This is a genomic window from Haemophilus parainfluenzae (assembly GCF_036288925.1).
GTDB lineage: Bacteria > Pseudomonadota > Gammaproteobacteria > Enterobacterales > Pasteurellaceae > Haemophilus_D.
Map to the genome: position 1 here is coordinate 1 of NZ_CP127167.1, position 57,671 is coordinate 57,671.

The 57,671-nt window shown below is 40.0% G+C and carries 58 protein-coding genes (1 of these 58 running past the window's edge); 26 read left to right on the plus strand and 32 right to left on the minus strand.

All coding sequences use genetic code 11. The annotated features are described in order from the left end of the window. Genes dnaA through recF form a run of 3 tightly spaced genes read left to right on the plus strand, consistent with a single transcriptional unit; the run spans position 1 to position 3,567 of the window. Complete coding sequence (gene dnaA, locus QQS40_RS00005; protein WP_128787010.1) at positions 1 to 1,368, plus strand: chromosomal replication initiator protein DnaA; 1,368 nt, start codon at positions 1 to 3, stop codon at positions 1,366 to 1,368. A 10-nt stretch (positions 1,369 to 1,378) separates the two neighbouring features. Beyond that, on the plus strand, positions 1,379 to 2,479 hold the full coding sequence (gene dnaN / locus QQS40_RS00010) for a DNA polymerase III subunit beta (RefSeq protein ID WP_014064018.1): 1,101 nt from the start codon (positions 1,379 to 1,381) through the stop codon (positions 2,477 to 2,479). A gap of 5 nt (positions 2,480 to 2,484) precedes the next feature. Beyond that, positions 2,485 to 3,567 (plus strand): DNA replication/repair protein RecF, encoded by a 1,083-nt coding sequence (gene recF / locus QQS40_RS00015; protein ID WP_070590556.1) that lies wholly within the window; start codon positions 2,485 to 2,487, stop codon positions 3,565 to 3,567. Positions 3,568 to 3,630: 63 nt separating this feature from the next. On the opposite strand, the gene nagA is transcribed toward recF, so the two are convergent. From nagA to QQS40_RS00045, 6 genes are all read right to left on the minus strand, one after another. Further along, on the minus strand, positions 3,631 to 4,776 hold the full coding sequence (gene nagA / locus QQS40_RS00020) for an N-acetylglucosamine-6-phosphate deacetylase (protein WP_289901509.1): 1,146 nt from the start codon (positions 4,774 to 4,776) through the stop codon (positions 3,631 to 3,633). Positions 4,777 to 4,812: 36 nt separating this feature from the next. Continuing rightward, entirely contained in the window at positions 4,813 to 5,616 is an 804-nt protein-coding gene (gene nagB, locus QQS40_RS00025) for a glucosamine-6-phosphate deaminase (RefSeq protein ID WP_197546925.1), read from the minus strand. A gap of 90 nt (positions 5,617 to 5,706) precedes the next feature. Then, positions 5,707 to 6,585: an N-acetylneuraminate lyase gene (gene nanA / locus QQS40_RS00030; protein ID WP_049367080.1), complete on the minus strand. Its 879-nt coding sequence runs from the start codon at positions 6,583 to 6,585 to the stop codon at positions 5,707 to 5,709. Between the two features lie 9 nt (positions 6,586 to 6,594). Beyond that, positions 6,595 to 7,461: a MurR/RpiR family transcriptional regulator gene (locus tag QQS40_RS00035; RefSeq protein ID WP_289901416.1), complete on the minus strand. Its 867-nt coding sequence runs from the start codon at positions 7,459 to 7,461 to the stop codon at positions 6,595 to 6,597. Then, complete coding sequence (locus tag QQS40_RS00040; RefSeq protein ID WP_289901417.1) at positions 7,454 to 8,392, minus strand: N-acetylmannosamine kinase; 939 nt, start codon at positions 8,390 to 8,392, stop codon at positions 7,454 to 7,456. Before QQS40_RS00040 ends, QQS40_RS00035 begins: the two co-directional genes overlap by 8 nt. Positions 8,393 to 8,403: 11 nt before the next feature. Beyond that, on the minus strand, positions 8,404 to 9,093 hold the full coding sequence (locus QQS40_RS00045) for an N-acetylmannosamine-6-phosphate 2-epimerase (protein ID WP_070590546.1): 690 nt from the start codon (positions 9,091 to 9,093) through the stop codon (positions 8,404 to 8,406). 215 nt (positions 9,094 to 9,308) lie between these two features. On the opposite strand from QQS40_RS00045, the gene nagE reads away from it, so the two are divergent. Beyond that, a complete protein-coding gene (gene nagE, locus QQS40_RS00050; RefSeq protein WP_289901418.1) occupies positions 9,309 to 10,775 on the plus strand; it encodes an N-acetylglucosamine-specific PTS transporter subunit IIBC in 1,467 nt (488 codons plus the stop codon). 509 nt (positions 10,776 to 11,284) lie between these two features. On the opposite strand, the gene crp is transcribed toward nagE, so the two are convergent. The 5 genes from crp to coaBC form a co-directional block, all read right to left on the minus strand. Then, positions 11,285 to 11,953 (minus strand): cAMP-activated global transcriptional regulator CRP, encoded by a 669-nt coding sequence (crp, locus tag QQS40_RS00055; protein WP_049357048.1) that lies wholly within the window; start codon positions 11,951 to 11,953, stop codon positions 11,285 to 11,287. Positions 11,954 to 11,969: 16 nt separating this feature from the next. After that, positions 11,970 to 12,188 (minus strand): YheU family protein, encoded by a 219-nt coding sequence (locus QQS40_RS00060; protein WP_005695554.1) that lies wholly within the window; start codon positions 12,186 to 12,188, stop codon positions 11,970 to 11,972. Between the two features lie 21 nt (positions 12,189 to 12,209). Continuing rightward, complete coding sequence (gene slmA / locus QQS40_RS00065) at positions 12,210 to 12,863, minus strand: nucleoid occlusion factor SlmA (RefSeq protein ID WP_049357050.1); 654 nt, start codon at positions 12,861 to 12,863, stop codon at positions 12,210 to 12,212. 3 nt (positions 12,864 to 12,866) lie between these two features. Next, positions 12,867 to 13,322 carry a dUTP diphosphatase gene (gene dut / locus QQS40_RS00070; protein WP_049357052.1) on the minus strand — a complete coding sequence of 152 codons (456 nt, stop codon included), beginning with the start codon at positions 13,320 to 13,322 and terminating at the stop codon, positions 12,867 to 12,869. A gap of 73 nt (positions 13,323 to 13,395) precedes the next feature. After that, positions 13,396 to 14,598, minus strand: coding sequence for a bifunctional phosphopantothenoylcysteine decarboxylase/phosphopantothenate--cysteine ligase CoaBC (gene coaBC / locus QQS40_RS00075; protein ID WP_049357053.1), 1,203 nt, complete (start codon positions 14,596 to 14,598; stop codon positions 13,396 to 13,398). Positions 14,599 to 14,799: 201 nt separating this feature from the next. Here coaBC and radC point away from each other — a divergent pair, with 201 nt between their 5' ends. The 4 genes from radC to mutM all read left to right on the plus strand — a co-directional run bounded on the left by radC (position 14,800) and on the right by mutM (position 16,989). Beyond that, positions 14,800 to 15,465, plus strand: coding sequence for a RadC family protein (gene radC / locus QQS40_RS00080; RefSeq protein ID WP_049357054.1), 666 nt, complete (start codon positions 14,800 to 14,802; stop codon positions 15,463 to 15,465). Between the two features lie 217 nt (positions 15,466 to 15,682). Continuing rightward, the gene (rpmB, locus tag QQS40_RS00085; protein ID WP_005599762.1) at positions 15,683 to 15,919 is read left to right on the plus strand and encodes a 50S ribosomal protein L28; all 237 of its coding nucleotides are present in this window, start codon (positions 15,683 to 15,685) and stop codon (positions 15,917 to 15,919) included. A gap of 11 nt (positions 15,920 to 15,930) precedes the next feature. Beyond that, on the plus strand, positions 15,931 to 16,101 hold the full coding sequence (rpmG, locus tag QQS40_RS00090) for a 50S ribosomal protein L33 (RefSeq protein ID WP_005613503.1): 171 nt from the start codon (positions 15,931 to 15,933) through the stop codon (positions 16,099 to 16,101). 72 nt (positions 16,102 to 16,173) lie between these two features. Then, complete coding sequence (mutM, locus tag QQS40_RS00095) at positions 16,174 to 16,989, plus strand: DNA-formamidopyrimidine glycosylase (protein WP_049357079.1); 816 nt, start codon at positions 16,174 to 16,176, stop codon at positions 16,987 to 16,989. An 82-nt stretch (positions 16,990 to 17,071) separates the two neighbouring features. Here mutM and QQS40_RS00100 read toward each other — a convergent pair whose 3' ends face one another. After that, complete coding sequence (locus QQS40_RS00100; RefSeq protein WP_329505364.1) at positions 17,072 to 21,799, minus strand: YadA-like family protein; 4,728 nt, start codon at positions 21,797 to 21,799, stop codon at positions 17,072 to 17,074. A 15-nt stretch (positions 21,800 to 21,814) separates the two neighbouring features. Continuing rightward, positions 21,815 to 22,552 carry an ESPR domain-containing protein gene (locus tag QQS40_RS00105; protein WP_329505366.1) on the minus strand — a complete coding sequence of 246 codons (738 nt, stop codon included), beginning with the start codon at positions 22,550 to 22,552 and terminating at the stop codon, positions 21,815 to 21,817. 520 nt (positions 22,553 to 23,072) lie between these two features. Between QQS40_RS00105 and nrfA the strand changes: the two genes are divergently transcribed. The 8 genes from nrfA (at position 23,073) to QQS40_RS00145 (ending at position 31,811) form a co-directional block, all read left to right on the plus strand. Next, positions 23,073 to 24,596 (plus strand): ammonia-forming nitrite reductase cytochrome c552 subunit, encoded by a 1,524-nt coding sequence (gene nrfA, locus QQS40_RS00110; RefSeq protein ID WP_329505368.1) that lies wholly within the window; start codon positions 23,073 to 23,075, stop codon positions 24,594 to 24,596. Between the two features lie 72 nt (positions 24,597 to 24,668). After that, a complete protein-coding gene (gene nrfB / locus QQS40_RS00115; RefSeq protein ID WP_128787001.1) occupies positions 24,669 to 25,334 on the plus strand; it encodes a cytochrome c nitrite reductase pentaheme subunit in 666 nt (221 codons plus the stop codon). Beyond that, positions 25,334 to 26,011, plus strand: coding sequence for a cytochrome c nitrite reductase Fe-S protein (gene nrfC / locus QQS40_RS00120; protein WP_126469402.1), 678 nt, complete (start codon positions 25,334 to 25,336; stop codon positions 26,009 to 26,011). The genes nrfB and nrfC overlap by 1 nt, the downstream gene beginning before the upstream one ends. Beyond that, positions 26,008 to 26,973: a cytochrome c nitrite reductase subunit NrfD gene (gene nrfD / locus QQS40_RS00125; RefSeq protein ID WP_049357764.1), complete on the plus strand. Its 966-nt coding sequence runs from the start codon at positions 26,008 to 26,010 to the stop codon at positions 26,971 to 26,973. Before nrfC ends, nrfD begins: the two co-directional genes overlap by 4 nt. A 147-nt stretch (positions 26,974 to 27,120) precedes the next feature. Then, positions 27,121 to 29,025, plus strand: a complete 1,905-nt coding sequence (gene nrfE, locus QQS40_RS00130; protein ID WP_329505372.1) for a heme lyase NrfEFG subunit NrfE — start codon at positions 27,121 to 27,123, stop codon at positions 29,023 to 29,025. Continuing rightward, positions 29,018 to 29,548, plus strand: a complete 531-nt coding sequence (locus tag QQS40_RS00135) for a DsbE family thiol:disulfide interchange protein (protein ID WP_329505374.1) — start codon at positions 29,018 to 29,020, stop codon at positions 29,546 to 29,548. Before nrfE ends, QQS40_RS00135 begins: the two co-directional genes overlap by 8 nt. Before the next feature lies 1 nt (position 29,549). Beyond that, complete coding sequence (gene nrfF / locus QQS40_RS00140) at positions 29,550 to 30,605, plus strand: heme lyase NrfEFG subunit NrfF (protein WP_329505376.1); 1,056 nt, start codon at positions 29,550 to 29,552, stop codon at positions 30,603 to 30,605. 3 nt (positions 30,606 to 30,608) lie between these two features. Continuing rightward, positions 30,609 to 31,811, plus strand: a complete 1,203-nt coding sequence (locus QQS40_RS00145) for a BaiN/RdsA family NAD(P)/FAD-dependent oxidoreductase (RefSeq protein ID WP_049357757.1) — start codon at positions 30,609 to 30,611, stop codon at positions 31,809 to 31,811. Between the two features lie 65 nt (positions 31,812 to 31,876). Here the strand turns inward: QQS40_RS00145 and menH are convergent, their stop codons facing one another. Genes menH through QQS40_RS00160 form a run of 3 tightly spaced genes read right to left on the minus strand, consistent with a single transcriptional unit; the run spans position 31,877 to position 35,662 of the window. Further along, a complete protein-coding gene (gene menH / locus QQS40_RS00150; RefSeq protein ID WP_149785853.1) occupies positions 31,877 to 32,620 on the minus strand; it encodes a 2-succinyl-6-hydroxy-2,4-cyclohexadiene-1-carboxylate synthase in 744 nt (247 codons plus the stop codon). A 49-nt stretch (positions 32,621 to 32,669) separates the two neighbouring features. Continuing rightward, entirely contained in the window at positions 32,670 to 34,376 is a 1,707-nt protein-coding gene (menD, locus tag QQS40_RS00155) for a 2-succinyl-5-enolpyruvyl-6-hydroxy-3-cyclohexene-1-carboxylic-acid synthase (RefSeq protein WP_128786994.1), read from the minus strand. A 5-nt stretch (positions 34,377 to 34,381) separates the two neighbouring features. Next, a complete protein-coding gene (locus tag QQS40_RS00160; protein ID WP_329505379.1) occupies positions 34,382 to 35,662 on the minus strand; it encodes an isochorismate synthase in 1,281 nt (426 codons plus the stop codon). Between the two features lie 154 nt (positions 35,663 to 35,816). Between QQS40_RS00160 and QQS40_RS00165 the strand changes: the two genes are divergently transcribed. Further along, entirely contained in the window at positions 35,817 to 37,031 is a 1,215-nt protein-coding gene (locus QQS40_RS00165; RefSeq protein WP_329505382.1) for a pyridoxal phosphate-dependent aminotransferase, read from the plus strand. Positions 37,032 to 37,314: 283 nt separating this feature from the next. Here QQS40_RS00165 and era read toward each other — a convergent pair whose 3' ends face one another. The 5 genes from era to grcA all read right to left on the minus strand — a co-directional run bounded on the left by era (position 37,315) and on the right by grcA (position 42,318). Next, on the minus strand, positions 37,315 to 38,229 hold the full coding sequence (gene era, locus QQS40_RS00170; RefSeq protein WP_128786991.1) for a GTPase Era: 915 nt from the start codon (positions 38,227 to 38,229) through the stop codon (positions 37,315 to 37,317). Then, entirely contained in the window at positions 38,226 to 38,909 is a 684-nt protein-coding gene (rnc, locus tag QQS40_RS00175) for a ribonuclease III (protein WP_128786990.1), read from the minus strand. The genes era and rnc overlap by 4 nt, the downstream gene beginning before the upstream one ends. 1 nt (position 38,910) lies before the next feature. After that, positions 38,911 to 39,960, minus strand: coding sequence for a signal peptidase I (gene lepB / locus QQS40_RS00180; protein ID WP_329505385.1), 1,050 nt, complete (start codon positions 39,958 to 39,960; stop codon positions 38,911 to 38,913). 9 nt (positions 39,961 to 39,969) lie between these two features. After that, positions 39,970 to 41,766, minus strand: coding sequence for a translation elongation factor 4 (lepA, locus tag QQS40_RS00185; RefSeq protein WP_329506808.1), 1,797 nt, complete (start codon positions 41,764 to 41,766; stop codon positions 39,970 to 39,972). Positions 41,767 to 41,934: 168 nt separating this feature from the next. Next, positions 41,935 to 42,318 (minus strand): autonomous glycyl radical cofactor GrcA, encoded by a 384-nt coding sequence (grcA, locus tag QQS40_RS00190; protein ID WP_005628746.1) that lies wholly within the window; start codon positions 42,316 to 42,318, stop codon positions 41,935 to 41,937. 263 nt (positions 42,319 to 42,581) lie between these two features. On the opposite strand from grcA, the gene ung reads away from it, so the two are divergent. Next, positions 42,582 to 43,241, plus strand: a complete 660-nt coding sequence (gene ung, locus QQS40_RS00195) for a uracil-DNA glycosylase (protein ID WP_329505434.1) — start codon at positions 42,582 to 42,584, stop codon at positions 43,239 to 43,241. Here the strand turns inward: ung and tadA are convergent. The 7 genes from tadA to QQS40_RS00230 form a co-directional block, all read right to left on the minus strand. Then, entirely contained in the window at positions 43,238 to 43,729 is a 492-nt protein-coding gene (gene tadA / locus QQS40_RS00200) for a tRNA adenosine(34) deaminase TadA (RefSeq protein WP_420485554.1), read from the minus strand. The genes ung and tadA overlap by 4 nt on opposite strands. Positions 43,730 to 43,765: 36 nt before the next feature. Then, entirely contained in the window at positions 43,766 to 44,617 is an 852-nt protein-coding gene (locus QQS40_RS00205; RefSeq protein ID WP_329505438.1) for a thymidylate synthase, read from the minus strand. A gap of 10 nt (positions 44,618 to 44,627) precedes the next feature. Continuing rightward, positions 44,628 to 45,437: a prolipoprotein diacylglyceryl transferase gene (gene lgt / locus QQS40_RS00210; RefSeq protein WP_329505440.1), complete on the minus strand. Its 810-nt coding sequence runs from the start codon at positions 45,435 to 45,437 to the stop codon at positions 44,628 to 44,630. Between the two features lie 8 nt (positions 45,438 to 45,445). Further along, on the minus strand, positions 45,446 to 46,240 hold the full coding sequence (locus QQS40_RS00215) for a sulfite exporter TauE/SafE family protein (protein ID WP_329505442.1): 795 nt from the start codon (positions 46,238 to 46,240) through the stop codon (positions 45,446 to 45,448). Continuing rightward, positions 46,240 to 46,833: an RNA pyrophosphohydrolase gene (gene rppH, locus QQS40_RS00220; protein ID WP_329505444.1), complete on the minus strand. Its 594-nt coding sequence runs from the start codon at positions 46,831 to 46,833 to the stop codon at positions 46,240 to 46,242. Before rppH ends, QQS40_RS00215 begins: the two co-directional genes overlap by 1 nt. A 484-nt stretch (positions 46,834 to 47,317) precedes the next feature. After that, positions 47,318 to 47,881, minus strand: coding sequence for a 1,6-anhydro-N-acetylmuramyl-L-alanine amidase AmpD (ampD, locus tag QQS40_RS00225; RefSeq protein WP_329505446.1), 564 nt, complete (start codon positions 47,879 to 47,881; stop codon positions 47,318 to 47,320). Further along, complete coding sequence (locus QQS40_RS00230; protein ID WP_329505448.1) at positions 47,874 to 48,032, minus strand: hypothetical protein; 159 nt, start codon at positions 48,030 to 48,032, stop codon at positions 47,874 to 47,876. The genes ampD and QQS40_RS00230 overlap by 8 nt, the downstream gene beginning before the upstream one ends. Here QQS40_RS00230 and ppdD point away from each other — a divergent pair. From ppdD to rhlB, 8 genes are all read left to right on the plus strand, one after another. Continuing rightward, positions 48,022 to 48,465: a prepilin peptidase-dependent pilin gene (gene ppdD, locus QQS40_RS00235; RefSeq protein WP_075875764.1), complete on the plus strand. Its 444-nt coding sequence runs from the start codon at positions 48,022 to 48,024 to the stop codon at positions 48,463 to 48,465. The genes QQS40_RS00230 and ppdD overlap by 11 nt on opposite strands. Before the next feature lie 6 nt (positions 48,466 to 48,471). Beyond that, the gene (locus QQS40_RS00240; RefSeq protein ID WP_329505451.1) at positions 48,472 to 49,851 is read left to right on the plus strand and encodes a GspE/PulE family protein; all 1,380 of its coding nucleotides are present in this window, start codon (positions 48,472 to 48,474) and stop codon (positions 49,849 to 49,851) included. An 8-nt stretch (positions 49,852 to 49,859) separates the two neighbouring features. Further along, positions 49,860 to 51,083, plus strand: a complete 1,224-nt coding sequence (locus tag QQS40_RS00245; RefSeq protein WP_128786982.1) for a type II secretion system F family protein — start codon at positions 49,860 to 49,862, stop codon at positions 51,081 to 51,083. Beyond that, on the plus strand, positions 51,080 to 51,757 hold the full coding sequence (locus tag QQS40_RS00250) for a prepilin peptidase (RefSeq protein ID WP_329505454.1): 678 nt from the start codon (positions 51,080 to 51,082) through the stop codon (positions 51,755 to 51,757). Before QQS40_RS00245 ends, QQS40_RS00250 begins: the two co-directional genes overlap by 4 nt. 85 nt (positions 51,758 to 51,842) lie before the next feature. After that, positions 51,843 to 52,463: a dephospho-CoA kinase gene (gene coaE / locus QQS40_RS00255; protein ID WP_329505456.1), complete on the plus strand. Its 621-nt coding sequence runs from the start codon at positions 51,843 to 51,845 to the stop codon at positions 52,461 to 52,463. After that, positions 52,456 to 52,662, plus strand: a complete 207-nt coding sequence (yacG, locus tag QQS40_RS00260) for a DNA gyrase inhibitor YacG (RefSeq protein ID WP_005695505.1) — start codon at positions 52,456 to 52,458, stop codon at positions 52,660 to 52,662. Before coaE ends, yacG begins: the two co-directional genes overlap by 8 nt. After that, positions 52,659 to 52,940, plus strand: a complete 282-nt coding sequence (locus tag QQS40_RS00265; RefSeq protein ID WP_329505459.1) for a GNAT family N-acetyltransferase — start codon at positions 52,659 to 52,661, stop codon at positions 52,938 to 52,940. Before yacG ends, QQS40_RS00265 begins: the two co-directional genes overlap by 4 nt. Positions 52,941 to 53,030: 90 nt before the next feature. After that, the gene (rhlB, locus tag QQS40_RS00270) at positions 53,031 to 54,290 is read left to right on the plus strand and encodes an ATP-dependent RNA helicase RhlB (RefSeq protein WP_289901439.1); all 1,260 of its coding nucleotides are present in this window, start codon (positions 53,031 to 53,033) and stop codon (positions 54,288 to 54,290) included. Positions 54,291 to 54,330: 40 nt separating this feature from the next. Here rhlB and mreD read toward each other — a convergent pair whose 3' ends face one another. The 4 genes from mreD to QQS40_RS00290 all read right to left on the minus strand — a co-directional run. After that, positions 54,331 to 54,819, minus strand: coding sequence for a rod shape-determining protein MreD (mreD, locus tag QQS40_RS00275; protein WP_149785850.1), 489 nt, complete (start codon positions 54,817 to 54,819; stop codon positions 54,331 to 54,333). Next, positions 54,819 to 55,883 (minus strand): rod shape-determining protein MreC, encoded by a 1,065-nt coding sequence (mreC, locus tag QQS40_RS00280; protein ID WP_049357720.1) that lies wholly within the window; start codon positions 55,881 to 55,883, stop codon positions 54,819 to 54,821. The genes mreD and mreC overlap by 1 nt, the downstream gene beginning before the upstream one ends. Before the next feature lie 86 nt (positions 55,884 to 55,969). Then, complete coding sequence (locus QQS40_RS00285; protein ID WP_049357719.1) at positions 55,970 to 57,025, minus strand: rod shape-determining protein; 1,056 nt, start codon at positions 57,023 to 57,025, stop codon at positions 55,970 to 55,972. A 168-nt stretch (positions 57,026 to 57,193) separates the two neighbouring features. Further along, positions 57,194 to 57,671: the end of an ABC transporter ATP-binding protein/permease gene (locus tag QQS40_RS00290; RefSeq protein WP_128786976.1), read on the minus strand. 1,313 nt of this gene lie beyond the right edge of the window; only the last 478 of its 1,791 coding nucleotides appear in the window; the start codon falls outside the window, past its right edge; its stop codon occupies positions 57,194 to 57,196.

A 57,671-nucleotide genomic window follows, 5' to 3' on the forward strand; every position in this document is an offset into this window, starting at 1 on the left:
GTGAGCCTTTCCACCCTATGGCAAGATTGCTTATCACAGCTACAAGATCAAGTTTCTCCGATGGATCTCAGCACTTGGTTACGCCCATTACAAGCGGATGTCATCTCACAAGATCAAGTGGTGTTATATGCGTCCAATATGTTTGTAAAAAGCTGGGTGGAAAATCATTACTTGGCTCAAATTCATCAAATTTGCCAAGCCCTTGCTAAAAATCCAAACCTACAAATTATCGTAAAAGAAGGGGTAAAACCAGCGCCAAAAGCAGTTGAATCAGCCCCGAGTCAAACAGCTAATCATCAAGAAAGTGCGGTGAGTTCTCAGCAAGAATCTGATTCACTAACTAAATTTGAATCACATCTAAATCGTAAACATGTATTTGATAACTTTGTTGAAGGTAAATCAAACCAACTCGCCCGTGCAGTAGGTCAAAAACTTGCCCTTGCACCTGGTGAACCAACAGCAAATCCATTCTTTTTATATGGGGGGACAGGTTTAGGTAAAACTCACTTATTACACGCCATCGGTAATGGTATTTTAGCGAATAAACCGAATGCCCGCGTGCTTTATATCCATGCGAATAATTTTATGCAGCACATGGTAAAAGCAATGCGTGATAATAAAATGGATCAATTCAAAAAATTCTATCGTTCTCTTGATGCCTTATTAGTGGATGATATTCAATTCTTTGCAGAGAAAGAAAAAACACAAGAAGAATTTTTCCATATTTTCAATAGCTTATTTGAAACCAGCCGTCAAATTATTTTGACCTCTGACCGCTATCCAAAAGAAATTGAGAAAATTGAAGAACGCCTAAAATCTCGTTTCGGCTGGGGTTTAACCACTGCGATTGAACCACCTGATTTAGAAACCCGTGTTGCGATTTTGCTGAAAAAAGCAGAAGAACATAATATGGCGCTGCCAGAAGAAGTGGCATTCTTTATTGCTCAACGTTTACGCACTAACGTTCGTGAATTAGAAGGTGCGTTAAACCGTGTGAAAGCGATGCAAGACTTCAAAGGTGGTCACATTGATATTGATTTTGTCCGTGACACATTAAAAGATATTCTCGCCTTACAAGAACGTTTAGTAACCATTGAAAACATTCAAAAAATCGTGGCAGAATACTATCGAATTAAAGTGGCGGATTTAAAATCAAAAAGCAGAGCGAGATCAGTCACTCGTCCACGCCAAGTTGCGATGGCATTAGCCAAAGAATTAACCAATAAAAGTTTACCCGAAATTGGACGAGCTTTTGAACGCGACCATACGACCGTCTTAAATGCCTGCCGTGAAGTGCCAAAATTCCGTGAAAAAGACAGCAGTATTCAAGAAGATTGGGCGAATTTAATTCGCACATTATCGGCATAAGGAGCCAATGATGCAATTTAGCATTTCAAGAGAAAACCTATTAAAACCCTTACAGCAAGTTTGTGGCGTATTGAGCAATCGTCCGAATATTCCTGTATTAAATAACGTGTTATTACAAATTGAAGATAACCGTTTAACGATTACAGGGACAGACCTTGAAGTTGAGCTTTCTAGCTATACTCAACTTTCGTCTTCAACCGCTGATGGCGCGTTCACTATTCCGGCTAAAAAATTCTTAGATATTTGCCGTACATTATCAGATGAATTTGAAATTACAGTTACCTTTGAAGAAGATCGCGCCATTGTAGAATCGGGTCGCAGTAAATTTAATCTCACTACGCTGCCCGCTGAAGAATATCCAAATCTAACGGATTGGCAATCTGAAGTGGATTTTGCCTTACCGCAAAGCACCTTACGTCGCTTAATTGAAGCCACCCAATTTTCAATGGCAAACCAGGATGCTCGCTATTTCTTAAACGGCATGAAATTTGAAACGGAAGGTAATTTATTACGTACTGTTGCAACTGACGGTCACCGTCTTGCCGTTTGTACGATCGAATTAGATCAAGATCTGCAAACTCATTCCGTTATTCTCCCTCGTAAAGGTGTATTAGAACTGAATCGCCTATTAGAAAGCAGTGATGAACTTGCTCGTTTGCAAATCGGCACGAATAATCTTCGTATTCACTTAAACCACATTGTGTTTACCTCAAAACTTATTGATGGCCGCTTCCCGGATTACCGTCGAGTATTACCACGTAATGCAACGCGTATCGTAGAAGGTAACTGGGAAACCTTAAAACAAGCCTTTGTACGGGCTTCTATCCTTTCAAATGAACGTGTACGTAGCGTGCGTTTAAACTTAAGTGAAAACCAACTTAAAATTACCGCATCTAACCCAGAACACGAAGTGGCAGAAGAAATCGTGGATGTGAATTATCAAGGTGAAGAAATGGAAGTGGGCTTTAATGTGACTTACATTTTGGATGTATTGAACGCCTTAAAATGCCAACAAGTACGTATTCGCCTCACGGATGCGTCATCAAGCTGCTTAATTGAAAACAGCGAAGATGCAAGCGCTGAATACGTCATTATGCCAATGCGCCTCTAAGAATAATGGCCATTTCTCGCTTAATTGTTGAAAAATTTAGAAATTTAAATGCCGTGGATCTTGAATTTGATCACGGCTTTAACTTTTTAGTCGGCAACAACGGCAGCGGAAAAACGAGCTTATTAGAAGCCATTTTTTATCTCGGGCATGGACGCTCTTTCAAAAGTGCGGTCGCAAATCGCATCATTTCTTACGACGAACCTCATTTCACGCTTTTTGGCCAAATTCAAGAAAGCCAACATCAATGGTCTGTTGGCTTACAAAAACTTCGTCAAGGTAATACCATCGCAAAAATAAACGGTGAAGACGGCAATAAAATTGCCGATCTCGCTCACCTTTTACCCATGCAATTAATTACGCCTGAAGGACTTACCTTATTAAATGGCGGCCCTAGTTTTCGACGTGCATTTTTAGATTGGGGCTTATTCCACCACCATAACAGTTTTCATTCCTCTTGGGTTGCATTAAACCGCTTATTAAAACAGCGAAATGCCGCATTAAGTCAAAATCAGCCTTATTCTGCGATTAAAATTTGGGATATTGAATTAGCCAAATTAGCCCACCAAGTGAGTGATTGGCGTGCTGAATATGCAGAAGCCTTACGTCCAGAAATTGAAAAAACCTGCCAGTTATTTTTACCTGAATTAGAAATTACTGTTAGCTTTCATCAAGGCTGGGAGAAAGCGACAGAATATGGTGAATTATTGGCGCAAAACTTTGAGCGAGACAAAGCCATTGGTTATACAGTTTCAGGCCCACAAAAAGCGGATTTCCGCTTTAAAGCCAATGGACTACCTGTAGAAGATGTGCTCTCTCGTGGTCAATTAAAATTATTGATGTGTGCGCTACGTTTAGCGCAAGGTGAACATTTAATGATTCAAAAACAGCGTCATTGCATCTTTTTAATTGATGACTTTGCCTCTGAGTTGGATCAACATAAACGCGCCCTGCTTGCGGAACGCTTGCAACAAAGTGGTTCTCAAGTTTTCGTAACCGCTATTACTCAAGGGCAACTCAAAGAGATGCAAGTGGGAAAAGGAAAATTGTTCCAAGTAGATACTGGTAAGATCGCCGAACTACAGTCATAAAAAATAATCCGATCTGTTTGAAGATCGGATTACGTTTAAAACAATACTATTTTTGACCGCACTTTAGTTTGGTTTCCACTCACCATTCAATACGGTACCAATCACGTCATAATCTTTTGTGAATACCGCCAAGTTTGCGACTTTTCCTGCTTCAACAGAGCCTAAACGATCATCTACGCCGATTGCTCTTGCTGGGTAAAGGTTACTCATGCGAATCGCTTCTGCTAATGGCATTTCTACATACTCTACAGCATTCTTAATAGATTCCATCATGGTAATTGATGCACCTGCAATCGTACCATTTGCATCATAGCAACGACCGTCTTTCACATAAATCGGTTTTCCTACAAAGGTGAAGGTTTCCAATTCAGGTGGTGCACCTGCAGCAGCAAGAGAATCAGTCACAATACAAAGCTTGTCACCTTTCGCTTTTTTATCTAAGCGAACGTTACCAAAATTCACATGCACACCATCTACAATAATGCCTGTGTAAACATCGGAATCTAGCACTGCACCAACTACGCCCATTGCACGTCCTGAACTGATCGGCGACATGGCATTGTGTAAGTGAGTCGCAAAAGTTGCCCCTTTATGAAAAGCGTCTTTCGCCACTTCATAAGTCGCATTAGAATGCCCAATAGACACAATAATGCCTGCTTTTACAAAATCCGGAATATATTGCACCGTTGGGTTTTCAGCGGCAATGGTAAGCTTGGTAATAACATCAGCATTATCACATAAGAAATCCTTCATCTCTGGCGTCGCTTCACGGATATATTCCGGGCGATGCACGCCTTTTTTCTCAAGACTTAAATAAGGGCCTTCGATGTGTAAACCAAGCGCTTGATTTTTATGCTTATTCAAATACTCACGCATAATGTTTACTGCCAGTTTGATATCTTCATCTGGTGCAGTAATAAACGTTGGTAAGAAACTGGTGCAGCCTGATTTCAAGTTAGTGGCTTGCATGATTTCTAATGTTTCCACGCTTGTTTGATCGTTAAACATCACGCCGCCACAGCCATTTAATTGCAAATCAATAAAGCCTGCTGTGAGATTATGCCCTTTTAAATCAATGGTTTTAATCCCACTTTCTAATTCGCTTTGTGGAATAACGGATTGAATATATTCCCCTTCAATAACCACCGCATAATCTCTTAACACCTCATTTTTGGTGTAGATTACGCTGTTAATTAACGCATACTTCATCATACCTTCCTAAAATCAAATTAAAATTAACCGCACTTATAATACACTATGAATCGCGCGACCTTCCAATTCGGTAAAATATTTCACTGTTTTCACTTTTAATTCTTGCAGAGCAGGCTCATCACATACCAAAACGAAATGACGATGAAGCTGTAAAGCACTCACTGTCCAAAGGTGATTAATACTACCCTCAACTGCAGCTTGTACAGCTAAGGCTTTATTATGACCCGTTGCTAAAATCATCACTTCTTCTGCATCAAGTAATGTACCCACGCCGATTGTTAAAGCATATTTGGGCACTTGATTTACATCGTTATTAAAGAAACGAGAATTAGCAATAATGGTATCAGGTGTTAAAGTTTTAATACGGGTACGCGAACTTAAAGAAGACGCAGGTTCGTTAAAGGCAATATGTCCATCAACACCTACGCCGCCCATAAATAAATGAATCTTGCCGTAAGATTTAATTTTTTCTTCATAACGACGACATTCTTCATCATGGTCATCGGTGTTACCATTCAAAATATTGATATTTTGCGGTTGAATATCAATATGGTTGAAGAAATTATTATGCATAAAACTGTGATAGCTTTCGGGATGTTCTTTTGGTAAACCCACATATTCATCCATATTAAAGGTCACCACATGTTTAAAACTCACTTCTCCTGCTTGATTTAATTTAATCAATTCTTGATAGGTCTTAAGTGGTGTACTGCCTGTTGGTAAACCTAATACAAAAGGACGTTCTGCGGTAGGTTTAAAATGATTAATTCGATCAGCAATATGACGCGCCGCCCAACGGCTGACTTGTTGTTCATTGTTCAGAGGAATGAGACGCATAATAACCTTCCTTATCAGTACCACACTGACATTCTTTCCGCCCCGCTATAGAAGGAAGAAAGAAGTAAGTGCGGTCACTTTTCCATTAATTTATAAATATTTTGCTTTTAACTCTTTCGCTTTCGCTAATTGCTCTGGTGTTGCTTTCGCTGTCATTGGCTCACGGCAATAACCTGCATCCACACCCTCTAGTTTCAATAACTCTTTGATAGTGAGATATAAGCCATTCGCTAAAATGCCCTCAATAAGATCATTGGTCACGTGTTGAACTTGAAGCGCATCAGCCAATTTACCTTGTTTGGTTAATTCAAAGATTTGTCTTGCACGGACACCGTTTACGTTGAATGTACTACCGATCGCACCATCTACACCTAGAGAGACTGCAGGTACCATCATTTCATCAAAACCAGCCCAAATTAAGTGATTTGGATAAGCTTTTTTCAAGCGTTCTAATAGATAGAAATCCCCAGCGGTAAATTTCACACCTAGCACTTTCGGGTTTTTATAAAGTTCGCCGAATTGCTCAATCCCCATATTCACGCCAGTTAAGAACGGAATTGAGTACACGATCATGTTATTGCCTGTTTCAGCAATGATCGTGTCATAGTAATGTTTGATTTCAGGGAAGCTAAATTTATAGTAGAACGGGGTTACTGCAGAAAGACTGTCATAGCCTAATTCCGTTGCATATTTACCTAATTCCACTGCTTCATGTAAGTTCACACTACCCACTTGTGCGATTAGCGCGACTTGGTCTTTTGCTTCATCTTTCGCGATACGGAAAATTTGTTTTTTCTCTTCCGTAGAAAGCATGAAGTTTTCACCTGTTGAACCGCCTACATATAAACCATCAATTTTCATCTTATCAATGTTATAGCGAATGATTTCACGCAAACCTTTTTCATTGATAGAGCCATCTTCATTGAATGATACTAATAACGCACTAAAAATACCTTTTAAGTTACGCATTTTTCTCTCCTATTTGATACGTTGTTCTAAAATGACATTTAATGTTTTTTGCTTTATTTTGACCGCACTTTCCTGCGATGCCTGTACTAATAAAGCGTAAATCAAATCTAATACGAATAATTGGGCAATCTTCGTGCCGATAGAATCGCCTTGCAACTTACCTTGCTTATTCCCATTCACTAAAACAAGATCAGCATATTCAGTGATGGGGGAACGCAAACTGTGCGTAATCGCAATGGTTTTGGCGCCATTTTCTTTCGCAATTTTCATGGTATGAGTGGTTTCTTGCGAATAACCGGAATGGCTCAAACCAATTGCGACATCCTTTTTCGTCAATAACGATGCCTGCATATACATAAAATGATTATTACCCGTCGCATCCACTTGCACACCGATACGCATCAGTTTATTTTTGGCATCTTCCGCAGTAATACCGGATGTACCCACACCAAATAAGAAAACACGATTCGCTTGTTGAATGGATTTTACTGCCTCTTCCAACTGCTCAAAATCCAACAAATTAATGGTTTCATCCATCACGTTATTGATGGCAGATTTCAGCTTATGCGCAATATTCAATGAGTTGTCAGAATCGGTAATATCGGAATCTAATACGGTGTTATCTTTGCCATCTTTTGTGGCTAGCTCGATGGATAATTCCAATTTAAAATCACTGAAACCTTTAAAGCCGAGAGTACGGCAAAAACGTACAAAGGTCGCCTCCCCCACTTCTAAATGGGCGGCAATTTCAGCTAAAGGCGCTTGCACCGCAAGATCGGGATTCAATAAAATCGCATCCGCAATTTTCTTTTCTGTTTTCGTTAAACTACGATATAACGAGCTGATGATATTTAAAATATTGCCGTTTTTAGCCATAAACCACTCCCGTATTTTTGGCTTGTAATAAGCAATCTTTTACCCAGTAAGCCGCGCCAATCAAGCCCGCATCTTGTCCAAATTGAGCACGTTCTAATTCACAATGATAAACAGCAGGAAGTTCACTTAATAAAGCTTGAACTAACGGTAAATAACCTTCTGCCAACCCTACGCTACCGCCAACCACGACTTTTTGCATGTCTAATCCAATCTTCAAATCCGCAATTAAATTCGCAATAGCTTGAGCTGAACGAGTCACAAGTGCGGTTGCTTTTTCATCATTTTGACGGAAACGCGCAAAAACTTCTTTAGGATCGCAAGGCTCATCCCATTGAGAAGAAACTGCTTCAATCGCGCGACCGGATGCAATAGCTTCAACACAACCGCGGCGGCCACAACCACAAACAGGGCCATTAGGATCGGCCAAAGTATGCCCTATATGCCCCGCAATGCCGTTTGGCTCAGTAAGTAAACGATGATTTAAAATTAAACCGCCCCCTACGCCTGTTGAAACCGTAATAAAGGCAAAGTTTTGAACATCATTAGGGTTTTGTAATTGATATTCTGCATAGGCTGCAGCTTGCACATCATTAAGCAAACCAATCGGTTTATCGGTATGTTGTGCAATACTGTCTTTTAATGGGAATTGAGCCAATCCACCCAAATTTTTAGGGTTAAGTGCGGTCAGAACGCCTTGATTAATAATGCCCGTTGAAGCAACGGCGACATAATCAAACTGCCCTTCATATTCTTTTAGTAACTGAGCAAGGATTTGATGCATGGCTTGAGCGGCATCATCCTGTGGCGTAGAAATCTGTTTTCGCTGCTGAATTTCACCATTTTTCACTATAGCAGAAGCGATTTTCGTGCCACCAATATCTAATGCCAAACAACGCTGTAATGTCTGACCACTATCCACTGTTAATGACATATCTTCTTCCTTTATTTTTTGGCTGAATGAATGGCTTCGGTGAACCAACTTACGATATGCTCTAAGCGAGTTAATGCAGAACCAACTGTCACACAATAAGCACCAATTTCAATGGCCGTTTTCGCCAACTCAGGGGTGTTATAACGTCCTTCCGCCATGACTCGACAGCCTGCCGCTTTCAAATCTTTAACTAATTGATAATCAGGCTCCTCTGGCACTGTACCACCTGTGTAGCCAGACATCGTACTGCCCACAATATCAAAACCCAGTTTTTGACAGTACAAGCCTTCTTCTAAATTCGAACAATCTGCCATGGCTAAACAGCCTAATTCGTGGATTTTTTTGACCGCACTTTCAATATCTACTGGTCTAGGACGATTTGTCCCATCCACGGCGATAATGTCTGCACCGGCTTTCGCTAAATCTTCAATATCATGCAAAAATGGGGTAATTCGCACTGGACTGTCAGGTAAATCTCGTTTCACAATACCAATAATCGGCACATTCACAGTAGGGCGTGTTGCTTTAAGATTTTCTATACCCTCTATACGTAATCCGGCAGCGCCACCAGCAACAGAAGCCTGTGCCATGGCCGCCACGATTTCTGGTTTATCCATCGGGCCATCATCAACTGGTTGACAAGACGCAATAAGACCAAATTTAATTTTATCTAAGACTTCATTATGTGATAATTTCGACATATAAACTCCTATTCTAAGCACGGATACCTGGTTTCCTTTTAGTTGAGTCTCATTATAGTAGATGTTACACCATAAAAAAATATTTTTTGAAGTATAATTTCAAAATTTGTGATCGGCTTCTCAAATTTGAGATAAAGTAACAACATCTATACAAAATATTTTTTTTTACTTTAGAATATGAAGTAATACTTCATTACTATAAATAGGAGAAAAAAATGAATGTGTTAGGTTATGCGCAAAAAATTGGGCAGGCCTTAATGGTACCTGTTGCGGTCTTACCAGCAGCGGCTGTACTGATGGGTATTGGTTATTGGCTTGACCCTGATGGCTGGGGCGCTAACAGTCAACTTGCTGCATTTTTAATTAAATCAGGTGGTGCTATCATCGATAACATGGGTCTGCTTTTTGCCGTTGGCGTTGCTTTCGGTTTATCTAAGGACAAACATGGTTCTGCTGCACTTTCAGGTTTAGTGGGTTACTATGTGGTAACCACTCTACTTTCACCTGGTAGTGTTGCTCAGCTACAACATATCGATGTAAGTGAAGTGCCCGCCGCTTTCGGGAAAATCAATAACCAATTTATTGGGATTTTGATCGGGGTGATTTCAGCTGAACTTTATAACCGCTTCTATCAAGTAGAATTGCCAAAAGCGCTTTCCTTCTTCAGCGGAAAACGCCTTGTGCCAATCGTCGTTTCTTTTGTCATGATGTTAATTAGCTTCGTACTGCTTTACATCTGGCCATATATTTTCGGCGGTTTAGTATCATTCGGTGAAAATATTAAAGATTTAGGCGCTGTTGGTGCAGGTCTTTACGGTTTCTTCAACCGTTTACTCATTCCTGTTGGCTTACACCATGCATTAAACTCGGTATTCTGGTTTGACGTGGCTGGCATCAATGACATTCCAAACTTCTTAGGTGGTGCGAAATCACTTGCTGAAGGCACTGCAACAGTTGGTGTAACCGGTATGTATCAAGCCGGTTTCTTCCCTGTTATGATGTTCGGTTTACCGGGTGCCGCATTAGCGATTTATCTCAGCGCTAAACCAAGCCAAAGAACAAAAGTGGCATCAATCATGCTTGCAGGGGCATTTGCCTCATTCTTTACTGGTATCACCGAGCCATTAGAATTCTCTTTCATGTTTGTTGCGCCAGTGCTTTACTTCATCCATGCAGTATTAACCGGTATTTCTGTCTTTATCGCCGCAACAATGCATTGGATCGCAGGCTTCGGTTTCAGTGCAGGTCTCGTGGATATGGTGCTTTCATCACGCAACCCGTTAGCCGTTGAATGGTATATGCTAATCGTACAAGGCTTAGTATTCTTCGTGATTTACTATGCAGTATTCCGTTTTGCAATTAAAGCGTTCAACTTAAAAACATTAGGTCGTGCAGAAGAAGCAGAAGAACCCCCTGCAGCACAACCAGCAGCAAGCCAATCTCGTGAAGAAAGAGCGGTCAAATTTATTGATGCTTTAGGTGGAGCTGATAACTTCAAAAATATTGATGCTTGTATCACTCGCTTACGTTTAAGCTTAGTGGACCAACACAAAATTAATGAAGAACAGCTTAAGTCTCTTGGTGCAAAAGGTATCGTGAAAATCGGTAACGATGGCTTACAAGTGGTTCTCGGCCCTGAAGCTGAACTTGTGGCAGAAGCCATGAAACAAAAAGTGAAATAACACACCAAATAAAATACCGTCTCAGAAATGGGTCGGTATTTTTTTGCGAAAAATAAAGTAAAAAATGACCGCACTTTAGCTGAGAATTTCTCGTTTAAAGTAAGTTAATGAATGTTTGAAAATTGAAGATTGTTTTGAAGGGTGGTGGAACTAAGCAGAATTGGTCTTAACAGCAAGTGGCTTACTGTATCGCATCCCTGCGGGATTTCTACCTAGCCCACCATAGATTTAAAGCATCTCTGGGGTTCCAGTCTGCGATATAAAATTAAAAGATTAAGAATCTTTTAAAAGAAGCCACTTATATATTCAGGAGACCAATCCTGACTTCCAAACAAACCACGTTGGAAGGTAGTATTATAATAGAAGTCTTCCGCTATTTTGTCAATTAAGATATTGCACTAAAAGAAGTATTTTTTCGCTTTTCGTATAAAAATTAACAAAGGCATTTCAACTATCACATCAATGTAACAAAAACAAAATAACCGTCTTATTAAAGACGGTTATTTTTTCTATCGAGTGCCATAAACCACAATGGTTTTGCCGTGCGCATGAATTAGATTTTGATCTTCCAGCATCTTAATTATTCGCCCTACGGTTTCACGAGAACAACCCACCATTTGACCGATTTCCTGGCGCGTGATTTTAATCTGCATACCATCCGGATGAGTCATGGCTTCAGGCTGTTTTGCTAGATGCATAAGCGCCTGAGCAATACGCCCTGCCACATCCAAAAAGGCCAAGTTAGTCACTTGTCGAGAGGTATTTTGCAAGCGTTTTGATAACTGAGAAGTAAGAAACATTAAAATCTCAGGATTAATTTGAATAAGCTGACGATATTTTTTATAGGAAATTTCCGCAATTTCACAAGGCGTTTTGGTTTTCACCCAAGCAGAACGTTTCGATCCCTCATCAAATAAACCTGCTTCACCAAAAAATTGCCCAGCCCCCAAATAAGATAAAATCATTTCTTTGCCTTCGTCATCTTTTGATGACACCATTACTGTTCCTTTAATTAAGAAATACAGAATATTGGCATCCTCCCCAGCATGAATTAAAGTCGACTTTGCTGGATATTTATGTAAATGGCAATGTGTTAGGAACCAATCAAGCGCAGGATCGCGTTGCTGCTCATCATCCTGAGGCTTTTGTTCTTCAAGTAATTCTACATCTTCTGACATATAAGCTCCTATTGATTCATTTTAGAAATTCCATTTTATCTTTGATATCAATGGATTCATGTAATTCTGACCAAACAATCACTGCACTTCCATTGTGAATTTTGTTTAGTAGGTGTTGTTTTTTTTGTTCTAAAGAAAATTCGTGTGAACCATAATCAGTCCCTTCTCTAAGCACCACACTTTCCACAATATTTTCTAAGGTTTCTGTTGGCAATTCTTGCCACGGAATAATCATATATTTATCAACTAAAGTCAATTAAGCAAAAAGCGGTTCAAGAAAACGCCATTGCTGTTCAAAACTTTGATTGGCGCCTAAACGGAAGTTTGTGCGGACATAACGCATAAACTGCCCTTCACAAAGCGTGACTAAATGCGCAGCAATGACTCGTTCATCAACATTAAAGCTACGACCTTCACGTAATTTTCGCATTTGTAGAATATTCACCAATTGCATTTCAAGACGATCGAAAAATTGCGCAACACGAGCCTGCAAAAGAGGCGCTTCAAACATCAAGGCATGCCCTGTCAAAATACGGGTTAAACCAGGATTTTTACGCGCAAAGTCGAGGATCATCTGCATAATATCACGCACTCGATTCATCGTATTGGTTTCATGACGAATTGATGTGGTGATACGGCTAAATAAATTCGCTTCAATATTATCGATCAACGCTTCAAACATTTTGGTTTTGCTTGGGAAATACCGGTAAAGTGCCGCTTCTGACACCCCTACTTCTTTCGCTAAACGTGCTGTTGTCATACGTTCCATTCCCCGTTCAGAATGCAGCATATGCGTCAGCACCGTCAACACTTGTTGCCGACGTTCTTTTACCGTGCGTTTTTCGATTTTTGGCGGTTTGATTTCCGCTGCTACCTCATCTACTTCTACGAGAGATAATTGTTCTACCATAGTTTATTTTTTACCTGAATGACCAAAACCGCCTTCACCACGCTCAGTTTCGGCAAATTCGCTGACAATATTGAATTCAGCTTGTACGACTGGCACAAAAACTAACTGTGCAATGCGGTCACCAACTTCAATTTTGAACGGTTCATGACCACGATTCCATACAGACACCATTAATGGGCCTTGATAATCTGAATCAATTAAGCCCACTAAGTTACCTAATACGATACCGTGTTTATGACCTAAACCTGAACGAGGCAGAATCACGGCTGCAAGGTTCGGATCGGCAATATAAATTGAAAGGCCTGTTGGGATAAGTTTAGTTTCGCCAGGTTGAATTTCAATGCCCTCTTCAAGCAATGCACGCAAATCCAAACCGGCTGAACCCTCAGTTGCATAAGTTGGTAAAGGAAATTCGTTGCCAATACGACTATCTAAAATTTTTACATCAATTTTTTTCATGCTTATTTATCCTTTAAAAGAAATCTGTCATACAAAAGTGCGGTCACAAAATCCAACGAATTTTGAAGGTATTTTATTTGTGATAATGCTCAACAATTTCGGTGACCAACACTTCTGCCAATTTATTTTTATCCGCTAACGGCAACGCTTTTTCGCCTGTTCCCCAAAAGATCTGCAAGGCATTTTGATCTTGTCCGAATACTTGCCCACCCGATACATCATTAGCACAAATCATATCTAAATTTTTGTGTTGAAGTTTGCTCTTCGCATATTCAGCGACATTTTGCGTTTCAGCTGCAAAGCCCACCACAAATGGACGATCTTTTTCTAAACTTGCCACACTCGCGATAATGTCTGGATTTTTCACCAATTTAAGAGAAAGCGCATCGTTATCATTGGTTTTCTTAATTTTTTGATCAGCGACTTCCGCCACTCGATAATCAGCCACAGCGGCACAGCCAATAAAGATGCGATTTTTGACCGCACTCTCAAGGGAGGCTTGCCACATTTCATGGGCGGTTGTCACATCAATACGATGAACGTTTTTCGGCGTAGCCAAATTAACAGGCCCTGCAATTAAGGTGACATTTGCCCCACGTTTTGCAAAGGCCTCGGCAATTGCAAAGCCCATTTTACCTGAGCTGTGATTAGAAATATAACGAACCGGATCGATAGCTTCACGCGTCGGACCAGCTGTAATCGTGACACTTAAATCAGCTAAATCTTGTTGAACCACAAAAAGTGATTGAAGCGATTCAAAGATTTCAGCGGGTTCTGACATTCTACCCGCTCCCACATCGCCACAAGCTTGAAAGCCACTATTTGGTCCAACAAAATGAATGCCTCGCGCAGAAAGGGCGGTCAAATTTTGTTGTGTTATCGCCTGACGGTACATCTGTTGATTCATGGCCGGTGCGAGCAAAATAGGCGCACCTGTCGCAAGACAAATCGTACTGAGTAAATCATTTGCCATGCCAACGGTTAAACGCGCAATAAAATCGGCACTAGCTGGCGCAATCACAATCGCATCAGCCCACTTGGCCAGCTCAATATGCCCCATGGCTAATTCAGCTTGAGGATCAAGTAAAGATTGAGAAACCGCATTACCTGAAATGGCTTGTAGCGTTAAAGGTGTGACAAATTCAGTGGCTGCAGGCGTTAAAGCCACTCGAACTTCTGCGTTAGATTTGCGTAATAAACGAATAAACTCAATGGTTTTATAGGCGGCAATGCCTCCTGTAATCCCGACAACAATACGCTTTCCGCTCAAGCTCATTTGCTACTCCGCTACGACTTAATAGAATGGATATGTTTTGTGTGTTAGTACTTAACAACTTAAGGTCGCCTATTTTACTTCAAATTTCGCCAATAAAAAATTTTATTTTTGCGATCGCTATATCAAAAACAAAACTGATTTCTCGCAAAGATTGAAAACATCCTGAAAATTGACCGCACTTTTTTCTTTTCATTAATTAATATGCAGACAAACTCTCCTTTAATGCCTCGTGAAAAATTGTTGAAATATGGCGTTGAAGCCCTTGAAGATCACGAATTACTCGCTATTTTCTTACGAACAGGAATTAAAGGCTGCCCTGTCATGGCATTATCACATAGCGTGCTGCAACATTTTGGATCCCTTCGAGCCTTATTAAGCGCAGATAAAGAAGCCTTTTGCAAAGTAAAAGGATTAGGCATTACACAATTTGTTCAACTGCAAGCTACCACCGAAATGACAAAGCGGTATCTGAAGCAAGAATTACTGATAGAGCATGTATTTAGTGACACATCTACAGTAAAGCTTTATCTTCAAGCGGAGCTTCACCACGAAGAACGTGAAATTTTTATGGTGTTATTTTTAGATAATCAACATCGTTTGATTAAAAAAGAGCGGTTATTTTTAGGCACAATTAATGTGACGAATGTTTATCCACGTGAAATTATCAAAGAAAGCCTTTACTGCAATGCGGCCGCCTTAATTTTGGCTCACAACCATCCTTCTGGCCTAGCAGAACCGAGCTATTCCGACAAACTGATTACACAAAAAATTATTGAAGCTGCCGAGTTAATGGATATTCGTATTTTGGATCATTTTATTGTCGGCAAAGGGACTTGTTATTCTTTTGCTGAACATAATCTGCTATAGTTTTAGGAAATTTGATGATTTTTTATCATTTATTTCTATTTAAAGACGGAAAAATCGCTTTTATACTTGAGAAATAAAAATAAAGTCAGTATAATTTGCGACCTTTAATATAGTAAGTGGGTCGGATACTGCGACCTGACGAGGAAGCAAGCTTAGTTTTAAGCTTCATTATCCGAACCATAAGCTCGAGCTTATATTTAAATTATTGGAGATTATTATGTCTAGAGTTTGTCAAGTAACAGGCAAGCGTCCAGCTGTGGGTAACAACCGCTCACACGCGTTGAATGCGACACGTCGTCGTTTTCTTCCAAACCTTCACACTCACCGTTTCTGGGTTGAAAGTGAAAACCGTTTCGTGACCTTACGTTTAACGGCGAAAGGTATGCGTATTATTGATAAAAAAGGCATTGATGCAGTGTTAGCTGAAATCCGTGCTCGTGGCGAAAAAATCTAAGGAGCTAAAACATGGCAGCTAAAGGCGCTCGTGAGAAAATCCGTTTAGTTTCTACTGCAGAGACCGGTCACTTCTACACAACTGATAAAAACAAACGTAATATGCCTGAAAAAATGGAAATCAAAAAATTTGATCCAGTAGTGCGTAAACACGTTATCTATAAAGAAGCAAAAATCAAATAATTTTGCTGATTTGAAAAAAGCCCGACATTGTTCGGGTTTTTTTATATCACAAATTCATTACCGAGATTATCTATGCCTGAACTACCTGAAGTCGAAACAGCCCTACGCGGTATCACTCCCTATTTAAAAGGTTTTACCATCGAAAAAATTGTAGTGCGCCAACCCCAATTACGTTGGGTTGTCTCTCCTGAATTAACCACGCTCAAAAACGTCAAAATTTTAGATACTTCTCGTCGTGCGAAATATCTCATTATTCATACAGAAAAAGGTTATATCATTGGTCATTTAGGCATGTCCGGCTCCGTTCGAATTGTGCCGCACGATAGCCCTATTGATAAACACGATCACCTTGATATAGTGATGAATAATGACAAATTACTGCGTTATAACGACCCGAGACGCTTCGGTGCATGGTTATGGACTGAAAGCTTAGATGACTTTCATCTTTTCCTAAAACTTGGTCCAGAACCGCTTTCAGATGAATTTAACGCCGAATACCTTTTTAAAAAATCACGCAAAAAATCGACCGCACTTAAAACCTTTTTAATGGATAATGCTGTCGTCGTGGGTGTAGGAAATATTTATGCTAATGAAACACTCTTTTTATGTGGTTTGCACCCCATGAAATTAGCCGAAAATCTTACGCGAAACCAATGCGTCTTAATCGTTGAAACAATTAAAAACGTATTAGCAAAAGCCATTACACAAGGTGGTACAACATTAAAAGATTTTTTACAGCCCGATGGTCGCCCTGGTTATTTTGCTCAGGAATTGTTAGTTTACGGAAACAAAGATAAGCCTTGTCCAAAATGTGGCACAAAGATTGAAAGTATGATTATTGGGCAACGCAATAGCTTTTATTGCCCTCATTGTCAGAAAAAGAAATAGCTGTATAAAACGATATTTTTATGACATAAATTAAATACTAAAAAGGCATGGTTCCCCATGCCTTTTGTTTATTCACGATAAATTACCAGTGGTAACCTGCACCAACAGCTACACCCATTTTACCTTGCGTATCGCTAGTACCGGCTAAACGAATAATGATTTTACCGTTATCTGAAATACGTGACATACCTAATGCCACTGCATTTTGACCTTGGTAATTACCCGCTGCCACAGACACCATGCTCTTACCTGGAATGTAAGCTTGTGGTAATTGAGACGCCGCTAACGCGCTTGCTGTACCTGCATTGACACGTTTACCTAACTTTTTCACTTGACCATTTAAGTGGTTGATCTTGTTATTCACGTCAGCTTTTACTTCGTGTAATTGGCTGCCGTTTACCGCATCAGTACTGTCTGCCGCAATGCGTCCTGGTGCAACATTGGTAATTTGTTTATTACCTGCATCAATACCATTTTTAGTCATGCTTGGACCGTTTTTAATGGTAACGCCATTACCATCAATCACCGTATCACCCGCAGTAAATTTGTTTGCAGTTACGCTTTCCACTTTAAGGTTTTTCTTGATACCTACACGAACATTACCGCTCTTATCAATGTTTGTCATCACATTATCACCACCATCAAACTCACTCCAGTTTGTGTTGCTATCTGCGCCTTTCACATTGATTTGGCTATTTAATTTCGCATTGTAAACACCGCCTACATTCGCACCGAATTTTAAGCCATCACTTAATGTTGCAACAGCTTCACCACCAAAATTCATACGGTTTGGTGTTTTACCATCCAAGTTTGGTGCTGCATCTTTACCACTCACTACTGTAATTGGCGTTGAATTAACTCCTTCGCCAAGATTAATTGTAGTGGTATTAACCGTTGTTGCAGTGACATTTTCAGCTTTCAAGTCTTTTGTGGTAGAAATAGTGAAGTTAATACCATTCTGTTCAAGTTTGATATTGTCACCTGCGATATAGTTTACAGTTGCACCTGACGCTACCTTAGCAACTTCAGTACCACTTACTTCACCAGTAGAGCCTTCTTTCTTCGTTGCCGTTGCATTCCAGCCTTTACCCGCAAGTTCTTTCACTGCGTATAACTGACTACCATTTACCGCATCTTTCGATGTGCTCGCTACATCACCATCTTGAACATTGGTGACTTTCTTATCACCAGCATTGATACCATCTTTTGTGACAGATACATCACCAGCTTTTAAGCCATCTTTATTTAAAGCAACATTATTACCCACTTTCACACCGTCATTATTCATCACAGTATCACCAGTGGTTACGCTATCAACGTTAATGTCTTTAGCTAAGTTGAACGTTACATTATGACCCTCTTTAGTAATATTGATGTTCTTATCTGTATTTTTCAGATCAACGGTATCACCAGGTTTTACATTAGAAGAATTAGTACCATTCGCTGTTAAATTCCAGCCTTTATTAGCTACTTCTTCTACTTTTTTAAGCTGTGAAACATTTACTGCATCAGTATCATCTTCACCTGCTTTCAAACCTGTAATTTTCTTATCGCCCATACCAATGCCTTTATCATTGATCGTTACACCACCAATCTCAGCACTGTCTAAGCCTTTAAGATCTTTCGCTAATTTCACATTTAATGTGCCATTACCGTCAGATTCAACACCAATATTGTTATCTGATAATGTGCCTGTTGCTCCACCTTTGACAAAGATTTGATCACCTAAGCGACGCTCAAAGTTCTTCGCAACATTATCACCACCAAAGGTGAGTGCTTTAAATGCCTGTTCAGCTGTTTTATTGATCGCATCATTCACATTATTAACTGTGGTGCCATTTACAGTAATAGGATCTTTACTTACAGTAATATCACCTGCTTTCAAACCATTTGTATCAATTTTGGTATCGCCCGCAGTCACACTATCAACCTTGATATCTTTCGATAAAGCAATCTTAACTTTACCCTTATCTACTTCTGTACTGATATTGTCATCTTTGCCAACAACCTCAACAGTTTCACCTAATGGTTTCTTCACTGAATTACCATCTTGAGCAGTTAACCCAAAGCCTTTTGTCGTGAGGTTATTTACGGTTTGATAAAGTTGGCTACCATTTACCGCATCTTTTGATGTTTCATTCACATCACCTGCTGCTACATTGCTAATTTTCTTATCAGCGGCATCAATACCAGATTTAGTAACACTTGGACCGTCTTTAATAGTCAAACCATCTGTATTTAAAACAGTATCACCAACTGTTACATTACCTGCAGCATTAACATTAGTCACATTAATTGTTTCATTTAAATTAAATGTCACATTATCGTCTGTTGCATTTTTGGTAATGAGAATATTGCCATCAGTGTTATTTAAATCAACTGTTTCACCAGGTGCAACATTACTACTATTCGTACCATTAGCAGTTAAATTCCAGCCTTTATTAGCTACTTTTTCCACATTTTTCAATTGTGAAACATTCACTGCATCCTTGTCATCGGTACCTGCTGCAACATTGGTTATTTTATTACCAGCTGCATCAATACCATTTTTAGTGACACTTGGACCACCGTTAACAGTTAAACCATCGTTATTAATGGTTGTATCTCCTGCTTTGACGCTATCAACGTTAAGATCTTTATTTAACTTAACTTGAACGCCATTAGGATTCGCTTCAGTCGTAATATTATCGTCACCGGTAATCGCAACTTTATCGCCTAATTTCTTAACATCAGACTCTTTGCTATCACCTGTAAACGTCAAGCCTTTTGTGCTTACTGTGGTATTCGCATCCATACCTTGTTTAATCTCATCTTTTGTTTTTTGAGATAAATCAAGATGATAGTTCGTTACAGAAGCATCTCCGACATCTTTCGCACCTTTGTTTTCTACTGTTAATGCATCAGTGGTTGTCACATTTGCAGAGGTATCTACAGCATCAATTTTGTAAATAGTTTGACCATTTTCACCTTTTTCTGGTGTAACACTTGTGTTTTTACCAGCTTTAACCTCTGTTTTTGCAGCTTTTAATTGAGAAACATTAACTGCATCCTTGTCATCGGTACCTGCTTCAACATTGGTAATTTTATTACCAGCTGCATCAATACCATTTTTAGTAACACTTGGCCCACCGTTAACAGTTAAACCATCATTATTAATTGTGGTATCACCAGCTTTTACACTATCAACTTTGATATCCTTAGCTAATTTAATTTCTAATTTATCAGTGCCATCTGCCACCACGCCAATGTTACCATCAGAAAGGTTAGTCACATCAGTTACACCGCCAACTAATTTAACTGTTTCACCTAATTTACGTGTTACATTAGTGCCTGTATCACCAGCAAAGGTTAATGGCATGTTACGCACTTTATTAATAGCATTGGTCACATCACCTGCAGTTGCTAGGTTGCTTGGATTCGCTGCAGTTGCATTGCCATCTTCGCCTGTTTCGATAGTTGTTGTGTTGACATTAAATGTCACATTCGAACCATTACCGTTATCAGTCACGTTTGCAGTTGTCAATGTACCATTCACAAAGTTCACAAAACCATTGTTATTGATACGTGATTTAGAAGTACCATTTTCTTGTACGTTAAAGCCACTATTGTGTAATACCGTATAAAGTTGTGAACCATTTACCGCATCCGTTGAAGTTGGCGAAAGACGCCCTGCTGCCACATTATGAATTTGGCGTTCGTTACCCGCCTTGCCGACAGAAACAGCGCCATTGATTAAAGACTTCTTAGCTGCAAAGTCAATATTTTTACTTGCACCAGCATCATCTTTAAATTCCGCATATCCAGTTGTATTATCGAACATATTCACGTTAGCTTGCGAATCAGCACCTAAAGCAACCGCATCCTGTGCAATTGCTTCAGCATAGCGACCAATTGCCGCTGCTCGCCGCTGAGTAGCTTTCGCCGTATAACCTAGCGCCAACGACTCTCGCCCAGTTGCCTCTGAATAAGCCCCTTGAGAAATAGCAAAAGCCTTCGATGCATTCGCAGAATACCCCATTGCAATAGAATGCTCTATCGCAGCCTTCGTATCTTGGCCAATTGCAATTGAATATTGACCTGATGAATTTGCACCTAGGCCAAACGCCATCGCAGAATAATCAGTCGCTTTACTCCCTTGTCCTAAAGCTATGGTATTTATACCACTTGCTAATGAATTAACACCGATAGCAATTGTTGTCTCATTAGACGCATTTGAGTTGGCTCCAAAAGCCATCGAATCTGCATGAGTAGTGCTAGCATTCAATCCAACAGCAATAGAATTAACAGCGATAGGTGTAGTACTTGCATTAGGCCCAATAGCAATAGAGTCAACACCTGAGGCCCCCGTATTATTCTGGTTGCCTGTTACATTTGATTTAACCGAGAAATAACGAATTTTTTCAATTTCAGCCATCGCAGCGTAAAGCTGAGAACCATTGATTGCATCAGTAGAAGTTGAAGAAATATCACCTGGTGCAAGATTGATAATTTGACGTTCATAGCCTTTATCACCAATAGAAACCACATCCCCTTCATCCACTTGTGCACCACCTGCCCAAGTATATGTTGTACCTAAAATTGTTCTTTCTACATAAGCCTGACCAGCCTTAGATATAACTGAAGCTGTACCTAATGCAACTGAGTTTAATTTTGTTGCTTTTGCCCCTGTACCAAGAGCTGTCGCACCAAATACTGTTGCTTTTGATTTAGTACCAATAGCTAGAGATAAAGCGGCTGAAGAATTAGCTTGTACCCCTAGCGCAACTGAACCTTCACCCGCTATCGCATTTTCATATGTACCACTATTCATCGTATCACCGGTCATTTACTTATAGATATCTCTTAAGCTTTTCCCATTCAAATTATACTCACCTGTTTTAATCCCTTTATTATTGTAGAGTATAAATTTGTGATTATCCGTATAAGCAACGCCTCCAACTGCATCAAGATCATCCCCCCCTAAAGCCATTGATGAATTACCATAAGCAATTACATTACCACCAATTGCAATAGATTGGTCACCACGCGCCCAAGCTCCTTCAGTAATTGATGGAGTTCCCTTCCCATAGGTTGGAGAAGCGCCTGCGAGATTCCCAGCTCCAATTGCAATTGCCTGTTGAATTTTCTGACTACCACTACCAATTTGTGCATTTTTTCCAATTAATATATTGCGAGCCGAACCAGTAGCATCTGTACCAAAGGTTCCAGTTAGATCGCCAATCAGCAGACTATCTGTATAACGACCATTTACGCCATTACCAATAGCGGTAGTATTTGCACCGCTTGCTGATGTTGCGGCATTCCCAACAGCAATACTAGAACCACCTACATTTGTAGGAGCATTGTTTCGATCACCTACAATCACTTTTGCTTGCGCCGGCATCATCACTGCAGATAAAGAAAGTGCAAATGCAGAAAGTTTGAAAAGAGAAGATAAACGTGTTTCGTTTGCTACACGTTGTTTTGAGTTTGAAGAAGCTTTTACGGCTCCTTTCGCTAATTCTGATGTCACGACGAAAGATTGTGTCGTTTTGTTCCAAATGATCTTAAATATTTTGTTCATAAAAAAGTTATCCCAAGCTAAATAGATTTAGGTATTCATCACATCCCAACAAACAATAGAATAAGATGGGTAAAAATAAGGTTCCGGGAGTATAGCTGACTCATCTATAAGATCAAGAAAATAATCACTTTTTATACCATTTTTCACAAGAAATTTACATTTTCTATACAAGGTATCGTTTGCGTAAAAAGAATGCTCATTAAAATTAGGTCAAAGTCAGTAATAATGAGCATGGAATTGTCTTTATATAAGTCAAAAACAATGTAAAAGTTGACCGCACTTTTTTCTCTTAATATGCAACTCACCTACCACTTCCCTAATCCCTTTATACCCCTTTAGAAGTATTTTTATTTTAAAGTTTGATCAACCTCAAAGTTTTGAAAAAAAACCTTAGGAAAACTACTGCTTTTTGGTATCTTATGCTTGCACTGAACTATTTTTATAAGTGAATTCAAAAGCTTAATAGGAATTGTTCGCATTTAAAATTGTTTTTTTATTCTTTCCTAATGGAGTGATTATCGTGAACGCATTGAGAAAAAGCCTTGTTTTGGCCACTTCTTTCGCAGCTTTAGGTGTGTATAACTCAGCGATGGCTGAAATGGTATACAAACCTGTTGACCAACCTGTGGAAGCACCAAACCCTAATTTAAAAATCGAAGCAGTGAATGAAAAATTTGCTGAGAAATATCCTAGCCAATTCAATTCGTGGAAAGCGACTGAAAAAGGCGACAAAATCATCTATGCTGATGAACAAGACCCTCGTTTAATCGTGTTATGGGGAGGCTATTCTTTCGCAAAAGAATATAACGCACCTCGTGGTCACGTTTATGCAGTAGAAGATGTACGTAATATTTTACGTACTGGTGCGCCCAAAAATGCAAATGATGGCCCACAACCAATGGCATGTTGGACTTGTAAAGGTCCAGACGTTCCTCGTTTAATTGCAGAATGGGGTGAAGATGGTTACTTTGGTGCCAAATGGGCTAAAGGTGGACCAGAAATTGTCAACTCGATCGGTTGTGCTGACTGTCACGATACGACCTCTAAAGACTTTGCTGAAGGCAAACCTGCATTACGTATTGCTCGTCCACACGTTCTTCGTGCATTAGATCACTTAAATAATGCACTTCAAGCAAAAGCAAAAGCTGAAGGTAAAGAACAAGCTAACTTAAGCTTTAACACAGCTGCTCGCACTGAAAAACGTGCTGAAATCTGTGCAAACTGTCACGTTGAATACTACTTCGCGGGCGACTTAAAACAAGTAACCTTCCCTTGGGATAACGGTCAAACTGTTGATGACATCGAAAAATACTATGATGATATCGGCTTCAGTGACTGGACTCACTCGCTTTCTAAAGCACCAATGTTAAAAGCGCAACACCCTGACTTTGAAATTTGGTCTTTAGGTATGCACGGTAAAAACGGCGTAACTTGTATCGACTGTCACATGCCTAAAGTACAAGGTAAAGACGGTAAAGTTTACACCGACCACCAAATCCAAAACCCATTCGATGCATTTGATACCACTTGTGCAAACTGTCACGATCAAAGCAAAGAAAAACTTAAAGACATCGTTGCTTCACGTAAAAAAGAAGTGAAAGATGTAATGGGTCGTTTAGAAGATCAACTTGTTCGTGCTCACTTTGAAGCAAAAGCTGCATGGGATGCAGGTGCAACGAAAGAAGAAATGGAACCTGCTTTAATGGATATCCGTCACGCTCAATGGCGTTGGGACTACACAGCAGCAAGCCATGGTGGTCACATGCACGCACCTGATGTAGTACTTCGCGTATTAGGTTCTGGCATAGACAAAGCAGCAGATGCTCGCGCTAAACTTGCAGCAATCTTAACTAAACATGGCGTGAAAACGCCGGTTGAAGTACCCGATATTTCTACAGCTGATAAAGCATGGAAAGTAATGGGTATCGATATCGAGAAAGAACGTAAAGCGAAAAAAGAATTCTTAGAAACTGTTGTACCTCAATGGGTAAAAGAAGCGAAAGCCAATGGCAAATTAGCTGAAGATACCGCAACAAAACAATAAAAAAAGAACCGCACTTTGTAACTGAAGTGTCGAAGTGCGGTCATTTTTAACCCTATATTTGAGGTAATCAGAATGAATTTAACTTCTTTAATCAGCAAATCGGCAAAATCCCTTGTAATGCTTGCAATGCTTGCGGCAATGCCAATGGCTGCAAGTGCGGAAGAGATGGCAAAAACACCAGCCTCTCAACTCACTTATGAGCCACAATTGGATAACCAACGTGACCCAAACCAATATTGTGCAAAATGTCACAAATTTGACAAAGTCGATAAAAACCAAACTTTAGATCAATCTGGTGGTGAATTACACTTTGGTAAATTCCACGGCGCACACTTAAATCAAAAAAGTCCTAACACAGGTAAACCGATTAACTGTGTAAACTGTCACGGTAATATTTCGGAAGATCACCGTCGTGGTGCAAAAGATGTGATGCGTTTTGATGGCGATATCTTTGGTGATAAAAAACCAATGTATACCGCGCAAGAACAAAACCAAGTTTGTTTTGCTTGTCACCAACCTGCAAAACTTCGTGAAAAACTTTGGGCGCACGATGTTCACGCAATGAAATTGCCTTGTGCAAGCTGCCACACATTACACCCGAAAGATGATGCAATGAAAGGTATTCAACCGAAAAATCGTGTGAAACTTTGTGTAGATTGCCACGGCGAACAACAAAAACGCAAAGCGGCAAAAGACACACAATCACAAACGCAATCAACCGAACAAAAGGATAAATAATGACAGCTTGTTCACGCCGAAACTTTGTTTCCGGCATGGGGGCACTAATCCTTATGACGGGAACATCAGTGACCTCTTTAGCGAAAGAGGAAAAGGCGGATAAACCAAAACGCTATGCAATGGTACACGACGAAACAGCTTGTATCGGCTGTACCGCTTGTATGGATGCTTGTCGTGAAACTAACCACGTTCCTGAAGGCGTTTCACGTTTGGAAATTCTCCGTAGCGAACCTTATGGCGAATTCCCAAATCAAGAATACGAGTTTTTCCGTCAATCTTGCCAACATTGTACAAACGCCCCTTGTGTGGCTGTTTGTCCAACCGGTGCATCATTTATTGATCCTGAAACAGGTATCGTAGATGTGCATAAAGATCTTTGTGTAGGTTGCCAATACTGTATCGCAGTTTGTCCTTATCGCGTACGTTTCATTCATCCAGAGCATCTTACTGCGGATAAATGTAACTTCTGTCGCGATACAAACTTAGCAGCTGGCAAACAACCTGCTTGTGTAGAAGCTTGTCCAACCAAAGCATTAACCTTTGGCGATATGAATGATCCAAGCAGTGCAGTTTCTCGCAAAGTGAAAGAAAATCCGGTTTATCGCACGAAAGTGGAATTAGGTACTCAACCAAATCTTTACCATATTCCATTCCAACACGGGGAGCCAAGAAGATGACATTAGATTATCCTGTTCCGTTTCACACACCTAATTTGGTGTGGGATTCAACAATCGCTATCTATTTGTTCTTACTTGGTATTTCTTCCGGTGCGGTACAATTAGCGATTGCTTATAAACGTAGTCACAAATTAGAAAATCCTAGCAAAAACTGGATTATCAGAGCAGCCGCCGTTTTAGGTTCTGTGCCAACATTAATCGGTTTAACCCTGTTAATTTTCCACTTGGCACGTCCTTGGACATTCTGGAAATTGATGTTTAACTATCAATTTAACTCTGTAATGTCTATGGGGGTAATGTTATTCCAAGTTTATATGCTATTCTTGGTATGTTGGTGTGCGGTTATCTTCAAAGAAGATATCATGGCGCTCATCCAACGTTTTATGCCAAAACTTGGTTTCGTCGGTAAAATTATCAATGTATTAGAACGTTTAACAGGTCCTGTAGAAGTCATTCTATTCATCTTAGCTGCTGTGCTAGGGGCTTATACCGGTTTCTTACTTTCAGCATTGATCAGTTACCCAATGTTAAATAACCCTGTTTTACCGGCGTTATTCTTGGCTTCAGGTACATCTTCAGGTATCGCTGCAACCTTCTTATTTATCCTCATTGCAGGTAAATTAAAAGGTGATAGCCATGAATCACACTTCATTCATAAATTTGAAGTGCCAATTATGGTGACTGAACTTGGTTTATTAATCTGTTTCTTTGTTGGTCTACACTTCGGTGGTGGTCAGAAAGTGGTTGCATTGCATAATGCGCTTTCCGGCTTCTGGGGTGCAGTGTTCTGGATTGGGGTATTCTTAATTGGTATCATCATTCCTCTACTTGCGAACCTTGCAGCAAAAGACAGCTTAAAATACAATAAGAACTTTATTATCCTTGTGTCAATCTTCGACTTAATCGGGGTTCTCTGCTTACGTTACTTCATCTTGTACGGCGGACAACTTACCGTTGCGTAAGGATAAATTTCTTATTTAATCAAAAGGCGTATACAATACGCCTTTTGTTTATTTAAAAGACTAAAGTGCGGTTAATTTTACGTATGTTTTTCATGCTTAAAATCAACCTTATTTTGTAAAATACAACCTTTAATACTGAAGAATACTATGCTTCCCGAACTCGGATTTCTCTCATTACTCTTTGCCACCACCACGGCGCTCTTACTTTCTATCGTGCCGCAAATTGGTATTTGGCGAAATAAACCCTCTCTCACCAACACGGCTTGGGGATTAAGTTATTGCTTCGGTATTTTTACGAGCGTTTCAATCGGTATTCTTGCCTACTCTTTCGCAACAGATGATTTCACTTTGGAATACGTGGCAGCGCACTCCAATTCTCAACTACCGACATTTTTCAAAGTTGCCGCCACTTGGGGCGGACATGAAGGCTCCATTTTATTTTGGCTTTTTACATTAAGTCTTTGGTTAGTGGCTTTTGCCTTTTTCTCTCGCAAAAATGACCGCACTTTTTCTGCACAAACCCTTTCTTTACTTGGCTTAATTTGTCTTGGGTTTGCTATTTTTATTTTGTTCTACTCCAATCCATTTGGACGTGCGTTTCCTGCCCCTTCGGAAGGACGAGATCTCAATCCAATGCTGCAAGATATTGGCTTAATTTTCCATCCACCACTGTTATATGTGGGTTATGTGGGCTTTGCCGTTAACTTTGCCATGTCCATTTCTGCCTTAATTTTTAATCGCTCTGCACAAGCAATTGCGCGTGCGATGCGAGCTTGGGTGCTTGTTTCTTGGTTATTCTTAACCTTAGGGATCGTACTCGGTGCCTGGTGGGCATATTACGAATTAGGCTGGGGCGGTTGGTGGTTCTGGGACCCTGTTGAAAACGCCTCACTTATGCCATGGTTATTGGGACTCGCACTGCTACACAGCTTGATGGTGACTGAAAAACAAGGCATGTTTAGCTACTGGACAATACTCTTTTCCCTGCTCGCTTTTGCATTCAGTGTATTAGGCACATTTATTGTCCGTTCAGGTGCATTAACCTCTGTTCATGCTTTTGCTTTAGATAGCTCCCGTGGTTATGTGCTATTACTGATTTTCTTTTTATTGACTGTCGGCTCGCTCAGTTTATTTGCCCTACGCACAAATACCAATGAAAGTGCGGTCAAATTCCCGCTCATTTCTAAAACCGGAGCTATTTTAGGCTTAAACATCGTATTAACCGTGGCAACCGTCAGTACCTTCTTAGGCACTTTCTATCCAATGCTATTCCAAGCCATGAGTTGGGGAAGCATTTCCGTGGGTGCGCCTTACTTTAATAGCATTTTCTTGCCATTGCTCACTTTAGTGCTTTTTGCGATGGCGGCGACACTTTGCTTAAGCTGGTTTAAATCTGATAAAAAACGCTTTTTTAAACGCTTGTTATTACTTATTCCTGCTGCAATGATTGCTTATGGCATGATTTGGAATACGCTACAAAATGACAACGCATTACGCTTTCATTTCTTCGCTTATGTATTACTCACCCTTGCTATTTGGGTATTATTCGTCACCTTATGGCAAAATTGGGCAAAAGTAAGACTTGCCTATTTCGGGATGATTCTCGCACACTGTGGCGTGGCGATTGCCACAATGGGTGCCGTGATGAGTAGTTACTTTGGCAGTGAGTTAGGTGTTAGACTTGCGCCACAGCAAAGCCAACAATTAGGCCAATTTGAATTCCACTACAATCGTTTTTCCAATGAAATAGGTCCAAACTTTACCGCCGAAGTCGCTTTCTTTAGCGTGTCAAAACAAGGCAAACCTTACGCAGAAATTGTACCAGAGCGCCGTTATTATGATGTTCGCACCATGACCATGAGTGAAGTGGGCTTAGATGCAGGCTTTTGGGGCGATTTATATATTGTGATGGGTGATAACTTAGGCAAAGGTGAGTTCACATTCCGCTTACATTACAAACCGCTTATTCGCTGGTTATGGCTCGGAGGCATTTTAATGGCACTTGGCGCATTATGTTCAGCCATCAATTTGAAGAGAAAACGTGATGAATAAAAAGTTTATTTTGTTTTTACCGCTGATTTTGTTATTGAGTATTTGCTTACTGCTTTTTGTTGGCTTACACAAAGATCCAAAACAAATTGCCTCTGCACTCATTGATAAACCTGTGCCGGAATTCTATCAAGCGAATTTGCTTGAACCGAGTCAAATTGTCAGCCCAAGAGATTTTCCAAAAAAGCCTTTTCTGCTTAATGTGTGGGGAAGTTGGTGTGGCTATTGCCAACAAGAACATCCTCTTTTGATGGAAATTTCAAAAGAAGTACCCATTGTTGGAATCGACTATCGTGACAAACCTCAAAATGGCATTGCGATGCTAGAGCACATGGGCAATCCATTTATACTCACTATTGACGATAGCCGTGGTGAATTTGCGATGCAATTGGGCGTAGATGGTGCGCCAGAAACCTATGTTGTCGATGAACACGGCATGATCCGTTATCGTCATTCTGGCTATATGGATAAAGAAACATGGCTCACTGAGATCAAACCAAAACTTGATGGATTAACTAAAAAGTAAAATGAAAAAATTAACCCGATTTCTGACCGCACTTTTACTGACGTTTGCCCTTTTTGCTCACGCAGAAATGGTCGACACCTATGCGTTTAAAAACCAAGCCGATCGCACTCGAGCTGTTGAACTGGCAAAATCCTTACGTTGCCCACAATGTCAGAATCAAAACTTAGTTGAGTCCAATTCACCGATTGCTTATGACTTACGTATTGAAGTCTATAAAATGGTAGATGAAGGAAAAACCAATCAGCAAATTATCGACACGATGACAGCTCGTTTCGGTAATTTCGTGAACTATAAGCCACCTTTCCAGTGGAATACGGCACTACTCTGGCTATTGCCTATTTTGTTATTAATTGGTGCTTTTGCGTTAATTTTATTTTCTACTAAAAAATCAGAAGGCGAGCCAAAACAACTCGCAAATCAACCTCATCGTGCGCCTAAAGAAGAAAAAAGTGCGGTCAAATTTGAAACCAAATCCGCCATTTGGGTCTTTGCTATTTTATTAATTCTTCCCTTAAGTTATTATTTTTCCCTTGATCGTTTTGAGCGAGTTCAACAAGGTGAAAAAGAAATGATTGAGCTTGCCAATAAAAAAACAGATACATCAATGGTGCATCAAAAAGAAGATATGGTGCTCAAAATTCAAAATAAAATTCGAGAAGATGTAAATAACCCTGAGCTTTGGGCTCAGCTAGGTGATGCCTACATGCAAAATGATGAATTTGATCATGCGCTCATCGCCTATGGCAATGCAGAAAAAATTTCAGGCACAACGCCCGCTATTTTAGGCCTAAAAGCGACCGCACTTTATTATCAAGCCGGTCAAAACATCACACCACAAATCCAGCAAATAATGGATGAAGCCTTAAAACAGGATAAAAATGAAATTTCAGTCCTCACGTTACTAGCGACTGAGGCCTTTAAAAATCATCAACCGGAACAATCCAAAGCCTATTGGCAGCAATTATTAGATTCGGGTAATGCTGCCGTGGATCGCCGTACTGTCATCCAACGAATCAAAATGATAGACTATTTTGAAAAAGGACAAACCTCACAATAAGCTATGTCTCATTATTCAGAAAATATCATTATTGGCGCCGGTGCTGCCGGCTTATTTTGTGCCGCACAGTTAGGCAAGCTGGGCAAACAAGCCACCATTTTTGATAACGGTAAGAAAATTGGTCGAAAAATTTTAATGTCTGGCGGTGGATTCTGTAATTTCACCAATATGGAAATCACATCTGGCCGTTATATCAGCCAAAATAAACATTTCGTCAAATCTGCCTTAAAACGTTATACACAATGGGATTTCATTGCTTTAGTCGCTGAATACGGCATTCCTTACCACGAAAAAGAATTAGGTCAGTTATTTTGTGATAACGGCGCAGAAGATATTGTGAAGATGCTCGGAACTGAATGTGACAAATACAGTGTCAACATTCAACTACGAAGCGAAGTGAATGATGTTGAAGCCGTTGAAAACAACCCTAGCGTACGGTTCAAATTAAAGGTAAATGCAGTTGAATGGCAATGCCAAAATTTGATTATTGCCACGGGCGGGCTCTCTATGCCTGGCTTAGGCGCTTCGCCTTTTGGCTATCAAATTGCAGAACAATTTGGGTTAAATGTGATTCCTCCGCGAGCAAGTCTTGTGCCATTCACGTGGCGAGAAAGTGACAAATTCTACTCGGCGCTCTCTGGTGTTTCATTAGATGTAGCTGCAACGAATCAGCACAAAACCTTTACTCATCAAATGCTGTTCACCCATCGTGGCTTATCAGGCCCTGCTATTTTACAAATCTCCAATTATTGGCAACCTGGTGAAAGCATTCATTTAGATTTATTGCCTTATAACAATATTCGACATCACCTAGATGAGATGCGTCAATCTTCGCCAAAATTGCAATTAAAAACCGTATTAAGTCGCTTATTACCGAAAAAATTAGTCGAGCTTTGGTTAGAACAAGGCTTGATTCAAGATGAAGTGATTGCGAACTTAAGTAAAGTGCGGTTAGAAAATTTAGAGAATTTAATCCACAACTGGCAATTTGTTCCTAATGGCACTGAGGGCTACCGAACGGCTGAAGTCACGATGGGTGGTGTCGATACTCATGAGATCTCATCTAAAACCATGGAGGCGACAAAGATTAAAGGTCTCTATTTTATCGGTGAGGTGCTAGATGTTGTCGGCTGGTTAGGTGGCTACAACTTCCAATGGGCATGGAGTTCGGCTGCTGTTTGTGCAATGGGGATTGCTGAAAGTTAAGCCCCTCTTTACATTTAAAAGACAAAAAGCCGATGTTCACGCATCAGCTTTTTGTTGTTTAGGACTTAAGGATTAGCGATTTTTAAAACGATATCTTCAATTTTTTTAGCAAAATATGTCGAATTTTCTAAATGAGCATTATGCCCAGCATGAGGAGTAATCGTTAAATCAAGTTGATTATCCTCTGCCATTTGACGAAACTTTTGATCTCGTTCTCCACAAAAATAAAAAAATGGCTGCAAACTTAACCGCACTTTCTCTCGAAAATCAGGCTGTTTGGCAAGGCTAGTGGCTAATAACATCTTACCAATATTTGCCCCGCAATTGGCTTTTCGCTTTTCAATTAATGCTTTGCGTTGTTGTTCATTCAAATGAGAAAAGACGGGTTGTTGATACCAATCTTCGAGTACGGCTTCAGGGGTTTCATGGAAAAACCGCTCCGCCCACATTTTGTCATTAGCTAAACGGCTTTGTTTTTCTTGCTCAGACTGTAAACCTAAATTTGCCCCTTCTAAAATGACCGCCTTTAAATGCCCTATTTTTACTCTAGCTTGCAGTGCATAATATTGTGCGATTCGTCCACCAAGTGAATAACCGATCAGGATATAAGGTTCATCTTTTATGAGACTTTGTATTTGGCTTTCAAGAAATTGAGCCGTTTGCTCAAAATCTTCAACCACTACAGCTTTATTCTCGCCATGAAACGGTAAATCGAGAGAGAGACAACGAAAGTGCGGTAGATTTTCGATGACTTTTTGCCAGTCCGATTTTGTACCTAATAAACCATGGAGAAAAACAAGATTCATCATAATGCCATATAAAGAAATCCCCTCTTAAGAGGGGAAATGAATGAATAAATTATTCACCAACCACAGCGTGGCTGATTTGTTCAATCAAGCGTTTATAAGTCTCGCTACCATCACTAGGATTCGTTTTGATTTCAATTAAGGTTGCGCGGCGACGTGTGTAAGCCTGTTTCAACACTGCGCTTAAATCCGCCCAAGTGTAAGGTAAGGCGTATTTCAAGCCAAACATATTCGCAATCTGTGAGAAATCACCATTATGCGGCAAGCGATAGAATTGTTCTTTCACCTCTTCATCAACGGGCAACATATCAAAGATTGCGCCACCATTATTGTTGATTACAAAAATAATGGTTGGTTGAGTCACGTTCTTAAATAAGGCTAAAGAGTTCAAATCATAAAGCGTGGACGTATCGCCAATCATCGCCACTACAGGTTGATTAGAACCAATACCAATACCCGCAGCGGTTGCTAATAAACCGTCAATTCCGCTTGCACCACGGTTGGTGAAAATTGGATAACCTTCTGGCAATTTCGTTAACGCATCCACCAAGCGCACAAAAAGGCTATTTCCTAAAAACAAAATACCGTTGTAAGGTAGAACACGCTCAATATGATGTGCTAATGAGGCTTCATTAAGATTGCCGCCGACTTGTTGCTCGATAAAAGTTGCACAGAATTTTGAAAGCGCAAGTGGTTCGAGTAACCAAGGTTTTTGACGCAATGGCGGATGTGCACGCAACCAATGATGCGTTTTTGCATTAAAGCGAGTTTGGGTATGATGATTTGGGTCAACTGCATTTTGACTTTGCTCCACCACCCAAAATTCGCCTTGGAATTCTGCTAAGAATTGGTTGATACGTTTACTGATAAAACGAGAACCAAATTGGATCACAATATCTGCTTGAAGCAATTTTTGCTTCACAGTTTGATTTGCTAACCAAATATCCGCATAAGGCATGAGCGGTTCTACACCAGATTGAATATCCGTCAGCAAAATCCACCCCATGGTATTTGCCCATGAGTTAATCCCCATTGCTTGTTCTGGGGTTAATTGCCCTGCAACAATAACACCTCGTTTCGTGCGCCAAGTATCCCAATTTTCATGCATAAGCACTTCTTGTTGCAATGGCTGATGATCAACCCAATTTTTAGACTGGCTTAACCAACGTTGAATTGGCATTAACCACGGATGGCTGTCAATTTCTTGTTCTTGTGCATTATAAAGTGGCTCTGCAAAAGGTACATTAATATGCACCACGCCTGGTTGTTGCTTTTGTTTATAACACGCTTGTTCTAACGTAGAAATTAACCATTTTGCTGCATAATCGGCTTGAGGTTTAGGTAAATTTACGCTTGCGACAGGATAGTCCGCAAACATATTTTGTTGTACGATGGCTTGATTCGCACCACATTCCCATAATTCAGGTGGTCGATCGGCAGTAAGAATAATTAAATTCACGCCTGTTTGGCGAGCTTCAATAATCGCAGGATATAAATTGGCTGCTGCCGTGCCTGACGTCACAATCACGGCAACAGGCGCTTGTGTGGATTTCGCTATCCCCAAAGCAAAAAAGCCTAAGCCACGCTCATCAAAATGACTATGACACGTTGCTCGAGAGGCATTTTGTAAACGCACAGCTTCTAACGTTAAAGGTGTTGAGCGAGAACCTGGCGCAATACAAAAGTGACTCACTCCTTGGCGAACCAAGGTTTCTAAGATCACTTTTGACCAACAACGATTAAATACGCTTACAGACATTCTTCTTATTCTCCGTTATTCTCTGCAAACAGGGAAATGAGCCCTGCCGCTTTACGTTCAATTTCCAACCACTCTTCTACAGGTTGTGAGCCTTCCACAATACCGGCGCCAGCAAATACACGCACTCGGTTTTCTTCAATAAAAGCCGAACGAATGGTGACGCAAAATTCTGAAAGATGTTGACTCATCATGCCTAATGTACCGGCATACCAACGACGATCAAAAGTTTCAATTTCAGCCAAGGCTTTCTTCGCTTGCTGCTGTGGTAAGCCTGACACTGCGGCCGTTGGATGGATCGCTTTCAGCAAATCGGCATCCGTACAAAGTGCGGTCAATTTTGCTTGCATTTTTCGAATCAAATGCTGCACTTTGCGTAATGGCTTTAATGCGACATCATCAACAGTAATTTGCTCCACTAAGTGACTGATATTTTCTGAAATATCCTCAACGACCAACCAGTTTTCATTGAGGTTTTTTTTATCATTTAACAGCCAATTCGCACGTTCATCATTTTCACTCGGATTATCACTAACAGGCGCCGTGCCCGCAAGGGCCTCTGTAAATAACAGACGATTATCTCGTGCAAACAGGCGTTCTGGTGTTGAGCCCACAAAACAGTTTTGGGCGTTATCTGCCCATAGAAAATGGTAACAACCGCTATTTTGGGCTTGGCTTGCAGCAAGAAAATCTTTTCCGTTTAACTCACCTTGAATATGAAGCACCGTTTCATTTGCTAAGACAAGCTTGGTTAATTCCCCTTGTCGAATTCGAGTGAGCGCTTGATTGACCCAATCACACCACGTACCTTGATTCGCTTTTGGCTCTACACTTTCAATAGTTAATTGATTAAACGGTGAAAGTGCGGTCATTTTTTCAAATGAATTCAAAATCGTTTTTGCCGAATCAAGCTTATTTGTTTCAACAAAAACTGAAACCACGGTCTCACCATTTTGCTGTTCAATTAAAACTTGAGGCAAAATAAACTGACTTTCACCTTGAAACTGTAAACGGCCCACTAAAGGGAAATCATGCTCTTGAATAAATTGCTGTGCCAAATTCACATCTGAAAATGACCGCACTTTACCCACGGCAGCGACGGTTTTAGCTTCATCACGAAAACGCAAATAAAATTGCGGATAGACTGACTGCCCTTTCATCCACGCCAAAAGATCAACATCCGATTCCACCTTCGTTTGAAGATGTACAATAGATGCTTGCAGATCCGTTGTCGCCAAAGCATCAAATTGGCGAATTATCGCAGATTTAGCTTGTTCTAAAGGGCCCATGAAAAATAATAAAATACACAAAAAATTAGCCCATATTCTACCGCACTTTAATACATTCAAAAAATTTTTTTATTAAATCTTTTCAAGATAAGAATTTAAGCGTAAATTAAACATAATTTTTGAATGAAAATCTAATTATCATAGGATGTTATTAATGCGCTCATTTCCAAAATCAGACAAATTAGAACACGTTTGCTACGATATTCGCGGACCGGTTCACAAAGAAGCTTTACGCCTAGAAGAAGAAGGCAACAAAATCTTAAAGCTTAATATCGGCAACCCTGCCCCATTTGGTTTTGAAGCACCTGATGAAATTTTAGTTGATGTGATCCGCAACCTACCATCTGCACAAGGTTATTGCGATTCCAAAGGTTTGTATTCTGCGCGTAAAGCTATCGTGCAATACTATCAATCTAAAGGTATTCATGATGCAACCGTAAACGATGTATACATCGGGAATGGTGTATCTGAATTAATTACCATGTCCATGCAAGCACTCCTTAATGACGGTGATGAAGTATTAGTTCCAATGCCAGACTATCCATTATGGACAGCGGCTGTCACTTTAGCGGGCGGAAAAGCGGTACATTATTTATGTGATGAAGAAGCGGGCTGGTTCCCTGCTATTGATGATATTCGCGCGAAAGTCAATGCCAAAACTAAAGCTATCGTCGTGATCAACCCTAACAACCCGACAGGTGCAGTTTATAGCAAAGAGTTACTCGAAGAAATTATCCAAGTGGCACGTGAAAATAATCTGATTATTTTTGCAGATGAAATTTATGACAAGATTCTCTACGATGGTGCAATTCATCATCATATCGCTGCTCTTGCACCAGACGTATTAACCATTACATTCAATGGATTATCAAAAGCGTATCGTGTTGCGGGTTTCCGTCAAGGTTGGATGATTTTAAATGGGCCAAAACAACATGCCAAAGGCTATATTGAAGGCTTAGATATGCTGGCGTCGATGCGTTTATGTGCAAACGTACCAATGCAGCACGCCATTCAAACCGCATTAGGTGGCTATCAAAGCATTAATGAGTTTATTCAACCTGGCGGTCGTTTACTTGAACAACGTAATAAAGCCTACGAATTACTGACTCAAATCCCGGGTATTAGCTGCGTAAAACCAATGGGGGCAATGTATATGTTCCCGAAACTCGACATCCAAAAATTCAATATTCATAGTGATGAAAAATTTGTACTCGATTTATTACGTAAAGAGAAAGTACTTTTAGTACATGGTAAAGGGTTTAACTGGCATTCACCGGATCACTTCCGTGTGGTGACACTTCCTTATACCGGCCAATTAGAAGAAGCCATTGGAAAACTGGCACGGTTCTTAGAAACTTATCATCAATAATAAGAATAAAAAGAATCGATAAATTTAATCAGCCTTCTCAAATTGAGGCGACACAACCAAAGATTGAAGCCTTGCTAAGCATGCCGTCATGACTATATTGAAGAAGGCATGCGCAATGATTTTTGTGGACGATAAAACATCATGTTTTTCTAGCCAGAAATTGACTAACAGAGAAGAGATTCAACCAAAAATTAAAAGGACTGAGCCCAATACAATATTGTCATCAGTCCTTAAATAAATCATTTAAATTTTGGAGTCAAATCATCGCTCTTTTGGCTTAAATTCATTCATCCATATAACCCAAACTTCTTAAGGCGCGTTCATCGTCCGCCCAACCCGACTTCACTTTAACCCAAAGTTCAAGGTGTACTTTATTATCAAATAAGCGCTCCATGTCAGCGCGTGCTTCCATACCAATGGTTTTAATTTTTTGCCCTTGAGCACCAATCACCATTTTCTTTTGACCTTCGCGCTCAACCAAAATCAAGCCATTGATTTCATAAGTACCACGCTCATTCACTTTAAATTGCTCAATTTCAACCGTTACCGAATAAGGTAGCTCTTCTCCGGTGAAACGCATTAATTTTTCACGGATAATTTCTGACGCCATAAAACGTTGTGAACGATCGGTTACATAATCCTCTGGGAAGTGATGAACACCTTTACGTAAGGACTGACGAACAATTTTCTCTAATTGATGCACATTATTACCACGTTGCGCGGATATTGGCACAATGTGAGCAAAGTTAAACTTACTGCCTAAATCCGTAATAAATGGCAACAAATCATCTTTATTCTTGACGTTATCAACTTTGTTGATAGCGAGTACAACAGGCGCTTTGGCATTACGTAATTTGTTTAACACCATTTCATCATCGGCATTCCAATGTGTGCCATCTACGACAAAAATAATGAGATCCACATCCCCGATCGCTGAACTTGCTGCACGATTCATTAAACGGTTAATCGCGCGTTTTTCTTCGATATGAAGCCCTGGAGTATCCACATAAATTTCTTGGTAGATGCCTTCGGTTTTAATTCCCACAATACGGTGACGCGTGGTTTGCGCCTTGCGGGAAGTAATCGAGATTTTTTGACCCAAAATTTTGTTTAACAGGGTAGATTTCCCTACATTTGGGCGGCCTACAATGGCGATAAAACCACAATAGGTCTCTTGTTCTTGATTTAATTCGGTCATTTTATTTCCAATATTTTTAAAATTTGTTCTGCGGCCGCTTGTTCTGCTTTACGGCGGCTAGAACCTTTTGCAATAAAAGTGCGGTCAATATTTGGTACGTTTTTTACCGTACATTCCACGGTGAAGGTTTGGCAATGAGCTTCACCTTCAATTTTAATTACTTCATAAGTTGGCAAGGCGAAATGCTTACCTTGTAAATATTCTTGCAAGCGTGTTTTGGCATCTTTCTGGTTATCACCCGGCTTAATTTCAGCGAGTAAAGTTTTATACCAACTACGCACAATATCTGCCGCTTTATCAAAGCTTGAATCCAATGCCATTGCGCCAATTACCGCTTCAACACAATCGGCTAAAATAGATTCTCGACGAAATCCCCCGCTTTTCAACTCGCCAGAACCTAAGGACATATAATCCCCAAGTTCAAAATTTCGGGCAATCATTGCCAGTGTAGGCTCACGCACTAATGTTGCTCGCATTCTGCTTAGTTCACCTTCATTACAACGAGGGAATTGATGATAAAGCGCATCTGCGATGACATAATTGAGGATAGAATCACCTAGAAACTCTAGGCGTTCATTATGTTGAGTGGCGGCACTGCGGTGTGTCAGTGCCAATTTTAAGTGTTTTAGATCGGAAAATTGATAACCAATTTTTCGTTCTAGTCGATCTAAATGATTCATATTAATTAATTTTTGTAAAGAAACGGTCTAAACGGAAGCCTGTAGGCCACTCATTTGGTTCTTTTTCTAAACTCATCCAAATATAAGTGGCTTTACCCACGATATTTTTTTCCGGTACAAATCCCCAAAAACGGCTGTCATCACTATGATCACGGTTATCCCCCATCACAAAATATTGCCCTTCAGGCACAATCCATTCTGCAGTAGGTAAGCCTTCTTGTGGATAGAATTCAATCCCCGAATAACGGCGCATTGGCTCCACTAAAATCGTGTGTGTCACGTCACCGATTTCCAAATATTCCACTTGCGTTGGGAATGCTGGATTTGTGGGTTCTTGTTTATATTCAAACGCTTTAGTTTGGCAATCTACTTCGCATGGTTTGCCATCTTTACCATAAACCAGTGTTAAAGCACTTTTTTCAACATCAAGGATAATACGGTCACCGCCTTTACCCACAATGCGTTTGATGTAATCCACACCTGACATATTGTCTTTGGATGTTAACGCAAGATTTTCAGCATATGCTGCTCTCGTTGCACCTAAACTCGTACGAAGTAGTGCTTGTTCAGGCGCTTTAAACACGATCACATCACCACGTTCTGGTTTGTTACCTTCAATAATCGTATTTTGGAAAATAGGATCTTTAATGCCATAAGTATATTTATTCACGACGAGAAAATCCCCTACGCGCAAGGTCGCTTCCATTGATCCTGATGGAATTTGAAACGGCTCAAAAATAAATGAACGTACAAGGAATACCACGGATAACACAGGGAAAAGTGAAGAAATAAATTCTGAACCTTCTGAAATTGGCTCAATTTTCGCTTTTTCTTCATCCGTTAATGCTTTGCCTGAACGTTGTTCTGCGCGTGCGATTTGACGACGACGTCTCGGCATCACCGCAAAACGGTGATAGCACCATAAAATGCCAGAAAGTACGGTTAAAATCAGCAATAAAATACTGAATGTGTTAGGCAGTTGGAAATGGTCTAATGCTTTCCAACAGGCAAATCCCACGACTAACAACAGAATAAAAAATACATTCGACATAGCTCTTTCCTATTTATCTTTACCAACGTGTAAGATCGCTAAAAACGCTTCTTGCGGCACTTCCACGTTACCTAAAGATTTCATTCGTTTTTTACCTTCTTTCTGTTTCTGTAAGAGTTTTTTCTTACGGCTCACATCACCACCATAACATTTTGCTAATACGTTTTTACGCAATTGTTTTACGGTTGAACGCGCAATAATGTGGTTACCAATCGCGGCTTGGATCGCGATATCAAATTGCTGACGTGGAATCAGCTCACGCATTTTTTCAACTAACTCACGACCACGATAAGGGGCGTTATCTTTATGAACAATTAACGCTAACGCATCAACACGATCACCATTAATCATGATATCCACGCGCACCATGTCCGCCGCTTGGAAACGTTTAAAACCATAATCCAAGGAGGCATAACCGCGAGAAGTTGATTTCAAGCGATCGAAGAAATCTAATACTACTTCGCCCATTGGGATTTCATAAGTTAACGCAATTTGGTTGCCGTGATACACCATATTGGTTTGTACACCACGTTTTTCCACACAAAGAGTAATCACGTTACCTAAGAATTCCTGTGGTACTAACATATTACATTCTGCGATAGGCTCGCGAATTTCTGAAATATTATTCAATGGCGGTAATTTCGCTGGACTATCCACATAAACCACTTCACCATTGGTCATTTCGACTTCATAAATTACAGTTGGTGCCGTGGTAATCAAATCAAGATCGTATTCACGCTCTAAACGCTCTTGAATGATCTCCATGTGTAAAAGCCCCAAGAAACCACAACGGAAACCAAAACCTAAAGCCGTCGAGTTTTCTGGCTCATAGAAAAGCGACGCATCGTTTAAGCTTAATTTACCTAACGCATCGCGGAAAGCTTCGTAATCATCTGAACTAACTGGGAATAAACCGGCATAAACCTGTGGTTTTACTTTCTTAAAGCCTGGCAATACATGGCTTGCCGGATTATGTTGATGGGTTAAGGTATCCCCTACTGGTGCACCTAAAATATCTTTAATTGCACAAACAACCCAGCCTACTTCGCCGGTATTTAATACGGTCGTATCCACTTGTTTTGGCGTAAAAATCCCTAAACGATCAACGTTATAAGCCTGTCCGGTAGACATGACTTTGATTTTATCGCCTTTACGCAAGACACCATTTTTAATACGAACTAATGACACCACGCCTAAATAGTTATCGAACCAAGAGTCAATAATCAATGCTTGTAATGGTGCTTCAGGATCACCTTCTGGCGCAGGAATTTTCGCAACAATTTCTTCTAATACATCTTCAATACCCACACCGGTTTTCGCCGAACAACGTACCGCTTCCATCGCATCAATACCGACGATGTCTTCAATTTCTTCTGCTACACGTTCAGGATCTGCTGCGGGTAAGTCGATTTTATTCAAAATCGGCACGACTTCTAAATCCATTTCAATGGCGGTATAGCAGTTTGCCAAGGTTTGAGCTTCTACGCCTTGTCCCGCATCCACAACTAGCAATGCCCCTTCACAAGCCGCAAGAGAACGCGACACTTCATAAGAGAAGTCCACGTGTCCTGGTGTATCGATAAAGTTTAATTGGTATGTTTCACCGTCTTTGGCTTGATAATTTAAGGTTACACTCTGCGCTTTAATGGTAATACCGCGCTCACGCTCAAGATCCATGGAATCCAGCACTTGCGCTTCCATTTCACGATCCGAAAGGCCCCCACAGGTCTGAATTAATCGGTCAGAAAGAGTCGATTTACCGTGGTCAATATGGGCAATAATAGAAAAGTTGCGAATATTCTTCATAAATAGATTAGTTTTCTCAAAAATCATTAAATTTAACTGGCGGATTGTACCTGAAAAGCGCAGAAATCGCTAGGGATCAAAGGGAAAAGTGCGGTCAAATTTTCAAACCTTTTAGATAAGACAAAACCCCGAATGACTTCGGGGTTTCTTTTTTCATTCAAACTGAAATTATAGGCTTTCAGTGAAAGTACGAGTAATAACGTCGCGTTGTTGTTCTGGTGTTAAAGAGTTGAAACGTACTGCGTAACCAGAAACACGGATAGTTAATTGTGGATATTTATCCGGGTTGTTTACTGCATCTTCTAACGTTTCACGACGTAATACGTTTACGTTTAAGTGTTGACCACCTTCAACTTTAACAGTTGGTGCTACGTTTACCGGTAATTCACGATATTCGATTTGGCCTAATTCGCTCACTGCCACAACTTGGTCTTCAGCAAATTCGCCTTTGGCACATAAGCAACGAGCTTCATTTTTCTCGCTGTCTAATAACCAGAATGAGTTTAAAAGATTGTCATTTGCTGCTTGAGTAATTTGAATACCTTTGATCATAAAATGCCTCCTAGTTTGGCGTTTGTATATTAATTGAACTGTGCAAATTTTATCAAATTATTTTAAAATTTCAATTTATTTTGACTTAAAACAGATTCTTTTTTCAAACTATCTTATAAAATTGATCTAAATTAAAGTTTTAGATATAAAAAATACAATATATATTTTTATTTAACAAAATATTAACATACTTGATCAAATAAAGCCTTTATCAGTCATTTCATCTATAATATTCGGAAATTTATCTAATAAGGAAATATAACATGAAAACTTGGACAGATGTTATCGGTCAAGAGAAAGAAAAACCTTACTTTAAACACATTCTACAGCAAGTTCATCAAGAGCGACTAGCCGGAAAAACCATTTACCCACCGCAAGACGAAGTATTTAATGCCTTTAAATATACGGCATTTGATGAGGTGAAAGTTGTCATTTTAGGACAGGATCCCTATCATGGTCCAAATCAAGCGCACGGTTTAGCTTTTTCGGTGAAACCTGAGGTTGCCATTCCCCCTTCTCTACTGAATATGTATAAAGAATTGGCTAACGATATTCCTGGTTTTCAAATGCCAAATTATGGCTACTTAGTGAAATGGGCTGAGCAAGGTGTACTGTTGCTTAACACCGTGCTAACTGTAGAGCGCGGCATGGCTCATTCACATGCTAAATTTGGTTGGGAAATCTTTACAGACCAAGTAATTGCAGCACTCAATGAACACCGTGAAAAAATAGTATTTTTACTTTGGGGAAGTCATGCGCAGAAAAAAGGGCAATTTATTGATCGCAATCGTCATTATGTTTTAACTGCCCCGCACCCTTCCCCTCTTTCAGCACATCGTGGTTTTCTAGGATGTCATCATTTTTCTAAAGCCAATGAATACTTAAAACAACATGGTTTAACTGAAATTGATTGGCAAGTTTAAGATTGCAATTCAACATCAAGCGGGAGAGTCTTTTTCCGCTTTTCTTCCTTTTTCTGCTCTCGTCTTTTTTTAAAAAAATCACTCAATTTCTGGCCGCACTTTTCTGCCAGCACGCCAGAGGTAATTTCTAACGTATGATTCATTTTATAATCATCAAAAAAGTGGAAACGAGAACCTACAGCTCCCGTTTTATAATCTGACGCACCGAAGACTAAGCGTTTAATGCGGCTATGTAAAATCGCGCCCGCACACATGGTGCAAGGCTCTAGAGTGACATAAAGTGTGGTATTGAGCAGACGATAATTTTGAATATGTTGTGCGGCATTACGCAATGCGACAATTTCAGCGTGAGCGGTCGGATCATTTTCAATGATAGATAAATTCCAGCCTTCACCGAGAATATTTCCTTCATCATCTACCAACACAGCCCCGACTGGAATCTCACCGAGTGCTTTTGCACGATCGGCAAGCATCAGGGCGTGTTGCATAAATTTCTCGTCTAAATCTGACCGCACGTTGAATGCCTAAACAGAGAAAGGATATTTGATTGGTTCGTGAGATTGATAACCCACCACCTTGAAATCATCCATCGTTACCCAAGTTTCAAGATCTTCAAGAGTTTTAATATCAGGATTAATTTCTAATTGTGGTGAAGGGAATGGTTCACGTTTTAATTGCACATCACGCATTAACTCAAGTTGGTCTTCATAAATATGCGCATTTACAATTTTATGATATGCCTTACCCGGTTTATTGCCAGTAATTTGCGCCATCAAAACAAGGAAAGTAAAGACCTGAATTTGATTGAAGTTTAAGCCAAGTGGCACATCACAAGAGCGTTGGTAGCTCGTTAAGTGCAATGTATCGCCTACTAAAGAAAAAGTATGTGTGTGCATGCAAGGACGCAAACAGCCTAGATCAAATTCGCCTGGATTGAAGAAAGTCAGAATCTCACCGCGGTCATCAATCCCTCGGCTTAAATTGTTCACAATTTTACGAAGTTGATCGATGGTTTCGCCATTCGGTTTACGCCATGCTCTGCCTTGTACGCCATAAACGCGGCCCATATCATCGGTGCCTTTACGATGTGGATTGGCAAGCCAAGCGGCATTTTCATTAGCATTGGCATCCCATGTTTTAGTACCCAGCTTACGGAAATCCGCGGCGTTATCATAACCACGAATATAACCTAAAAATTCCGCAATCGCTGCTTTCCAATAGCTTTTACGCGTGGTAATTAAGGGAAATTGATTATTAGCAACATCATATTCTAAATCCGCATTAATCACTGTAAGGCAACGCTTGCCAGTACGCTCGTTAGCAACCCACTCACCTTCATTTACAATGCGATGACAAAGATCTAAATATTGTTTCATAAAAAACTCCTTACTGACGAACCGCACTTTTCGTGCGATTGTATGCCCATGCCATAATTAATCCACCACCGATAATCATCGGTAAGCAAAGGGCCTGACCACGTGTCATGATGCCTAAGAAAGATTCCACTTCTGGCTCACGGACATATTCAACGATAAAACGGAAAATCCCGTAACCAACCAGGAATAATCCTGCTACAGAACCTGCTGGACGAGGCTTTTTAATAAAGAGATTCAGAATAATAAACAGTACGAAACCTTCTAAAAATGCTTCATAAAGCTGTGAAGGATGGCGTGGTAATAAGAGTGGATCATTTGGGAAAATCATCGCCCAAGGCACATCGGTTTCTCGTCCCCAAAGTTCTAAATTGATGAAGTTACCAATTCGTCCCATCCCTAAACCAAATGGAATCAAGGGCGCCACGAAATCTGCCGTCTGCCAGAAACTTCTTTTTTGAGAATAAGAAGTCCAAATCATTGAGATAATCACACCAATTAACCCACCATGGAATGACATTCCGCCTTCCCAAACACGGAATAAATACAGTGGATCTTGCAGAAAATGATCGAAGTTATAGAAAAAAACATCGCCAATGCGGCCACCTAAGAATACGCCCATAAAGCCATTAAAAAGCAATGTATCCACTTGATCGACGGTCCAACCACTATTAGGTTGATTTGCACGACGAACCGCTAGCCAACGAGCAAAGATAAAGCCTAATAAATACATTAAGCCATACCAACGCAGCCCAATATTGCTGTCACCAAAAGTGAAAATAGTCGGATCAAAATGTGGAAGTATCAAAAATTCTGAATTCATAACATTCCTTATTTCATAAACATATCAACTGCGATGGCAATTAATAACAAGGCAAAGCCTTTTTTCAAGGTTGGGACAGGGAGTTTTGAGGTCGCTGTTGCCCCTAATTTAGAAGTGAAAAATGAGGTGACCGTAATACCGAGCACTGCGGGTAAATAAATATAACCGAGGGAATAATCCGGCATGGAAGGGTTGCCCCAACCGCTCACCATAAAGCTTAACATGCCAGATAAACCAAGAAGCGCACCACAGAACGCAGAAGAACCGATAGATTTTTTCATATCAATCCCGCGAGAGTTTAAAAATGGTACGATAAAACCACCGCCGCCAATGCCAGCTGCACTTGATGCCATACCAATCAAGATACCGCCAATAACGGAAGATTGTGTTGTTAAAGGTTTGGTTTTCCCTGTGCTTTTCTTAATAGAAATCACCATTTTGGCTGCTAAATAAACGACTAAACAAGCAAAGATTTTAGCGGATACATCACGATCGAGTTTGCCAATAAATAACCCGGAGATAAATACCGTAATCATGATCACCGGCGCGAGTACTTTCACCGCACTCCACACTATATTACCCAATTTATGGTGGCGCTGTGCGGAAGAAAATCCGGTAATCACAATGGTCGCAAATGAAGTCCCCAAGGCTGTGGACATCAACATTTGATCAGGAATACCCATCATCGGCAATAAATAAACCAAGGTTGGCACAATAACTAATCCACCGCCAATGCCAAATAATCCGGCAAGAAAACCAACGATAGCCCCGACAAGCAAACAAAGTAGAATAAAAGTGAGCATTATTGTCCCCTTGATTTATAAGATGAACGTTTTTGATATTTAGAAAAGCCATTTTTACGCGGCGCATGATAAGGTTTATTTGTCTCATGCTCTTGCGTATTTTCAAGCAATGTTTTTTCGTTGCCAAACATCACTTGAGCAAACTCTTTCATCGCTTTGCGATAAACATCTTTCTTAAAAGACACAACCTGACGTACGGGATACCAAAAATTCACCCAACGCCAACCATCAAATTCGGGGGATTTTGTTGTGTTCATATTAATATTTTTTTCATCACCCACTAATTGCAACAGAAACCAACGTTGTTTTTGACCTATACACATGGGTTTGCTGTCATAACGCAACAATCTTTTCGGCAGCTTATAACGCAACCAATGTTTAGAGGCATAAAGCACCTTCACATCTTTGGGTTGCAAACCAACCTCTTCATATAATTCACGATACATGGCTTGTTCAGCACTTTCATTATCGTTAATCCCACCTTGCGGGAATTGCCACGAATTCTGTCCGTATCGTTTAGCCCAAAGCACCTGCCCTTTTCGATTACAAATGACAATGCCTACATTTGGACGGTAGCCATCAAAATCGAGCACTATCGTTCACCTTAAATTTTGTACAAAAATAATTTGCAGATTGTTTCATAAATTCGCTTTTTTATCAACCGAATGGGCATATTTAGCCTATTGTGGATAACTTTGTGGGTAACACTTGGATAGTCTAAATTTAACTGTGTATAAAGATCAAAAAATGCTTTTCACACTTCATTTTTTTCATTTTTGCATAACCTTTAATCAAAAATTTTCCGAAAAAAATGACCGCACTTTTTCTCATCAAAGTGCGGTCAAAAATTCAGCCATTTTTTAATTTAAACATTCCTTGCTTGGTGAAGAAATAACAGCGGTGAGTTATTCAATATTTCTGTGGATAAAATTGTGATTGAGCAAATGGAGAGTGTTGTATAACTCTTCTCTGTATTTTAGCTTCAATTTTGGAGAAAAAATTTTCTCTTTAATTTCATTAAGATAAAGCTTATTCATAGAAATCATCTTATTCACATTCGAGCAAAAAATTTAGTGGTTATTTTTTATCCAAATCTTTTTTAACTAATGTTAAATAGCGTTCCCATTCAAAATATTGACCTGGATCGATCTTACGACCAGGCGAAATATCGCAATGCCCAACGATACGATCGAGCGTTATTTTCGGATAAGCTTGCATGATATCTCGTGTTAATGCAGCAAGCATCTGGTATTGTTCCGCTGTAAAAGGTTGTTCATTACTGCCCTCTAGCTCAATCCCAATCGCAAAATCATTACATTTATTGCGTCCTTCAAAGCAAGAGAGTCCTGCATGCCATGCCCTGTCATCAAAACTGACATATTGTGTCACTCTGCCATCACGTTCAATTAAACAATGGGCTGACACACGAAATTGATAAATTTCTTCAAAATAGGGATGAGTAGTGGGATCAAGTTTTCCTTGGAAAAAATCATCTACATATCCCCCACCAAACTCTTCAGGCGGCAAACTGATGTAATGAATGACGAGTAATGAAATATCTTCTACATCAGGACGTTCATCAAAATGGGGGGAAATCACTTTTCTTGTCTGGCTTAACCAGCCATTTTTTATCTTATTCATCTGTTTTTCTGCGATTAAATTTCATTTTTGCGATCTCGATCGCAAAAGAAGTGCGGTCAGTTTTACTTTCATTTTTCCCTTTTACACAATGTTCAGCCAATTCTGGCATTTTTTTATTCAACCAAAAGGAAATTAATTTAATGAAACTCACTTTTTCTAAACCTTTGCATAAAGGTTTTACGTTAATTGAATTGATGATCGTGATTGCGATTATTGCTATTCTCGCGACGATCGCCATTCCGTCTTATCAAAATTATACCAAAAAAGCAGCCATCTCCGAATTATTGCAAGCTTCGGCACCTTATAAATCTGATGTGGAGTTATGCGTCTATAGCACCAATGCCCCGACAAACTGTTCAGGTGGTTCAAATGGCATTGCAGCAGACATCACTACTGCAAAAGGCTATGTTAAATCCATTACCACGAAATCGGGTGTGATTACGGTAACAGGAAATGGCGCATTGGATGGGATCAGTTATTCTTTAACGGCGACAGGCTCAACCTCATCAGGTGTCACCTGGACAACCGCTTGCCCAAGCAATGCGGATTTATTCCCAGCAGGTTTCTGCTCTCCAGCCAAATAGCGAAATATGGCTTATCAAGCAACGGCAAAAAATGGCGAGATTTATCAAATCTCGCCACAATATTGGCAACAAAACCAACAGCAACAAGCTTTGCTGTTACGTTACTTTGCGCTCCCTCTTAAAGAAGACGAACACCATTTATGGCTTGCGGTGGATTCGCTGAATAATCTTGCAGCTTGTGAAACCTTTGCTTTTTTAAGTGGAAAATTAGTTGAACCGATTTTATTTGAAACACATCAACTCAAACAACTTTTACAATCCCTTGCACCGAAAGCCAATCAAATAGAAGAACAAGCGACGTTTTATCATCATTCAGAAGAGGAAAGCACCGCTAATTTATCTAATGATGATGAACCCGTTATTCAATTATTAAATGGTATTTTTGAAACCGCCCTGCAAAAAAATGCCTCCGATATTCATTTAGAAACCCAGCCAAATGGGCTTTTAGTTCGTTTGCGTATTGATGGTGTACTTCAACCACAGCCGATTATCAGTAAATCGCTCGCCAATCGTGTGATTTCTCGTTTAAAACTCTTAGCCAAACTGGATATCAGTGAAACTCGGCTACCACAAGATGGCCGCTTTCAATTCAAAACGACGTTCTCCGATATTTTAGATTTCCGCCTTTCTACCTTGCCCACGCATTGGGGAGAAAAAGCGGTATTACGATTACAACAAAATAAACCGGTTCAATTAAGTTTTGCTGAACTTGGCATGACACAGAACCAACAAAGTCAATTTCAACATGCACTCAGCCAACCGCAAGGTTTAATCCTCGTGACTGGACCAACGGGAAGCGGAAAAAGTATCTCACTTTATACCGCACTCCAATGGCTCAATACGCCAGATAAACACATTATGACGGCAGAAGATCCCGTTGAAATAGAATTAGAAGGCATCATTCAAACTCAAGTGAATCCGCAAATCGGTTTAGATTTTAGTCGATTACTTCGTACATTTTTACGGCAAGATCCCGACATTATTATGCTTGGTGAAATTCGAGACGAAGAAAGTGCATTAATGGCATTAAGAGCCGCTCAAACCGGCCATCTAGTACTTTCTACCTTGCATACCAATGATGCCATCTCAGCCATTTCGCGCTTACAGCAATTAGGCATTCAATCTCACGAAATTAAAAATAGTCTCTTATTAGTTATCGCACAGCGATTGGTGCGCAAACGTTACTTAAAGTGCAGTCAAGAGTTTAGTGATTCTTGTGATTGCCATCAAGGGTATCAAGGGCGTATTGGGGTGTATCAATTTTTACAATGCGAAAACAACCGTTACCAAACTGATTTCGATTCACTTTATCAAAGCGCGTTAGAAAAAGTAAAAGATAACATCACCGATCTTGATGAGATTCAACGCGTGTTAGGCAAAAAATAGGTATCACTATGGCAAAGCAAAAACTCTTTTACTTCCAAGCCTATGATCAGCGGCAACAATGGCAAAAAGGTAGCCTTGTTGCTCAATCTAAACAAGCTGCTCAATTCCAGTTAATCGCAAAAGGTTTTAGCCACATTCGCTTGCAACAAGATTGGCAACTTAATCAGAAACCGAAAAATGCAGAAATCAGTGCCTTATTGAATCAACTGGCTACTCTGCTCAGCTCTGCTATTCCATTAAAAAATGCATTACACATTTTGCAAGACAACTGCACACAATTGGGTTTGCATCAGTGGCTTGGCGCCTTAATTGAATTAATTGAAAGTGGTCTTCCGTTTTCACAAAGCTTGGAAATACAAGGAAAGTATTTAAATTTTCAAGAAATTCAGCTCATTCAGGTGGGAGAAATGACAGGAAAACTGGCGGAGGTATGCACTAAAATTGCAGAACGTCGAACGCAATCATTAACGCTTCAACGCAAATTGCAAAAAATTATGCTTTATCCAGCCATGGTATTAGGTATTTCGCTTTCACTTACGTTGATTTTATTACTTTTCGTTGTGCCTCAATTTGCTGAAATGTATGGCGAAAATTCCGCTGAATTGCCTACATTAACCGCCGTATTATTAGCTATGTCTCAATTCCTACAACATCATTTTGTTGCGTTAATGATTGCCTGCACTTTCGCTATTTTTATGTTGAAGATGGCATTAAAACATTCTCTTTGGCTGAATCAAAAAAAGCATGCCCTAATTAGTCGCATACCAATTTGGGGCAATATCATTTGCCTTTCTCGTCTAATCAGTTTTAGCCATAACCTGCAATTAATGCTTCAATCCGGAGTGGCATTAACGCCAGCCTTAAATAGCTTTCTCCCCAAACAACAAACCTGGCAAACACAACGTACCTTAAAAGGCGATATTCTGCTACAACAAGAAGTGCGGTCAATTTTGCAGTGGGTTTCTCAAGGTTACCCTTTTTCTGAAAGCGTCAGTAGTCATCTTTTCCCAATGGAAGCTCAACAAATGCTACAAATTGGAGAGAAAAGTGGAAAACTTGCGTTGATGTTGCGTCATATTGCTGATAACTATCAAGAAAAACTCAATCATCAAATTGATTTACTTTCCCAACTTTTAGAGCCTTTAATGATGCTCATCATTGGTAGTTTAATCGGTATTATTATGATGGGCATGTATCTGCCAATTTTCAATATGGGATCTGTAATCCAATGATGACATTAGCTTTTTTCTTATTGGGTGGTTTAACGGGTATCTTTGTTTGGATTTATATTGATCGTTTTATTCCCAATCTCCAACAAGAAATTTATCAGAACTATATCGAACTTTACCCTGAAAACAATTCTATTTTCCATAGCGAAAAAGCAGCGATTCAATCTCAAAAGTGCGGTCATATTTTCCTTTATTTTTTAGGGTTTGGACTCTGTTTTGCTGTATTCTATTATTTTCTTCAGGATGAATTATTTACTTTATGGCTCACGATTACGCTTAGTCTACTTTTTGTTATCAGTTGGCTAGACTGGCATTATCAACTGATTTCACCGACACCTTGCCTCTTTTTATTTTTCCTGGGTTTATTCGGCGCACATCAAGAATTTTCAATTCTGACGCTTTCTCAAAGTTTAGAAAGTGCGGTTAGTTTTTTCGGTGTTTTTTATATTATCTATCATTTATCTAAATGGTTTTATAAGAAGGAAGCATTAGGCCGTGGTGATTATTGGCTTGCTTTAGGAATAGGTGCTTATCTCACCATCGCACACTTACCACTTTTCTTATTCATCGCCTGTCTATTAGGTATCATAGTCTATTGGATTTCTCGCAAACCTGTTTTACCTTTTGCGCCCTTTCTTTGCTTATCTTTAATCATCACCAGTGCAATAACCCTATAAATGTAATATATTGGCAACATTGAAAAATATTGTGTTTAGGAGATAGATGTAAAACATTCTCCTAAATCAAGTAGCAAGGAATATTATGACTTATATTGTAGGCCTCACTGGCGGCATCGGTAGTGGAAAAAGCACAATTGCAAATCTCTTTGTTGAACTTGATGTACCCATTGTTGATGCCGATATGGTGGCAAGAGAAGTGGTTGAAAAAGGCTCGCCGCTACTTGCTCAAATTGCTGAACACTTTGGTAAATCGATTCTGAATGAAGAAGGAGAATTAAATCGAGCCGAGCTACGAAAAAAAGTATTTGCAGACGAAAATGAGAAAAACTGGCTCAATCATTTATTACATCCAGCTATTCGCGAAAGAATGTTGTCACAGTTAAACAGTCAGACCGCTCCTTATACCTTGTTTGTCGTTCCACTGCTTATTGAAAATAAGCTCACCACGCTTTGCGACCGCATACTTGTTGTCGATGTTAAACCTGAAACTCAGCTGGCTCGTGCGTCATCGAGAGATCATAATAATATTCAGCAAATTCAAGATATTATAAATGCACAAGTCAGCCGTGAAGAACGATTAAAATGGGCGGATGATATTATTTCAAATGATGCAAAATTACCTGAAAACTTACCGCACTTAAAACAAAAAGTGCTAGAATTACACCAATTTTATTTAAGTGAATCGAGAAAGAAAAATGTCTGATGAAATTTTTGAAGTCCCTTGCCCTACGTGCCAAAAGCCTGTACCTTGGACACAGGAAAGCCAATTTCGCCCTTTTTGTAGCAAACGTTGCCAACTCATTGATTTAGGGGAATGGGCTGCAGAAGAAAAAGCTATTCCAAGTGACACAGCAGATTTTGCCATGGACCCCAATCTCAGTGATGAATGGAGTATCAAATGAGTCTTCAGCATCATGATAATGGTGAGCAGGGAGAGTTTTTCTTACTCGATGAGCAAGGGAAGAAAATCGCGAAACTCACCTATTTTTATGAAAAAACCGATACCATTAATGCTAATCATACATTTGTTGATGATTCTCTTCGAGGGCAAGGTATGGCAGACAAACTCTATCAAGCCTTAATTCATTTTATCCAGGCTAAAAAGCTGACATTGCACCCAACTTGTAGCTATATTGCAAGAAAATGGGAACGAACCCAATCTGCTCAATCCCAAGCTTAAACCTATTAATAAGCGTTTTATTTTTAAGGATATTTTTCCAGCTTCGTGCTATCCTTAGCCCCATTTATTTCTGAGAACCTGTTATTTATTATGCAAGAAAATTATTTAAGTCAGCAGCGGTTTGCTGATCTTCCATTACATCCTATCGTACAAAAAGCCCTACAAGACAAGGGATTTGAATATTGCACCCCAATTCAAGCATTATCATTACCTATTACCTTACAAGGAAAAGATGTTGCCGGCCAAGCGCAAACCGGCACAGGTAAAACGATGGCATTTTTAACGGCAACATTTCATCACTTATTGACGCATCAACCTGATTTTGCTACCAATCAACCTCGCGCATTAATTCTTGCACCAACACGTGAACTGGCTGTGCAAATTAATAATGATGCAGAGTTGTTAGCTAAAACAAGTGGATTACGAACCGCACTTGCTTATGGTGGTGATGGCTATGATAAACAGCTCAAAGCTATCGAAGCCGGTGTGGATATTTTAATTGGTACCACTGGTCGTGTGATTGACTATGTGAAACAAGGCATTATTCGTTTAGATGACATTCAAGTTGTGGTACTAGATGAAGCGGATCGCATGTTTGATTTAGGTTTCATTCGTGATATTCGTTATTTATTACGCAAGTGTCCTTCTCCGCAAGAACGCCTCACCATGCTCTTTTCTGCTACGCTCTCTTACAAAGTGCGCGAACTTGCCTTTGAAGATATGAATTCCCCAGAATATATTGAAATTGAACCGGAACAAAAAACGGGCCATCGAATTAAAGAGGAACTTTTCTATCCGTCAAATGAAGACAAAATTCCTCTCTTACTGACATTAATGGAAGAGGAATGGCCGGAGCGTTGTATTGTCTTTGCAAATACTAAACATAAATGTGAAGAAATTTGGGGTTATTTAGCAGCAGATGGTCATCGAGTGGGATTACTCACCGGGGATGTGGCACAGAAAAAACGTCTTTCATTGCTCAAACAATTTACCGATGGTGAGCTCGATATTCTCGTGGCAACTGATGTTGCTGCGCGTGGGTTACATATTTCAGACGTGACTCATGTTTTTAACTTTGATCTACCTGATGACCGAGAAGATTACGTTCACCGTATTGGTCGTACTGGTCGAGCAGGTGAAAGTGGTGTGTCTATCAGCTTTGCTTGTGAAGAATATGCGATGAATTTACCGGCAATTGAAGAATACATTGGTCATTCTATTCCCGTCAGTCAATATGATCCGAATTCATTGATTAGTGATATTCCCAAACCTTATCGTTTAAAACGCAATCTATCCCCTCAAATGCGAAATACTACAGCAAGAAAAACAAACTATCGTCGTAAAAACTAAAAAGAAAAGCTGATGAACTCCCTCATCAGCTTTTTTATGATTAATGCAATCCGACTCGTCGACGTGCAGTACGCATCAATAAGAAAACCCATGGCCATAACACACCTGATGCGATGGCACCAAAGATTTCCTGCCAATTAAAAAATGCCCCATGCAAAGAGAATTCAACCAAGAAAATAGCCACTCGAATCGCAAAAACAAAAAAGAGTACCAATAAACTTTGGAACCAAAGAGAAAGGTTGCGCAACATTAAGTAATATTTGGAAACAAAATAGAAGGCGACAGAAAGTACCAATGCATGAACTCCAAGAATAGAGCCTAGCACGATATCCCATAAAAGCCCGAGTAAAAATGCCCAACCAATACTTACTCTATTGGGCAAAGCAAGCGTCCAATAAAGCAAAACTAAAATTAACCAAGAAGGTTTAAAGGCTTGAAAGCCTGCTGGCCATGGGGCTAATTCCATTACTAATGCGACAATAAAGAAGCACAAAATTGTCGCCCATTGAAAAATAAAACGCCCTTGCATTAATCTTCATCCCTATGTTCTTGCTGCTCCGGAGAAATGGGTTCCTCTTGTTGAGGCATTGTGGTCGGAATGTCAGGATCCACAATTTCTTTTCCTGTATGCGGCTGTACTCCATCCTCTTGATCATCTGTAATTTTGGTTTTACTCACTGAATGAGTTGCTTCATTAGCTTGACTTTCCAAACGTTGCTGCACAAGACGACGCACCTCTTCCGGTGACATGGATTTCACTTTCGACATATCAAGGTTGCTTGGCCAAAGTAAAAGCAAATAACGTAAACGATCTAATTCAGCCAAAGGTTTCGCTTTCACCGTCGCAAAGTAATTTGATCCATCACGAGACACACTTTGTACGACTGCCACCGGATAGCCTTCCACAAAACGCCCCCCCAAACCTGAAGTGACCAATAAATCGCCTTTTTCAATATCCACAGAACGAGGCACGTTATCTAAGGTAAGCTCATCAGAGTGTCCTGTACCACTTGCGATCACGCGCACATCATTACGTAAAACTTGCACTGGAATAGAATGGGTTACATCGGTTAAAAGCAATACTCGACTCGTATTTTCTCCCACTGATATAATCTGCCCAATCATTCCTTTTTCATCAATCACAGGCTGACCAACATAAGCACCATCACGTTCCCCTTGATTGATCACCACTTGCTGACGATAAACGTCAGTTTCAGCTGTAAGCACTTCTGCAATCTTTTTATATTCATCGGTGCGTAAAGGCGAATTAAGCAGTAAACGAAGACGTTGGTTTTCTACCTTGAGTTGATCCAATAATAAAAGATCGGCATTTTTCTCACGCAGCTGCTCACGTAATACCTTATTTTCAATAAGCAGTTTATTGGTGTCCACCAAGTTGCTTGATACACCATCTAGAACCGTTCTTGGCCCATTCGCAAGGTAATACAAGCCCCCTACGGCAGTTTCCATGACACTACGCGCCTTCGTCATTGATGAAGTTTTTCCATCAACTAAAATCAATGTTATCGAAGCAATCACCGCTAATATAAGTCGAATACCTAATGGTGGTGCTTTACCAAAAATGGGTTTCATTCACTATCCTAGGGTTGAAAGGAAAAGTGCGGTCAAAAAATCAGACAAATTAAAAACACCGATTTTTCGAACCGCACTCTTAGAGATTAAATTTCGTCGCTAAAAATATCACCACCATGCATATTAATCATTTCAATTGCTTCACCACCACCTCGGGCCACACAAGTCAATGGTTCTTCAGCGATAATTACTGGTACGCCACATTCTTGTGAAAGCAATACATCAATATTACTTAATAAGGCTCCACCACCTGTTAACACCATACCGCGTTCAAAAATATCTGCTGCGTGTTCTGGTTGGCATTCTTCAAGTGCAGTACGTACTGCCGCAACAATCCCATTTAATGGTTGTTGAAGCGCTTCTTGCACATCACGAGAGGTTAATTTGAATGAGCGAGGTGCACCTTCAGCAAGATTATGTCCGTGCACTTCCATTTCTAAAATTTCATCACCTTCTTGAATATATGCTGTACCAATTTCATGTTTAATACGTTCAGCTGTTGGTTCGCCGATAACAGAACCAAAAGTGCGACGGACATAAGAAATGATCGCTTCATCAAAACGATCTCCACCGATACGGACTGAAGATGAATAAACAATACCATTTAAGGAAATCACGGCCACTTCAGTAGTCCCACCACCAATATCAATCACCATTGAACCAATCGCTGTTGATACGGGTAAGTTTGCACCAATCGCTGCAGCCATAGGTTCTTCAATTAAATAGACTTCTCGAGCACCAGCACCCAATGCGGATTCTTTGATTGCACGACGTTCAACTTGAGTTGCACCAGCCGGTACACAAACGAGCACACGTGGACTAGGACGCATAAAATTGCCTGTATGAACTTGTTTAATAAAGTATTGCAACATTTTTTCAGTAACAGAGAAATCAGCAATCACACCATCTTTCATCGGACGAATAGCCACGATACTTTTTGGTGTACGACCCAGCATTTGTTTTGCTTCTTTACCTACTGCAGCAATACTTTTGTATGCCCCCATACGATCTTGACGGATCGCCACTACTGAAGGTTCATCAAGCACAATACCTTGGCCTTTTACATAAATTAATGTATTTGCTGTACCTAAATCGATAGAAAGATCGTTTGAAAATAAACCACGAATTTTTTTAAATAACATAAGAATTCCGTCATTAGTTTAGTAAAAAATCGCTCATTTCTGAGCATAGAAAAAATTGTGCTAAATGTACCAAAAAATCGAGCTTGATAACAGGATTTTTTAGCTTGCTCATTAAAGCTTATATCGCTATTTTCGAGTAAGATAAATATGGCCGATTTAAAATATACCCTATTTAAGATCTTGGCTAGTGAATTGCCACTTACTATTATCTAAAATAACTAACTGTTGCTGATGGAAAGCTTGTAAGGTTGAACGATGTCCCACACTGATAATCGTTGTATTAGGTAAACGTTCTTTTAATAGACGATACATCGTATCTTCTAGGCCCTCATCCATACTTGCAGTCGCTTCATCTAGGAACGCCACTGTCGGTTTATGCAATAACAAACGAGCAAACGCTAAACGTTGTTGCTCTCCAAGCGAAAGAATACGTGTCCAATCTTGCTCGCGATCTAAACGATCTTGTAAATGCCCTAAAGACACTTGTTTTAATATCTCAATCATCTCATCACGATTAAAGGCCTTTTCTTCATTCGGATAAGCCAATGCAGTCAATAAACTGCCTTGTGGTAAATAAGGTTTTTGCGATAAGAAAAGCTGATGGATTGGACAATATACATCCCCTTCAGAATATGCCCAAAGCCCT

What these genes read in the sequence shown, in the direction of transcription:
- dnaN (WP_014064018.1), top strand. Translation starts at nt 1,379, where the DNA reads ATGCAATTTAGCATTTCAAGAGAAAACCTATTAAAACCCTTACAGCAA.
- recF (WP_070590556.1), top strand. Translation starts at nt 2,485, where the DNA reads ATGGCCATTTCTCGCTTAATTGTTGAAAAATTTAGAAATTTAAATGCC.
- nagA (WP_289901509.1), bottom strand. Translation starts at nt 4,776, where the DNA reads ATGAAGTATGCGTTAATTAACAGCGTAATCTACACCAAAAATGAGGTG.
- nagB (WP_197546925.1), bottom strand. Translation starts at nt 5,616, where the DNA reads ATGCGTCTCATTCCTCTGAACAATGAACAACAAGTCAGCCGTTGGGCG.
- nanA (WP_049367080.1), bottom strand. Translation starts at nt 6,585, where the DNA reads ATGCGTAACTTAAAAGGTATTTTTAGTGCGTTATTAGTATCATTCAAT.
- QQS40_RS00035 (WP_289901416.1), bottom strand. Translation starts at nt 7,461, where the DNA reads ATGGCTAAAAACGGCAATATTTTAAATATCATCAGCTCGTTATATCGT.
- QQS40_RS00040 (WP_289901417.1), bottom strand. Translation starts at nt 8,392, where the DNA reads ATGTCATTAACAGTGGATAGTGGTCAGACATTACAGCGTTGTTTGGCA.
- QQS40_RS00045 (WP_070590546.1), bottom strand. Translation starts at nt 9,093, where the DNA reads ATGTCGAAATTATCACATAATGAAGTCTTAGATAAAATTAAATTTGGT.
- nagE (WP_289901418.1), top strand. Translation starts at nt 9,309, where the DNA reads ATGAATGTGTTAGGTTATGCGCAAAAAATTGGGCAGGCCTTAATGGTA.
- crp (WP_049357048.1), bottom strand. Translation starts at nt 11,953, where the DNA reads ATGTCAGAAGATGTAGAATTACTTGAAGAACAAAAGCCTCAGGATGAT.
- QQS40_RS00060 (WP_005695554.1), bottom strand. Translation starts at nt 12,188, where the DNA reads ATGATTATTCCGTGGCAAGAATTGCCAACAGAAACCTTAGAAAATATT.
- slmA (WP_049357050.1), bottom strand. Translation starts at nt 12,863, where the DNA reads ATGGTAGAACAATTATCTCTCGTAGAAGTAGATGAGGTAGCAGCGGAA.
- dut (WP_049357052.1), bottom strand. Translation starts at nt 13,322, where the DNA reads ATGAAAAAAATTGATGTAAAAATTTTAGATAGTCGTATTGGCAACGAA.
- coaBC (WP_049357053.1), bottom strand. Translation starts at nt 14,598, where the DNA reads ATGAGCTTGAGCGGAAAGCGTATTGTTGTCGGGATTACAGGAGGCATT.
- radC (WP_049357054.1), top strand. Translation starts at nt 14,800, where the DNA reads ATGCAGACAAACTCTCCTTTAATGCCTCGTGAAAAATTGTTGAAATAT.
- rpmB (WP_005599762.1), top strand. Translation starts at nt 15,683, where the DNA reads ATGTCTAGAGTTTGTCAAGTAACAGGCAAGCGTCCAGCTGTGGGTAAC.
- rpmG (WP_005613503.1), top strand. Translation starts at nt 15,931, where the DNA reads ATGGCAGCTAAAGGCGCTCGTGAGAAAATCCGTTTAGTTTCTACTGCA.
- mutM (WP_049357079.1), top strand. Translation starts at nt 16,174, where the DNA reads ATGCCTGAACTACCTGAAGTCGAAACAGCCCTACGCGGTATCACTCCC.
- QQS40_RS00100 (WP_329505364.1), bottom strand. Translation starts at nt 21,799, where the DNA reads ATGAATAGTGGTACATATGAAAATGCGATAGCGGGTGAAGGTTCAGTT.
- QQS40_RS00105 (WP_329505366.1), bottom strand. Translation starts at nt 22,552, where the DNA reads ATGAACAAAATATTTAAGATCATTTGGAACAAAACGACACAATCTTTC.
- nrfB (WP_128787001.1), top strand. Translation starts at nt 24,669, where the DNA reads ATGAATTTAACTTCTTTAATCAGCAAATCGGCAAAATCCCTTGTAATG.
- nrfC (WP_126469402.1), top strand. Translation starts at nt 25,334, where the DNA reads ATGACAGCTTGTTCACGCCGAAACTTTGTTTCCGGCATGGGGGCACTA.
- nrfD (WP_049357764.1), top strand. Translation starts at nt 26,008, where the DNA reads ATGACATTAGATTATCCTGTTCCGTTTCACACACCTAATTTGGTGTGG.
- nrfE (WP_329505372.1), top strand. Translation starts at nt 27,121, where the DNA reads ATGCTTCCCGAACTCGGATTTCTCTCATTACTCTTTGCCACCACCACG.
- QQS40_RS00135 (WP_329505374.1), top strand. Translation starts at nt 29,018, where the DNA reads ATGAATAAAAAGTTTATTTTGTTTTTACCGCTGATTTTGTTATTGAGT.
- nrfF (WP_329505376.1), top strand. Translation starts at nt 29,550, where the DNA reads ATGAAAAAATTAACCCGATTTCTGACCGCACTTTTACTGACGTTTGCC.
- QQS40_RS00145 (WP_049357757.1), top strand. Translation starts at nt 30,609, where the DNA reads ATGTCTCATTATTCAGAAAATATCATTATTGGCGCCGGTGCTGCCGGC.
- menH (WP_149785853.1), bottom strand. Translation starts at nt 32,620, where the DNA reads ATGATGAATCTTGTTTTTCTCCATGGTTTATTAGGTACAAAATCGGAC.
- menD (WP_128786994.1), bottom strand. Translation starts at nt 34,376, where the DNA reads ATGTCTGTAAGCGTATTTAATCGTTGTTGGTCAAAAGTGATCTTAGAA.
- QQS40_RS00160 (WP_329505379.1), bottom strand. Translation starts at nt 35,662, where the DNA reads ATGGGCCCTTTAGAACAAGCTAAATCTGCGATAATTCGCCAATTTGAT.
- QQS40_RS00165 (WP_329505382.1), top strand. Translation starts at nt 35,817, where the DNA reads ATGCGCTCATTTCCAAAATCAGACAAATTAGAACACGTTTGCTACGAT.
- era (WP_128786991.1), bottom strand. Translation starts at nt 38,229, where the DNA reads ATGACCGAATTAAATCAAGAACAAGAGACCTATTGTGGTTTTATCGCC.
- rnc (WP_128786990.1), bottom strand. Translation starts at nt 38,909, where the DNA reads ATGAATCATTTAGATCGACTAGAACGAAAAATTGGTTATCAATTTTCC.
- lepB (WP_329505385.1), bottom strand. Translation starts at nt 39,960, where the DNA reads ATGTCGAATGTATTTTTTATTCTGTTGTTAGTCGTGGGATTTGCCTGT.
- lepA (WP_329506808.1), bottom strand. Translation starts at nt 41,766, where the DNA reads ATGAAGAATATTCGCAACTTTTCTATTATTGCCCATATTGACCACGGT.
- grcA (WP_005628746.1), bottom strand. Translation starts at nt 42,318, where the DNA reads ATGATCAAAGGTATTCAAATTACTCAAGCAGCAAATGACAATCTTTTA.
- ung (WP_329505434.1), top strand. Translation starts at nt 42,582, where the DNA reads ATGAAAACTTGGACAGATGTTATCGGTCAAGAGAAAGAAAAACCTTAC.
- tadA (WP_420485554.1), bottom strand. Translation starts at nt 43,729, where the DNA reads ATGCAACACGCCCTGATGCTTGCCGATCGTGCAAAAGCACTCGGTGAG.
- QQS40_RS00205 (WP_329505438.1), bottom strand. Translation starts at nt 44,617, where the DNA reads ATGAAACAATATTTAGATCTTTGTCATCGCATTGTAAATGAAGGTGAG.
- lgt (WP_329505440.1), bottom strand. Translation starts at nt 45,437, where the DNA reads ATGAATTCAGAATTTTTGATACTTCCACATTTTGATCCGACTATTTTC.
- QQS40_RS00215 (WP_329505442.1), bottom strand. Translation starts at nt 46,240, where the DNA reads ATGCTCACTTTTATTCTACTTTGTTTGCTTGTCGGGGCTATCGTTGGT.
- ampD (WP_329505446.1), bottom strand. Translation starts at nt 47,881, where the DNA reads ATGAATAAGATAAAAAATGGCTGGTTAAGCCAGACAAGAAAAGTGATT.
- ppdD (WP_075875764.1), top strand. Translation starts at nt 48,022, where the DNA reads ATGAAACTCACTTTTTCTAAACCTTTGCATAAAGGTTTTACGTTAATT.
- QQS40_RS00240 (WP_329505451.1), top strand. Translation starts at nt 48,472, where the DNA reads ATGGCTTATCAAGCAACGGCAAAAAATGGCGAGATTTATCAAATCTCG.
- QQS40_RS00245 (WP_128786982.1), top strand. Translation starts at nt 49,860, where the DNA reads ATGGCAAAGCAAAAACTCTTTTACTTCCAAGCCTATGATCAGCGGCAA.
- QQS40_RS00250 (WP_329505454.1), top strand. Translation starts at nt 51,080, where the DNA reads ATGATGACATTAGCTTTTTTCTTATTGGGTGGTTTAACGGGTATCTTT.
- coaE (WP_329505456.1), top strand. Translation starts at nt 51,843, where the DNA reads ATGACTTATATTGTAGGCCTCACTGGCGGCATCGGTAGTGGAAAAAGC.
- yacG (WP_005695505.1), top strand. Translation starts at nt 52,456, where the DNA reads ATGTCTGATGAAATTTTTGAAGTCCCTTGCCCTACGTGCCAAAAGCCT.
- QQS40_RS00265 (WP_329505459.1), top strand. Translation starts at nt 52,659, where the DNA reads ATGAGTCTTCAGCATCATGATAATGGTGAGCAGGGAGAGTTTTTCTTA.
- rhlB (WP_289901439.1), top strand. Translation starts at nt 53,031, where the DNA reads ATGCAAGAAAATTATTTAAGTCAGCAGCGGTTTGCTGATCTTCCATTA.
- mreD (WP_149785850.1), bottom strand. Translation starts at nt 54,819, where the DNA reads ATGCAAGGGCGTTTTATTTTTCAATGGGCGACAATTTTGTGCTTCTTT.
- mreC (WP_049357720.1), bottom strand. Translation starts at nt 55,883, where the DNA reads ATGAAACCCATTTTTGGTAAAGCACCACCATTAGGTATTCGACTTATA.
- QQS40_RS00285 (WP_049357719.1), bottom strand. Translation starts at nt 57,025, where the DNA reads ATGTTATTTAAAAAAATTCGTGGTTTATTTTCAAACGATCTTTCTATC.